The sequence below is a fragment of the Marivita geojedonensis genome, from assembly GCF_002115805.1.
Taxonomy (GTDB): Bacteria; Pseudomonadota; Alphaproteobacteria; order Rhodobacterales; family Rhodobacteraceae; genus Marivita; species Marivita geojedonensis.
On record NZ_JFKC01000004.1, the window covers coordinates 112,266 to 168,175 of the forward strand.

Consider the following 55,910-nt stretch of genomic DNA (forward strand, 5'->3'; position numbering starts at 1 on the left):
CGATGGGGGCCGAACTGGACCTGCGCGACGGGTATGTGCATGCAAAGGCGCCTGCGGGCGGATTGCAGGGTGGGATCGTCGAGTTTCCGTTTGTGTCGGTCGGGGCGACCGAAAACGCGCTGATGGCAGCGACCCTGGCGAAGGGGACGACGGTTCTCAGGAATGCGGCACGTGAGCCGGAGATTGTCGATCTGGCGCACTGTCTGCAGAAAATGGGTGCGCAGATTGAAGGCGAAGGCACGTCCGAGATCACCATTCAGGGGGTCGATACTCTTGGCGGCGCGACGCACCGGGTCGTGACGGACCGGATCGAACTGGGTACGTACATGCTGGCTCCGGCGATCTGCGGCGGCGAGGTCGAGTGTCTCGGCGGCACGATCGACCTGCTGGCGGCGTTCTGCGAAAAGCTGGATGCGGCAGGGGTTTCGGTCGAGGAAACACCGAACGGGTTGAAGGTTTCGCGCAAGAACGGGCGGGTGTCGGCGGTGGATGTGACGACCGAACCGTTCCCCGGTTTCCCGACCGATTTGCAGGCACAGATGATGGCGCTGCTCTGCACCGCCGAAGGCACCAGTGTTCTGGAAGAAAAGATCTTCGAGAATCGTTTCATGCACGCGCCGGAACTGGTGCGGATGGGTGCGAAGATCGACGTGCATGGCGGGACCGCCAGGGTGACCGGTGTCAACCGGCTGCGCGGCGCGCCGGTGATGGCGACCGATCTGCGCGCCTCGGTGTCGCTGATTCTTGCCGGGCTTGCCGCCGAGGGCGAAACCATCGTGAGCCGGGTGTACCACCTTGACCGTGGGTATGAGCACGTTGTGCGCAAACTCTCCGGTGTTGGGGCCAAGATAGAGCGGGTGACGGGACAGTGACTCAGGACGCCACATTCGAAGACGGGGCTGCCCGCCCGCTGCGGCTGGTGGCGATGGATGACGACGATCTGCAGGTGCTGTCGGCGCTCTGTCAGGATGCCGTGTTTCCGTCGACGGAAATGCAGTGGCAGCGCAGCAGGGCGCGGTTCGGCATCCTGCTCAACCGGTTTCGCTGGGAGGACGTGCCGTCTGCCCAGCGCGGCGGCCGCAAGCCCGAGCGCGTGCAGTCTGTGCTCGCGGTGGAAAACGTCGAGCGGGTCGCCAGCCAGGGTGTGCCGCGCGGCGATGCGGATACGATTCTCTCGTTTCTCTCGGTCACGTTCGAGCCGGACGAGGCAGGCGGCGGTGCGGTGCTGCTGACGCTGGCGGGCGATGGGGCGCTGCGGCTTCAAGTGAGTGCGCTCGAGGTTGCGCTGCGCGATGTGACCAAGCCCTATGCGGCGGTGTCGGGCAAGGTGCCGGGCCATCCGGAATGACCATACGGCGGCTGACGTCGAAAGATCTGTCGGCCTATCGGGCGATTTGGGCGGATGGTCTGATGAAGGTGCCCACTGCCTTTCTGTTCGGTGCCGAAGAGGTTCGCGCCATTCCCAACAAGGATGTCGAGAAGATGCTCGAGGTCAATCTGACTTTGGGCGCTTTTGACGATGCCAGGCGGCTGGTCGGGTTTGTTTCGGCCCGGCGCGGCGGGCCGCAGCGGATGCAGCACATGGCCGATATCGGCCCGCTTTACGTGCGATCCGAGGCGCAGGGGCAGGGTTTTGGCCGGGCGTTGATGGACGCGCTTTTGCAGCAATTGGCGACGGCGGGCATCCAGCAGGTGGAACTGTGCGTCGATGTGGAGAATACCGGAGCACAGAAGCTCTATCACGCGCTGGGCTTTCATGTGTTCGGACGAAGACCCCGATCGGTGTTGATCGACGGCGATGGGCGGGATGATTTCCTGATGATCAAGGCATTGGATGGCACGGACCTGACGCGCGGCGCTTGAGGGTTCGGGCGGCGCGGTCTAAGTACCCGGCAAAGCTGATCCGGAGGGCGTCATGCCGCAATTCCTGTCCACGAAAGATGCCGATTTCGAAAGCCGCTTTGCCGCGCTGCTGAGCGCCAAGCGCGAGGACAGCCCGGATGTGGACGACGTGGTTGCGGGGATCATTGCGGATGTGCGGGCGCGCGGCGATGACGCGGTGCTTGAACTGACGGCGAAATTCGATCGGCTGGACCTGACCGCAGCCCAGATGCGCGTGTCAGAGGCAGAGATCGACGCCGAGATCGCCAAGGTGCCCGAGGCCGAGCGTGTGGCGCTGGAAACGGCGGCAGAGCGCATCCGCGCTTACCATACCCGGCAGATGCCAAAGGACGAAATGTGGACCGATCCGGACGGAGCCACATTGGGCTGGCGCTGGACGGCCGTTTCGGCAGCAGGGCTTTACGTGCCCGGCGGGCTGGCCAGCTATCCGTCCTCGGTCCTGATGAACGCGGTCCCTGCCAAGGTGGCGGGGGTCAAGCGGCTGGCGGTGACTGTGCCCACGCCGGATGGGGTGATCAACCCGCTGGTGATGATGGCCTGCCGCATTGCCGGTGTAAATGAGGTCTACCGCATCGGTGGCGCGCAGGCGGTTGCGGCGCTGGCCTACGGGACTGAGACCATCGCGCCGGTGGACAAGATCACCGGGCCGGGCAACGCCTTTGTTGCGGCGGCAAAGCGCCGGGTCTTCGGCAAGGTGGGGATCGACATGATCGCCGGGCCGTCGGAGATCCTCGTGATTGCGGATGGCGAGAATGACCCGGACTGGATTGCTTTGGACCTGATGTCTCAGGCGGAACACGACGAGAGCGCGCAGTCTTTGCTGATCACCACCGATGCTGCCTTTGGTCAGGCGGTGGCGGACGCGGTCGAGAAGCGGCTGGAAACGCTGGAACGCCGCGCGATTGCCGGGGCAAGCTGGCGCGATTTCGGCGCGGTGATCACCGTGCGGGATCTGGATGAGGCGGCGGCGCTCTGTGACCGGATCGCGCCGGAACATCTGGAACTTTGTGTCGACGATCCCGACGCGCTGTCCGCGAAGATCACCCATGCCGGCGCGATCTTCCTTGGTCAGTGGACGCCCGAGGCCATCGGCGATTATGTCGGCGGTCCGAACCACGTACTGCCCACGGCGCGGTCGGCGCGGTTCTCGTCCGGTCTGTCGGTGCTGGATTTTCTCAAACGGACAACGCTGGCGAAAATGTCGCCCGACGCGTTGCGGGCGATCGGTCCGGCGGCGGAAACGCTGGCCCGGTCGGAATCGCTCGAGGCGCACGGGCTGTCGGTGACGGCACGTCTGCGCAAGCTCAACGGCTGATCTTTCCCACAGTCCTCAGATGCGGTAGCGATTGGCGGACCAAGCAAGAGGTGCGCGATGATCCCGGTTCAGGGTTTTGCAGGCCATCAGGTGGCCGTGTTGGGTTTGGGCCGATCCGGCCTGTCTGCAGCGCGGGCCCTGCGCGAAGGCGGGGCGACGGCGGTGTGCTGGGATGACAACCCCAAAGCCCGCGAGGCTGCTGAGGCCGAAGGATTCGAAACCCGCGAGTTGACCCGCGATGGCGCCTTCGACGAGATTGCCTGCCTGATCGTCAGTCCCGGCATCCCGCATCTCTACCCGACACCGAATCCGGTGATCGCCAAAGCCTGGGCGGCGGGTGTGCCGGTGGATAATGACATCGGCCTGTTTTTCCGGTCCCTTGCCACCAGAGAGTGGGACGAGTTCGACACAGCGCCGCGCGTGATCGCGGTGACCGGGTCCAACGGCAAGTCCACCACCTCGGCGCTGATCCATCACATCCTTTCGACCACCGACCGGCACAGCCAGTTGGCGGGTAATATCGGGCGCGGTGTTCTGGACATCGATCCTCCGGGCGATGGCGATGTGGTGGTGCTGGAGCTGTCCAGTTACCAAACCGATCTGGCCCGTGCGTTGACCCCCGATGTGGCGGTGTTCACCAACCTGTCGCCGGACCACCTTGACCGGCACGCCGGGCTGGGCGGGTATTTCGCGGCCAAGCGCCGGCTCTTTGCCGAAGGCGGACCGGACCGTGCGGTGATCGGTGTGGACGAGAACGAAGGGCTGTATATTGCCAACCAGCTCTCCGAAGGGCCGGGCGATGATCGGGTGATCCGCGTGTCCTCGGGTCAGAAGTTGACTGGGCCGGGCTGGCATGTCTATGCGCGAAAGGGGTTCCTGACCGAGTGGCGCAAGGGCAAACAGGTCGGCTCAATCGACCTGCGCGAAATCAAGGGCTTGCCCGGTGCCCACAACCATCAGAATGCCTGCGCCGCCTATGCGGCCACGCGCGCGCTGGGCGTTGCCCCGCGCCAGATCGAAGCCGCGATGACGTCGTTTGCCGGTCTGCCGCATCGCAGCCAAATCATCGCTGAGAAAAACGGCGTGACCTTTGTGAACGACAGCAAGGCCACCAACGTGGATTCCGCGCTGAAGGCGTTGCAGGCGTTCAAGAACATCCGCTGGATCTGTGGTGGGTTGCAAAAGGAAGGGGGGCTTGATGCGCTGGCCCCCGGTTTTGACCATGTGCGCAAGGCCTACGTCATCGGACGCGAGGCGGACGGGTTTGCGGTGCAACTGACCGGCGTCGAGGCTGAAGCCTGTGGAACGATGGAGGTTGCTGTGGCCCGCGCCGCTGCCGAGGCGGAACCGGGCGACGTGGTGCTGCTGGCACCTGCGGCGGCGAGCTTTGACCAGTACGACAGCTTTGAAAAACGCGGCGAGGATTTCGCCGCGCGGGTGCAAGCGGCTCTGGCCCAGCTCTAGCTGGCGGATCGGGCGGGTGGCGTGCGCAGCTCGTGCATCAGACCTGCCTTGACCGCATCGGCATGGATCACACCCAGCTGCGCGGGAACCTTCTTCAGATCGAGGATATAGGCGATGGCAAAGCGGTGCATGCCGCCGCCGTCGCGCAGCGGGGTGCCGTCCCGCGCGATGTGCACAAGGATGCCGCCCTGTTCACCGCGTGTCTGATTGACGCTGCCATGCGGACGCAGCGTGCCGGTGCGCTGGGCTTCCTCGTAAATTCGGTCGAGCCGTTCATAACGCGCGATCAGGTCCTCGCGGGTGTGGCAGCCGTCGATGCGACCCTTCTCGTCGATCTGCCTGAGCATCCAGTCGAACAGGTCGGTTTGCTGCCAGGGCACACCGCGTTCGAAATGGTCACGGATGCTGTCGAGCTTGATCTGGCTGCCGAAGGGTTTGCGGGACTGATCCCAGTCGCCACCCGCGACCAACCCGGAATGACGCCGCCGGTACCGGGGCGCGCCGTTCTCGGGATCGGGCTTGTACCAATGCGTCACGTCACGGGCGCGGACCCAGATCAGCTCGTCGCTCTGAGGGGCGTCCGCCCCATAGCGCAGCCGGTTGGTAAGGTCGCGCAGAACCTTGACCGGCACGCCCGCGCGGATTGATTTGCGCAGATCACTCATGCCGGTGCATCCCGATATTGGGCGAGCGCATTGCTTGCCAGCGCGTCCGGATGCACCACTCCAAGCTGTGCCGGGATGCGGGTCAGCCCCAACGCGCGGGCGATGCCCACGCGATGATTGCCGATAGCGCCGAAGATCGGGTCTCCGTTGCGGTCGATATGAACAAACACGCCTTCCGGCAGTCGCGGCCCGGTGCGGGAGGGAACGGTGTCGTCGCGATAGTCATTATCCCGAATGTCCGAATAAAGAGCGTCGATCTTTTGGTATCTTGCAATAATGTCGGCAAGGGAGCGACAGCTGTCGAATGGTCCCCGTTCCGCAATCATTGCCTGCATCCGGTCGTAGATGCCGGTCTCTTCCCAGGACTTCCCATCGCGGAAATGCGCCAGACAGGCGGCAACCTTCCAGGAGAGGTCGGTGGGTTCGGTGTTCCGATCCCAGTCCCCTTCGATCACCATGCCGGAATGGCGGCGTTTGAAATCCGGAGTCTGCGCGGCGTTCCGCGTGTAGATTCGGGTCAGGTTTCGTGGATCGATCCAGATCCGTTCCTGCGCAATGGGGGCGTCGCTGCCTTTGAGGGCGCGGTTTGCCAGATCGCGCAGCGGCCCGCGCAAGAGGGCGAGCGGAGCTTTGGGAACGGAGGAGGGTGCGCGGGACATGCGCGCAGATGTGTAACAGGACGATGATGGATTCAAGACAAAGCCGTGATGGCACGGCCTGCGGCGACACCCGAACTCCACGCCCACTGGAAGTTGTAGCCGCCCAGCCAGCCGGTCACATCCACCGCTTCTCCGATCATGTAGAGCCCCGGCACATCGCGCGACATCATTGTTTTGCTGTCGATCCGGTCGGTGCTGATCCCGCCAAGCGTGACCTCGGCGGTGCGGTAGCCTTCGCTTCCTGTGGGTGTCAGCGTCCAGTGGCGGAGGCGGTCGGAGAGTTCGTCGATGCGCTTGTCCGACAGATCGCCGACATTGCCGCCCAGAGGCAGGTCGGAAGAGAGGTGAGTGACCAGCCGTTCAGGCAGCACCTCGGCCAGAGCGGTGGTGACGTTGCGTTTGCCGTGTGCCTGACGCGCCGACTTCAGGCTCACTGTCAGATCGTGCCCGGGCAGAAGGTTGATGCTGATGCTGTCACCCTCTTTCCAGTAGCTAGAGATCTGCAGCACCGCAGGCCCGCTGAGGCCGCGATGGGTAAAGAGCACCGCCTCTTCGAAAGCAGTCCCGTTGGTTTCCGCAATGACCGGGGTCGACACACCGGAGATTGCGGCGAAGCGCTGGTACGAAAAGGTCAGCGGCACAAGGGCAGGGCGGGTGTCGGTGATGGCATGTCCGAACTGCCGCGCGATTTCATAGGCGAGACCTGTGGCGCCCATCTTGGGGATCGACTTGCCCCCGGTCGCAAGCACGAGGTTGCGGGCAGAAAGAGTTGTGCGTTTTCCCTCGCGCTCGAGCTGCGCGGTGAAACGCGTGCCGTCATGGCTCAGATCAGCCAGCGCGGTCTGCAACCATAACTCAGCTCCCGCCTGCGCCATCTCGGCGCGCAGCATCTCGACGATCTGGGTTGCCTTGTCATCGCAGAAGAGCTGCCCAAGCGTCTTTTCGTGCCATGCGATCCTGTGGCGGTCCACGAGGTCGAGGAAATCCCACTGGGTGTACCGGCTGAGTGCCGATTTGTGGAAATGCGGGTTCTGGCCCAGAAACCGTGACGGATCGGTGTGCATGTTGGTGAAGTTGCAGCGCCCGCCGCCCGAAATGCGGATCTTCTCGCCCGGGGCCTTGGCATGATCGATGACAAGCGTCGATGGGCCGGCATGTGCCGCGCACATCATGCCAGCCGCTCCGGCCCCCAGAATTAACGTGTTCACCTGCATGATCCGTACCCATCACGGAATGGAGGCGCGTTCAAGGGGACTTGAGCGAATCATTCCTCTGGATCGAGCGAATCATATCGGGTAGGGTGTGCGCAGAGACCCGGGAAAACACGGGCGACAGAGGCAGAAATAGCGGTGAAACCATGACAGAGATGGTCTATGGCGCGGTGCCGACCCGTGCGGGCGAACCTGTGTTGCCGAAGTGGTGGCGCACGGTCGACAAATGGTCCTTGTCCTGCATCCTGATCCTCTTCGGTATCGGCATCCTGCTTGGTCTGGCGGCCTCGCCACCACTGGCCGAGCGTAACGGGTTTGCCGCGTTTCACTACGTTCAGCGGCAGGCCGTGTTTGGCGGTTTGGCGCTGTGTGTGATGATTTTTGTCTCGATGCTGGGCCCGATTGTGGTGCGCCGGCTGGCTGTGCTGGGGTTTATCGCGGCCTTTATCGCATTGAGCATGCTGCCTTTCTTCGGCACTGACTTCGGCAAAGGCGCGGTGCGCTGGTATTCGCTGGGATTTGCGTCGGTTCAGCCGTCCGAGTTCCTGAAACCCACCTTCGTCATCGTTGCGGCCTGGCTTTTGGCGGCCAGCCAGGAGTTGGGTGGCCCGCCCGGAAAGACGCTGTCATTTGCATTGACGGTCAGCATCGTTCTGATGCTGGCGCTTCAGCCTGACTTCGGACAGGCGTGCCTTGTGCTGTTTGGCTGGGGCGTGATGTATTTCGTCGCCGGCGCGCCGATGCTGCTGTTGATGATCATGGCTGGCCTCGTGGTGTTTGCGGGAACGATTGCCTATCAGAACTCCGAGCACTTTGCGCGACGCATCGACGGGTTCCTCAGCCCGGAGGTCGATCCGACAACCCAGCTGGGCTACGCGACAAACGCCATACGTGAAGGTGGATTTCTCGGCGTCGGTGTCGGCGAGGGACAGGTGAAATGGTCACTCCCCGATGCACATACAGACTTCATCATCGCCGTGGCCGCCGAGGAATATGGCCTTGTCCTCGTTCTCATCATCATCGCGCTGTACGCCACGATCGTGGTGCGGTCGCTGCTGCGCCTGATGCGTGAACGCGATCCTTTCATCCGGCTTGCGGGCACCGGTCTGGCCTGCATGTTCGGGGTGCAGGCGATGATCAACATGGGCGTTGCCGTGCGCCTCCTGCCGGCCAAGGGCATGACGCTTCCCTTCGTCAGCTATGGCGGGTCGTCGCTGATTGCGGGTGGCATCGCCGTGGGGATGCTTCTGGCCTTTACCCGGACCCGACCACAGGGCGAAATCGGCGATATCTTGCGGGGACGGTTGCGCTAAGGCCCGTATGTGGGGGCAATCGCGCCCGGCTTTGTTGACAAACGCGGCCTGGACAGGTCTCTGTGCCTCAATCCTTGGGCGGGGAAACCATGAGCAAACCCTATCTTGTCATCGCAGCCGGAGGGACCGGCGGTCACATGTTTCCGGCGCAGGCGCTGGCCGAGGTCATGCTGCGCCGGGGCTGGCGTGTGAAACTGTCCACTGACGCGCGTGGCGCCCGCTATACGGGTGGCTTTCCCCATTCGACCGAGATCGAACAGGTGAGCAGCGCCACCTTTGCGCGGGGCGGGCTGCTGGCCAAGGCGCTGGTGCCGCTGCGCGTGCTTGGCGGCGTGTTGTCCATGTCGGGCCGGATGTTGCGAGACAAGCCCGATGTGGTCGTGGGTTTCGGGGGCTACCCGTCGATTCCCGCGCTGGGCGCGGCTTGGCTGCTGCGGCGCCCGCGGATGATCCACGAACAGAACGGTGTTCTGGGTCGGGTCAATGCGCTTTTTGCCAAGCGGGTGGACCGTGTCGCCTGTGGAACCTGGCCGACGACCCTGCCGGACGGTGTGGACGGCGTACATGTCGGCAACCCGGTGCGACTGGCGGTAAAGGACCGCGCCGGTGCCGCCTATATCCCGCCGGGTGACTATCCGATGTCGATCCTGGTGATCGGTGGCAGCCAGGGCGCACGGATCCTTTCGGACGTGGTGCCTCCCGCGATTGCATCGCTGCCGCTCGAGACCCTTCAACACCTGCGTGTCAGCCATCAGGCGCGTGATGAAGACGGGGAACGTGTCGCCACGTTCTACGCGGAGCACGGGATCAATGCCGATGTACAGCCGTTCTTCAATGACGTGCCCAACCGGATGACCGAAGCACAGCTGGTCATATCCCGCTCAGGCGCATCGAGTGTGGCGGATATCTCGGTCATTGGACGCCCGTCGATCCTTATTCCGTATGCCGCCGCCACGGCAGATCATCAGACCGCCAACGCGCGCGGACTGGTCGAGGCCGGGGCCGCGATCCGCATCCCCGAAAGCAAACTCACCGTCGACAGCCTGGCCGAACAGATCGCGGCGGTTCTGCAAAACCCCGACGCGGCATTGCAGATGTCGCAGGCCGCTCTCTCTCAGGCCCGCCCCGACGCGGCGCAGGACCTTGCTGCGCTGGTCGAACGGCTGGCCGGACACAACCAGGACCACCCGGAAGGACCACAGGAATGAACGCCGCCACGAAACTGCCCGTCGATATCGGTGCCATCCATTTTGTCGGGATCGGCGGCATTGGCATGTCGGGCATCGCCGAAGTGCTGCTGAACCTCGGCTACACCGTGCAGGGGTCGGATCTGAAGGCCTCCAAGATCACCAACCGTCTGTCAGAACTGGGCGCGCGGGTGTTCGAAGGGCAGAGGGCCGAGAACCTTGAGGGGGCGGAGGTGGTTGTAGTGTCGACCGCGATCAAACCGGGCAACCCTGAACTCGATGAGGCGCGCAAGCGTGGCCTGCCGGTGGTGCGCCGCGCCGACATGCTGGCCGAACTGATGCGGCTCAAGTCGAATATCGCGATTGCCGGCACACACGGCAAGACAACGACCACAACGATGATGGCCGAGCTTATGGTGGCCGGTGGCTTTGATCCCACCGTGATCAACGGTGGCATCATCCACGCCTACGGCTCCAACGCGCGGATGGGGCAGGGCGAGTGGATGGTGGTCGAGGCGGACGAGAGTGACGGGTCATTCAACCGCCTTCCGGCGACCATCGCGGTCGTCACCAATATCGACCCCGAACACATGGAGCATTGGGGTGATTTCGACCGTTTACGCCAGGGCTTTCAGGATTTCGTGTCCAATATCCCGTTCTACGGGCTGGCCGTGTGCTGCACGGATCACGACGAGGTGCAGCGGTTGGTGGGCAAGGTCACGGACCGCAGGGTTGTGACCTATGGCTTCAACGCGCAGGCTGACGTGCGGGCGATCAACCTGCGGTATGAAAAGGGCGTCGCGCATTTTGACGTGGCGCTTCAGGCCGAGGGTGACGTGATCGAAGGCTGTACCCTGCCGATGCCGGGGGATCATAACGTGTCCAATGCCCTGTCCGCAGTGGCCGTTGCGCGGCATCTTGGGATGAAGAAATCCGAGATCCGCGAAGCGCTGGCGGCGTTCGGCGGAGTGAACCGGCGCTTCACCAAGGTGGGTGAATGGAACGGGGTCACCATCATTGATGATTACGGACATCACCCGGTCGAGATTGCCGCCGTGCTCAAGGCCGCGCGACAGGCGTCGGACGGGCGGGTGATCGCGGTTCACCAGCCGCACCGGTATTCGCGTCTGTCGCATCTCTTCGACGATTTCTGCGCCTGTTTCAACGAGGCTGACGTGGTTGCCATCGCGGAAGTGTTCGCTGCGGGCGAGGATCCGATCCCCGGAGCCAGCCGGGACGATCTCGTGGCGGGACTGATCCGGCATGGGCACCGACACGCCCGCGCGATCCTCTCTGAGGACGATCTGGAACGTCTGGTCCGCGAGCAGGCGCGCGACGGGGATATCGTTGTGTGCCTCGGCGCAGGTACGATTTCGGCCTGGGCGAATGGTCTGCCGGAGCGGTTGGCGGGGTAGTTCCTCGCTAGCGGGGAACGTTTCGCATGAGCACAGCGTCCACCGGATCAGCGGTGTTCCTCAGGGTCTGACCGAACGTAAGGATGCGTCGACGCGTTCTCGATTTTCGGTTGACCGAAACCGTCGCCCGTGGTGCCACAAGGCTTGCGCGGACATCGCGGCACAGGGGGGCCTCCAATACGTCAATCCGCCCGCGACTTTTATTCGTCGCATCGCAGCGCTAGGTCTTGGCAAGACACGACGGGGAGGAGACAGGGTGGAACTGAACGCGGATTTTTCGAAGCGGGTGGTGGTGCATTCGGCGGACATGCCTTGGGTCGCCTCGCCGATGCCCGGCGTGGAGCGGCGTATGCTTGACCGGATCGGCGAGGAAGTCGCTCGGGCCACGTCGATCGTGCGGTACGCACCGGGCAGCCATTTTTCTGCGCATACTCATACCGGGGGCGAAGAATTTCTGGTGCTGGACGGTGTGTTTCAGGACGAGCATGGCGACTATCCGGCAGGCACCTATGTGCGCAATCCACCGACCTCGCAGCACACACCCGGAGCCGAAAACGGCTGCACGATTTTCGTGAAGCTCTGGCAGTTCGACCTTGACGACCGCACGCAGTTCCGGCGCGACATGGCCGCAGAACTGGGCCCTGTCGAAAACGGGGTTGCGCGGGCGGAGTTGCATCGGGATGCGCGCGAAGTTGTGTCCTATGTCGTGCTGGAGGCGGGGGCGCAGATTGTTGAGGACGTGGCAGGCGGTGTGGAGCTTTTGCTGCTGGAGGGGGATCTGAGCGAAGGCGATACGCGGCTGAAGGCCGGATCCTGGCTGCGACTTCCGGACGGGATGGCCCTGCGGGCGGTGGCCGGAGCGGATGGTGCCAGGCTTTGGATGAAGACCGGCCATTTGCCTTATGCGCAAGCCCCGGCAGTCTGACCGGATGCGCGATACGGTGGCGATTGTCGGGGGCGGGCTGACGGGGCTTGCTCTGGCTTGGCACCTCAACAGGGCCGGTGTTCCATTTCACCTTTATGAGGCGCGGTCGCGTCTTGGCGGGCGCATACAGACTGCGATGCGCGACGGTGCCGGGTTTGACCTTGGGCCGTCATGGTTCTGGCCCGGTCAGCCGAGGATGGCCCAACTGGTCAATGCGCTGGGGTTGGAGCGGTTCGATCAATGGGCCGAGGGCGCGCTGCTTTATGAGACCGAACAGGGCGAGGTGATCCGGGATCGGGGGTTTTCCTCGATGCAGGGATCCTACCGGGTGCGCGGTGGCATGGGAGCGCTTGTTTCACGTCTTGCTGCGCAATTGCCCGAGAGCGCGATAACTCTGTCTGCACCGGTGCGTGAAGTTTCTGCTGCAGGTGGGCTGACTTTTGAGGATGGTCAGACGGTCGAGGCAGCCCGGACCGTTCTCGCGCTGCCGCCCCGACTCGCCGCAGAGTTGGTGCGCGGGTCGGAGTTCAGCCCCGTCCAGATCGCTGCCCTGCAGGGAGTGCCGACGTGGATGGCAGGTCATGCAAAGCTGGTTGCGGTCTACCAAAAGCCTTTCTGGCGGGAAGACGGCCTGTCCGGCGATGTGATGAGCCGCCGGGGGCCGATGGTCGAGATTCACGATGCCGGTTCCGGGGACAACGGCGCGCTGTTCGGATTTCTGGGCGTGCCTCCGGCGGTACGTGCCGGGCAGCGCGCAGCGGTTATCGAGGCCTGTGTCGCGCAGTTGGGGCGGGTATTCGGCTCGCGCGCGTCCGCGCCATTGGCGGTGTTTTATACCGATTGGGCCGAAGAGGAGTTTACATCTGTCGAGACGGACCGCCAGCCTTTGACGCATCATCCGGCATACGGGAGACCCGAGACCCTGAAGGCGGCGCCGGGCGACCGGGTCTGTTTTGCCGGAACGGAGCTGGCCCCGGAGATGGGCGGCTACCTGGAAGGCGCGCTGGCGTCGGCTGAAGAGGCGGCCGACTGGGTGCTTGCGGGGTGATTGCGATACCTACGGGCGTGTGACGCGAGGTGCAGGGCAGGGCGTTGTTGCAGAAGCGCCAACTCTGTCCGCGCCCGGAAATGTGGCATCTTGCGGGCGTGGAAGCGATTGGTCACAGTAGGCGCGCGGTTCGGATCGGGGCTCAGCTGCCAGGTGCCCGATCCCGTTATTCCCTGAGCGGGGCCGCGGATATGAGATGGACGAGCCTGTCTGGCCGAGTGGTGGAGAAACCGCGATGAGCTATTCCCTGAGTGCAGCGTGCTGCTGGATCATCCTGGCAGCGATCCTTGCGGCAATCCCGTCAAACGACAATCACTGGCGGCGGGCCTATTTCCTTATGGCGCTTGGTCTGCCGATCGTTGTCTGGGTTTACGTGAATGATGGCCTGATGTGGGGACTTGCGGTGACGGCGGCGGCAGCCAGCATCTTCCGGTGGCCGTTGCGCTATCTCTGGTCGTGGTTTCTCCGGCACGTTAAAACCCGCGCGGAATGAGGCTTTACGCCTGCGCCGTGGCGTTGCACAAGGCGGACCATGACGCGACTTCCCGAGGTGCGGGGCAGGCTGACCCCCGACAGACCCCTTTCCGATCTGACATGGCTGCGCGTGGGCGGGCCTGCGGACTGGCTGTTTCAGCCCGCCGACCTGGATGACCTTTCCGGTTTCCTGAGGGAGCTCCCAGAGGATGTTCCGATATTTCCGATGGGGGTCGGCTCAAACCTGATCGTGCGGGATGGCGGATTGCGGGCGGTGGTCATCCGGCTTGGGCGGGGTTTCAACGGGATCGAGGTTGACGGCACGCGGGTGCGAGCGGGGGCGGCGGCTCTGGATGCGCATGTGGCGCGGCGCGCGGCCGATGCCGGGGTCGATCTGACCTTTCTGCGCACCATCCCCGGCGCGATTGGCGGGGCGGTCTGTATGAACGCGGGCTGCTACGGGTCTTATGTGGCCGACCACCTGATCGAAGTGGGGGTCGTCCTGCGGTCTGGCGACTATGTCACGCTTCCGGCAGCGGACCTGAAACTCGCCTACCGGTCGAGCGAACTTCCTGACGGCGCGGTTGTTGTCGAGGCGCTGTTTGAAGGCGCGATGGCCGATCCGGACGCTCTGCACGCCCGGATGGAAGATCAGTTGGCCAAACGTGATGCAACGCAACCCACCAAGGACCGCACCGCGGGCAGCACGTTCCGCAATCCGGCCGGGTTTTCGTCAACCGGCAAAGCGGACGATGTCCATGACCTCAAGGCATGGAAGGTGATCGATGACGCCGGCATGCGCGGCGCAATGCGCGGCGGGGCGCAGATGTCGCCCAAACATTCGAACTTTCTGGTCAATACCGGAAATGCCACGGCGGCGGACCTCGAAGGATTGGGCGAAGAGGTGAGAAAAAAGGTTTTCCTGCACTCGGGAATAGAGTTACAATGGGAAATCAAACGCGTCGGCGAGGCTTTGGTTCCGGCGGCGCAACCGGACGAGGGATGAACCCTCGCAGGTGAAGGCGGTGCGCCGGGCAGGTTGCACAACATAAAAAACGGGGTTCGGCCCCGGGCAGAAAATGGGGGTAAACCCCCATGAGTTGAGGCGATTTTGGGTATGTCGAGCAGGACAAACCCGAAGGTGGCAGTTTTGATGGGTGGCCCTTCGTCAGAGCGCGAAGTGTCTCTGTCTACAGGGCGCGAATGCGCTGCCGCTTTGCGGGACGAAGGATTTGAGGTTCACGAGGTCGATGCGGGCCGTGACCTTGCGTCTGTTTTGACCGCGCTGGCTCCCGATGTCTGTTTCAATGCACTGCATGGCCGCTGGGGTGAGGATGGCTGCGTTCAGGGGCTGCTCGAGTGGCTTGGAATTCCCTATACCCATTCTGGCGTTCTGGCCTCTGCCCTTGCGATGGACAAGGAGCGGACCAAGGACGTGTACCGCCGCCATGGGTTGCCAGTGGTCGAGAGCGTTCTCGCGTCGCGCGACGAGGTCAGGAAGCGTCACGTCCTGCCGCCGCCATATGTCGTCAAGCCGTTCAATGAAGGCTCTTCGGTCGGCGTCTACCTTGTGAACGAAGACGCAAACGGCCCACCGCAGCTTTCCGATGATATGCCGGAAACCGTCATGGTCGAAGCCTTCGCGCCCGGGCGGGAAATGACGACGACCGTGGTCGGCGGCCGGGCACTTTGTGTGACCGACATCCTGACCGACGGCTGGTACGACTACGACGCCAAATACAAGACCGGCGGATCGCGCCACGTGCTGCCTGCCAATATCCCGGACGAGATCACCGAGGCGTGTCTCGACTACGCCGTGCGCGCTCACACCGCGCTGGGCTGCCGGGGGGTGAGCCGCACCGATTTCCGTTGGGATGAGAGCAGGGGGCTTGCCGGGTTGATCCTGCTCGAGACCAACACCCAACCTGGCATGACGCCCACATCTCTGACGCCGGAACAGGCTGCGCATACGGGTATGAGTTTCGGCGCGCTGTGCCGATGGATGGTGGAGGACGCGTCATGTCACAGATGACCGCGCGCCCTGATCCGGCACCGTCCCGCCTGAAGTACCGGATGGAGCGGCTCATGCTGACGCCGCTGTTCCGGTTGCTGCTGCGCTTCGGGCTGCCCTGTCTTCTGACCTTTGGTGTTGCCAGCTGGTGGCTGTCGGTCGAGGAAAACCGCCAATTGATCACCGACACCTATTCAGATCTGCGCTCGCAGGTCGAAAGCCGTCCGGAATTCATGGTCAACATGATGGCGGTGGATGGTGCGAGCGATCTTGTTGCGGAAGGTATCCGCGAGATGCTGCCGCTGGATTTCCCGATCAGCTCTTTCGATCTGGATCTTGAGAAAATGCGCGAGACGGTCGTTTCGCTGAACCCGGTGAAGTCGGCGCGGCTTTATGTGCGGCAGGGCAATGTGCTGCAGGTGGATGTCGTCGAGCGCATCCCGGTTGTGCTGTGGCGCAATGACCAGGGGCTTGAGCTGCTGGACAATGAGGGCGTTCTGGTCGGGCCGGCCTTTTTGCGCTCGGACTGGCCGGAGCTGCCGCTGATCGTCGGTGAAGGCGCGGATCGGAACGTGACCGAGGCGCTCGATCTGGTTGCAGCGGCTGAACCGCTGGCCGGTCGTCTGCGCGGACTTGTCCGCATGGGAGAACGGCGCTGGGATGTGGTGCTGGACCGGGATCAGCGCATTCTGCTTCCCGAAACCGACGCGGTTCTGGCGCTGGAACGGGTCATCGCGATGGACGAGGCGGTGGACATGCTGGAGCGGGATCTGGTGACGGTCGATCTGCGACTGCCACACCGGCCAACACTTAGAATGACAGACGGAGCGGTGCAGGAATTGCAGCGCATCCGCGCGATCGAGGCAGGGGAACCATTGGAATGATCGAGCTATACGAGTCACAGCGGGCAATGCGCAATATGCGCAAGGCGGCGATGCAGAGAGGGGTGATTGCCATTCTCGACATTGGCAGCTCCAAGATTGCCTGTCTTGTGCTGCGCTTCGATGGAACAGACAGGTCTCTTGAAACCGACAGCATCGGGTCGCTGGCAGGGCAGTCCGGCTTTCGGGTGATCGGGGCGGCCACGACGCGCTCACGGGGTGTGCGGTTTGGTGAAATCGACTCAATGGGCGAGACCGAACGGGCCATCCGGACGGCGGTTCAGGCGGCACAGAAGATGGCCCAGATCCGTGTTGATCATGTTATCGCATGTTTTGCAGGCGCTGATCCGCGCAGCTACGGTCTTGCCGGAAAGGTCGAAGTGGCCGGGTCCACGGTAGACGAACAGGACGTAGCCCGCGTGCTTTCGGCCTGTGATGTGCCTGATTTCGGCCATGGGCGCGAAGTGCTGCACGCGCAGCCGGTGAATTTTGCTCTCGATCACCGCAGCGGGCTGATCGACCCGCGTGGGCAGATCGGACAGGAGCTTGCAGCCGACATGCACATGCTGACCGTGGATGCGCAGGCGATCCAGAATCTTGCCCACTGCATGAAACGCTGTGACCTCGAATTGGCGGGCATCGCGAGTTCGGCCTATGTGTCCGGTGTTTCGGCTCTGGTCGAGGACGAACAGGAGCTGGGTGCCGCCTGCATCGACATGGGCGGTGGTGCAACCGGGCTGTCCATCTTCATGAAAAAGCACATGATTTTTGCCGATGCCGTCCGCATGGGCGGCGATCATGTGACCAGCGATATTTCGATGGGACTTCAGGTGCCAATGGCGGTTGCCGAGCGGATCAAAACCTTCCATGGCGGCGTCGTTGCGACCGGGATGGACGACCGGGACATGATTGAAATCGGCGGTGACACCGGCGATTGGCACCATGACCGGCGGACAGTCAGCCGGGCGGAACTGATCGGGATCATGCGGCCGCGGGTTGAGGAAATCCTCGAAGAAGTGCGCGCGCGGCTTGACGCCGCCGGCTTCGAGCATCTGCCAAGCCAGCAGATCGTGCTGACCGGCGGGGCAAGCCAGATCCCCGGATTGGACGGGTTGGCGACCAAGATCCTCGGCCAGCAGGTGCGGCTGGGACGACCCATGCGGGTGCATGGTTTGCCGCAGGCTGCGACCGGTCCGGGATTCGCCAGTGCCGTTGGTTTGTGCCTGTTTGCGGCCCATCCGCAGGACGAATGGTGGGACTTTGAAATCCCGGTGGACCGCTATCCGGCACGATCTTTGAAGCGTGCGGTCAAATGGTTCCGTGATAACTGGTGATCGCAAGATGTTGAGCTATCGGCAAAATCCCGCATACGCCGTTGAAGATGATAGCACATTTGGTGCTAATATACGGTTTTTACGTGACGTTTGGCCGATTGCCCGGTAATAATTGGCGAAACAGGTGCAGAAAACGTCCCGAATGGGGCTGAAATAGCAGGCGGACAAAATCATGACTTTGAACCTTTCGGTGCCCGGACAGGAAGAATTGAAACCCCGCATTACCGTGTTCGGTGTTGGTGGTGCTGGTGGCAACGCGGTGAACAACATGATCGACAAGGCCCTTGAGGGTGTCGATTTCGTTGTGGCGAACACCGACGCGCAGGCGCTCCAGCAGAGCCGGTCGACCAGCCGTATTCAGCTCGGGGTGAAGGTCACCGAAGGTTTGGGCGCAGGTGCGCGGGCCACAGTCGGTGCGGCGGCGGCCGAGGAAAGCATCGAACAGATCGTCGATCACCTCGCAGGTGCGCATATGTGCTTTATCACCGCGGGAATGGGCGGCGGCACGGGGACAGGTGCCGCACCAATCATCGCGCAGGCCGCGCGTGAGCTGGGCGTTCTGACGGTCGGTGTCGTGACCAAGCCGTTCCAGTTCGAAGGCGGCAAGCGCATGAAGCAGGCCGAAGAGGGTGTCGAAGCGCTCCAGAAGGTCGTCGATACGCTGATCATCATTCCGAACCAGAACCTGTTCCGCCTCGCAAACGAAAAGACCACCTTCACCGAAGCGTTCTCCATGGCGGACGACGTTCTGTACCAGGGGGTGAAGGGTGTGACCGACCTGATGGTCCGTCCGGGCCTGATCAACCTCGACTTCGCCGACGTCCGTGCGGTGATGGACGAAATGGGCAAGGCGATGATGGGCACCGGCGAGGCCGAGGGCGAAGATCGCGCCATTCAGGCCGCCGAGAAGGCCATCGCGAACCCGCTGCTCGACGAGATCAGTCTGCGCGGCGCCAAGGGCGTTCTCATCAACATCACCGGGGGCCACGACCTCACCCTGTTCGAACTGGACGAAGCAGCGAACCGGATCCGCGAGGAAGTGGACACCGACGCCAACATCATCGTCGGCTCGACATTGGACGATGGCATGGCAGGCATGATGCGCGTCAGCGTGGTGGCCACCGGCATCGACGCCTCCGAAGTGCATACGGATATTCCGGTTCCGCGCCGCAAGCTGGCAACGCCGCTCACCCAGGTCACGCAGGTTGAGGAAGAAGCCCGCGCCGAGCGTGAAGCGCATATGCCGAAACCGGCGGCAGCGCGCGTTGCCGAAGCAGCAGAAGAGCCGTCGCTGTTCGGATCGCTGGAAACCGAGCGTGAAGCAGCGGAAGAGCAGATGGAAACCATCTTCGATGAAGATGACGTGCAGGACGAAGCGCTGGACGACGATGGTCTGCCGCCGCCGGCCTACCGTCCGCAGGTCGCCGAGTTCAGCCCGCGTGAAGACAGCATCGAGGCCGATCCGGAGCAGTTTGTTGCCCCGCGTTCGCCTGCTCCGGGCACTCCGAGCGCAGAGGCGCTTGCCCGTCTTCAGGCCGCCGCATCGCGTGCGCGTCCGGCCACCGCAGCCCGCGCAGCACAGACAGAACCGGAGCCGGCAGACAGCGAACGTCCGCGCTTTGGGATCAACTCGCTGATCAACCGCATGACGGGGCATGGACAGGCATCGGAAACCCCGGTTCGCCGCACGGCACAGCCGCCGGTGCAGTCCGGAGCTGCCGCTCCGGCGCCCGCGCCTGAAGCCGATGAAGATCAGGAGCGGATCGAAATTCCCGCATTCCTGCGGCGCCAAGCCAACTGAATCTGCAAGAATCTGCCAGTGAAACGCCCCCGTTTTCGGGGGCGTTTTCTTTTGGTTTCAGGTATTTGCCGGGCACGGCGAAAATCCGCCGATCTGTGTCATCCGCGTGTTTCAGGCCGTTACAATCTTTGATTTGAGACCAGATAGGTCACTTAGTATTACCTACCGCGAAGCGCGACGCTGGGGGGTGTACGCGTAACCGCCAGAGGTTCATTTGCAAACGACCGTTCAATCGACCATCCGTTTCGCGGGGATTGGCCTGCACACCGGTGCTCCGGTGAACATGTCCATATGCCCGGCTCCGGCGGATCATGGCATCGTCTTCGAACGGACGGATATCCGGCTTGGCAACCGACGGATTCCTGCGCTCTATGACCGGGCCGAACAATCCCCCCTCTGCACTCTGATCGTGAACGACGCAGGCGTATCTGTTTCGACCATCGAACATGTGATGGCGGCGCTGGTGGGATGCGGTGTTCATAACGCATTGGTGCAGATCGATGGGCCCGAAGTGCCGGTGCTCGACGGCAGCGCGGCCCCCTTTGTGCGCGGCATACTGTCGGTTGGTGTCAAGCGGCTGACCGCGCCGATCCGGGTTATCGAAGTCCTGAGTACGGTCGAAGTGCATACATCACAGGGCTGGGCGCGTCTCGCACCGGGACCCGGTCTCACGATGGATTTCCATATCGATTTCGCGGATCGCGCCATCGGGCGTCAGAGCAAGTCGCTTGATCTGGCCAATGGCACCTTTGTCCGCGAGCTGTGCGACAGCCGCACATTCTGCCGCGCGGCCGATGTCGAGGCGATGCGCGCAGCGGGCAAGGCACTTGGCGGGACGATGGAAAACGCTGTCGTCGTCGATGGCGATGCGGTCCTCAGCCCGGGTGGTCTGCGCCACTCCGATGAGGCCGTGCGCCATAAGATGCTCGATGCGCTTGGCGATCTTGCGCTCGCGGGGGCACCGATCCTGGGTCACTACGAAGGCCACAAGGCGGGGCACACTCTGACCAACATGCTGTTGCGCGAACTGTTTGCGACACCAGACGGATATCGCGTGCGGGATTGCGATATCGCATTGGCCGCGCGTTTGCCCGGGGCAGGGGTCGAGGCGCACGAGATTCCGGCGGTTGCCTGATCCACATATTTGCGAAACGATGCAGACACACGGGGGCAAGAATCCCCATGTGATTTGCGGTTCTGCACTTCGGTGCCTAAAGGCGTTTTGCCTTTGGATTTATTGTGCTAGGACCGATGGCAGACAAGTGGCACAGATAGCCACGGCGGTGAATCGAAGGTGACGGGCATGGCAGCGGGCAGAAACGCAAGAGCTGTGATCGGAGCGGGGCTCTTGGTTGTGATGCTGAGTGCGTGCGGCGATGGAGAACGACCGGGGTTTGGCCCGGGTGGTGTCCCGATCGAGAATTTCACTGCCGAGCAGATTTTCGAACGTGGTGAATTCGAACTGGATCGCAGCGATCCCGAAGACGCCGCATTCTATTTCTCCGAAGTCGAGCGCCTGTACCCCTATTCCGAATGGGCGAAGCGCGCGGTGATCATGCAGGCCTATGCGCATCACCAGAACAAGGATTACGAAAACAGCCGATCCGCTGCACAGCGTTACATCGACTTCTATCCGACAGACGAAGACGCCGCGTATGCGCAATACCTTCTGGCTCTGAGCTATTATGACCAGATTGAGGAAGTCGGCCGGGATCAGGGTTTGACCTTCCAGGCCCTGCAGGCGTTGCGCACCGTAATCGAACGGTATCCGGACAGTGAATACGCGCGGTCTGCCGTGCTCAAATTCGACCTCGCGTTTGACCACCTCGCGGCGAAGGAAATGGAGATCGGGCGGTACTATCTGCGCCGCGATCACTATGCCGCCGCGATCAACCGCTTCCGTGTCGTGGTCGAGGATTTCCAGACCACAACGCACACGGCCGAAGCATTGCACCGTCTGGTCGAGGCTTATCTGTCTCTGGGTCTGACAGACGAAGCGCAAACGGCAGGGGCCATTCTGGGCTACAACTATCAGTCCACGGATTGGTACGAGGACAGTTTCAAACTGCTGACCGGTCGGGGGCTTGAACTCAAGGCCACAGGGGACAACTGGCTGCGGCAGATCTATCGGCAGATGGTCAAGGGTCAGTGGTTGTAAGGGGGACGGGTGCGCGCACCCATCCTGCACAAAATGCTGCGTGCGCTTGAAATACGGGACATGTTGATCATTGACCGGCTGGAACTCGAATTCCAGCCGGGTCTGAACGTGCTGACCGGCGAAACCGGCGCAGGCAAATCGATCCTTCTGGACAGCCTCGGATTCGTGCTGGGCTGGCGCGGACGCGCCGAACTGGTGCGCAGCGGTGCCGATCAGGGAGAGGTCACGGCGGTCTTTGATCTGCCCCCGGGGCATCCGGCGCGGGACGTTCTGTCAGACGCCGGATTTGAAGACGCGGACGAATTGATCCTGCGTCGCGTGAACACTTCGGATGGGCGCAAGACGGGGTGGGTGAACGACCGGCGCGTGACCGGTGAGATGCTGCGTGCGCTGTCGGACACACTGGTGGAGTTGCATGGCCAGCATGACGATCGCGGTCTGCTGAATCCCAAAGGCCACCGCGCGCTTCTGGACCAGTTTGCCGGGCATGACGGTCTTCTCTCGGCTGTGAGAACGGCATGGTCGACTTTGTCGAAGGCGCGCAAAGCCCTGGCCGAGGCCGAGGCCGCCTATGCCGCTGCCCAGGCAGAGGAAGAGTTCCTGCGCCACTCGGTTGCAGAGTTGGACAAACTCGCGCCGGAACCGGGCGAAGATGCAGACCTCGATGCGCGCAGGCGGATGATGCAGGCGTCCGAGCGCATCCGGGATGACATTGCCCGCGCGGCTCAGGTCATGGGACAGGATGGGGCCGAAAGCGCAATGTCGGATGCCCTGCGCTGGCTGGAAGGGGTCAGCGATGCGGCGGACGGTCGGCTGGATGAACCGCTTGCGGCACTGGCTCGGGCGATGGCGGAACTGGACGAAGCGGCGCGCGGCGTGACCGCGTGCCTCGAAGCGCTTGAGTTCGACCCGCACGAACTTGAAGCGACGGAAGAACGGCTGTTTGCGCTGCGCGGGCTGGCGCGGAAACACAGCGTCGCGCCCGATGATCTGGCCGGTTTGGCGGATACGCTGCGGGAACGTCTTTCTGCGCTGGATCAGGGCGCGGACCGCATGACCCGGCTGGGGGCTGATCTGCGCGCAGCCGAGGCCGCCTATGAAACCGCAGCCCTGGCCTTGCGCGAGAGTCGCGCAGCAGCGGCGCGAAAGCTGGACAAGGCGGTCTGTGCTGAATTGGCCCCACTCAAGATGGAGCGCGCCGTCTTTGTCACCGATCTGACAGAAGCCCCGGCAGGCCCGGACGGCAGCGATGCCGTCGCCTTCACAGTGGCCACAAATCCCGGTGCCCCGGCAGGTCCGATTGGCAAGATTGCGTCGGGTGGTGAACTGAGCCGGTTTCTGCTGGCCCTCAAAGTGTGTCTGTCCGAACAGCGGGACGCCGGGCTGACCATGATCTTCGATGAAATCGACCGAGGTGTCGGCGGGGCGACGGCTGATGCGGTGGGGCGGCGTCTTGCTGCGCTGGCACAGGGCGGGCAGGTTCTTGTGGTCACACACTCTCCTCAGGTTGCGGCGCTTGGGGCGCATCACTGGCGGGTGGAAAAGCAGGTCGCCGATCAGCAGACCACCTCGACCGTCATCCCGCTCGATCCGTCTGCGCGGGAAGGGGAAATCGCCCGCATGCTGTCCGGGGATACGATTACGGATGAGGCCCGCGCTGCCGCGCGAGCATTGCTTGCGGGCTAGAGCCGGCTAAATCGGAACGCGGTCGGTGCGAGCGTGAATCAACCGATATTTGTGTCGGCGCTGCACCTGTCGGTCCAAATCCGTCGCGCATCACGGCATGGTCTCAGGTCCCGGTGATTGCCAGTTCCGGTTTGGCAGGAAACCATAAAACCCGGATCGATCGCGCTGGCGGGTGTGTCCTGACACCGACCGTTACAGAGTTTGATCGCCGAGGGGGTGGACAGTTCAGGCGCATTGAATAAGCCTTGGTAATCAGAAGATTTTTGGTGCATTGCGCCTTCCCCGAAAGGACCGCTGGGCATGGTTCCGGCTTTGCGTCGACAATTGCTGGCAATGAAGAGACAGTTCGCGCGCGGCTGGGATTTGCTGCGCCATAAAGGACCGTCGCAGTTTCAGTTCTGGCTGATTGCGCTGTTGATCGGACTGGCCGCAGGCCTGGCGGCCACGGTGTTCCGCCTTGGGATCACGTTTCTGCAAACCTCGGTTTACGGCACGCCCAGCGTAACGACCATTCACTCCTATGCCGAGACCCTTCCCTGGTGGTTGCTGCTGGCAATCCCGACACTGGGCGGATTGGTGGTTGGTGTGATCGTTCACTACTTCACCCCGGACGGACGGGTTCGGTCTGTGGCAGATGTCATTGAAGGGGCCGCGCTGAACGACGGACGGGTTGAAAAGAAGGCTGGAATCGCTTCGGCCATTTCTTCGTGGATCACGCTCTCCACAGGTGGAAGCACGGGACGGGAAGGCCCGGTGGTGCATATCGCTGCAATGATTTCGTCATGGGTGTCGAACACGATCCGTGCCGACGGCATCACGGGGCGGGATCTTCTGGGATGCGCCGTGGCGGCTGCCGTGTCTGCCAGCTTCAACGCTCCGATTGCCGGTGCGCTGTTTGCGCTTGAGGTGATCCTGCGGCACTTCGCCGTGCACGCCTTCGCCCCGATTGTCGTCGCGAGCGCAGCGGGCACGGTGATCAACCGATTGGTGTTCGGGGATGTCACCGAATTCACGCTGCCCGGAACGACCACGGTCGAGTTCTATCTCGAGCTTCCTGCGTTCTTCATCCTCGGGCTGGTCTGCGGGCTGGTCGCGGTGGCGATGATGCGCGCGGTGTTTCTTGCGGACGATGTCGGTTCCCGGTTGCAGAAGTCCTTGGGGCTCCCGCTTCTGCTGCGGCCTGCGGTGGCCGGCATGTTGCTGGGCGCAATGGCGATCTGGTTTCCCCACATCATCGGCGTCGGATACGAGACCACGTCGCGCGCGTTGACCGGGGCGCTGCTTTGGCACGAGGCCGTGGTTTTCGCGATGCTCAAGGTGGTGGCTGTCGCCGTTACCATGGGCGGCCGTATGGGCGGCGGAGTGTTTTCGCCTTCGCTGATGCTTGGTGCGCTGACGGGTCTGGCCTTTGGCCTGATCGCAACCGGGCTCTTCCCCGATCAGTCGGGCACGGCAACACTCTATGCGCTCGCCGGCATGGGAGCGGTTGCCGCTGCGGTTCTGGGAGCGCCGATCTCGACCACGCTGATTGTTTTCGAACTGACGGGCGACTGGCAGACCGGACTGGCGGTGATGGTGTCTGTGTCGATGTCCACCGCAGTCGCGGCACGGCTGGTCGATCGGTCGTTCTTCCTGACTCAACTGGAACGGCGAAACGTTCACCTGGCCGCCGGACCGCAGGCATATCTTCTTGCAATGTTTAGGGTGCAGGGCGTGATGCGAAAACCGTCTGACGCCAACGCGGCTGATGAGGATGCCTGCCTGACGATGATTGAACAGGGGCTTTACGTGCAGGCGCAGGCAACCTTGGAAACCGCGTTGCCGCTCTTTGACAGATCAGGCGTGGCGTTCCTGCCCGTGGTCCGGCCTGATGGGCCCGAAGGCGCGCCCGTGCTTCAGGGCGCGTTGTTCCATGTGGATGCTCTCAAGGCCTACAACCGTGCGCTTGCCGCGACAGCCGCAGAAGAACACAGCTGACCAAATTCAGATTTGTTCGACCTGCACGCCGTCCTGAACGTAGAAGGCGAGGTGGTCCTTGATTTCGGCCACATCGTCCTTCGGGGATTCATAGCTCCAGACCGCGTTTTCGTAGGTTTTGCTTTTCGAGACGATGTTGAAATAGCTGGCCTGACCCTTATGCGGGCAGGTGGTGCTGTGATCGGATGAATCCAGAAACGCCATCGCGACGTCCGAGCGGGGGAAGTAGATCACGAAGGGCATGTCGCCTTCTGTCAGTTCCAGTGCGTTCCGGCTTTCCGCGATCACGGCGCCTCCGGCGCGCACCACCCAAGTTCCGTCAGCGGGTCTGATTCTGATGTTTTTCTGCATGTTCCATCCCTTTTGACTGCGATGTACCGGGGTTAGCGGGGGAATGTAAATGTTTATGGTCAGATCGGGGCGCAGACTCTGGTGAGCCAGCCTGACACTTCGCCGTCAACCAGCGGCCCGATCCGCGCCAGAACGTTTGCGTGGTAGCTGTTGAGCCAGTCGCGTTCCGCTGCCGTGAGCAATTCCCGGTCGACAAGACGCGTGTCGATCGGGACGTAAGTCAGCGTCTCGAACCGTAGCATCTCGGGCACTGTCTGACCGGGCAGGGCGGGGGCTTCCTCGACAACCACGAGGTTTTCGATCCTGATGCCAAAGGCGCCTTCGCGGTAGAAACCGGGTTCGTTCGACAGGATCATTCCCGGAAGGAACGGCACGGTTCCGGTCCGTGCAAGGCGCTGAGGCCCTTCATGCACGCTCAGGTACGAGCCGACCCCATGCCCGGTCCCGTGCCCATAGTCCAACCCGTGTTCCCATAGCGCCATCCGGGCCAGCGCATCCATGTCGCGCCCAGCCAGCCCCTTGGGCCAGCGAAGTCGCGAGATGGCGATCATGCCCTTGAGAACGAGCGTAAAGGCCCGTCGCTCCTCATCGCCTACGGCACCGATGGCCATCGTGCGGGTGATGTCCGTCGTGCCATCGACATACTGTCCGCCGCTGTCAACAAGAAGCAGCCCCGGGGCAACTGTCCGGTTGGTCTTTTCGGTGACCCGGTAGTGAACGATCGCCCCGTTCGGACCGGCCCCGGCAATCGTGTCGAAGCTGATATCCCGCAATGCGTTGGTCGCCGCGCGCTCGCCCTCTAGCCGCGTTACCACATCGATCTCGCTGAAGCTGCCGGGGGTCTGCTGATCCAGCCAGCACAGGAACCGCGCCATCGCCGCTCCGTCGCGCAGATGGGCCGCCCGCGTGCCGTCAAGTTCGGCGGCGGTCTTGCAGGCCTTGGGCAAGGCACAGGGATCCTGCGCTTCGATCATCTCGAGTCCGGCCTCAGCCAGCGTGTCGGCCACGATCACGGGACAGCTTGCCGGGTCGATCTGAACCGGGCCATCGAGCCTGGACAGGGACGGCAGGAACTCTTCCACCGGGGCCACGCTCACGTTGGGGCCAAGATGGTCGCCAAGATTGACCAGCTTGTCCGGGTTTACGAACAGCGTCACGCGGCCCTCTTCATGCAGAAGCGCGAAGCCATGCACGAACGGCGTGCGCGGGACATCATCGCCACGGATGTTCAGAAGCCAGCAGATGCTGTCCGGCAGGGTCAGAACCGCCGCTTTCGCAGGGGCCAGTGTTCCGGCCAGTCGGGCGATCTTGTCTGCGTGCGCCTCTCCGGTCAGGTCCACAGGTTGAACAAATGCCGGAGTTGCCGGGGCAGGCGGTTGGTCCTTCCAGATCCCATCGACTAGGTTCTCGGTTCGCCTCAGGATGATGCCGCCGGTGCTGGCTTCCAGTTCCCGTAGCTGGGAAAGCGTGTGAAGCCATGGGTCGAACCCCACCACAGCACCCGGTGAAACATTGCGTGAGATCCAGCCGCCAAGCGTCACCTCGGGCCAATCCACCGGGGTGAAGACATCCGCCACCTGCGCGCGCACCTGCACCCGGTAGCGCCCATCCACAAACACACCAGCCGTGTCGTGAAGAGCCACGCAGAACCCCGCCGACCCGGTGAATCCGGTCAGCCACGCCAGTCGGCTGTCGCGCTCGGCCACGTATTCGCCCTGATGGGCATCGGCGCGGGGCACGATGAACCCGTCCAGACCCGCAGCCTCCATTTCGGCACGCAATGCGGCCAGACGCGGCGGACCCTGTTCCGGTGAAGACGTTTCTGAAAAGCTTTGGAACATGACACGGCCTTTCTTCGATTGGGCGCGAGCGAAACCGGAAATCTGCGCGATGGCAAGTCCCGCTGCACGGTCCAGGGGGGGAACTGTCCCCTGCTTCTTCTTTGTCCAAATACGCAGAACGCGGCCCACAGGGCCGCGCCGGTCGGACCGGCTGACCCGGTCCGAAATCAGGATCAGCTCGCGCGCTTGATGCCCATGAGCCGTGCCCGCGCACGCGGATCACTGTCAAAGAGCGACGCCAGCTGTTCGGTCATGGCCCCGGCCAGCTGTTCCACGTCGGTAATCGTCACCGCCCGCTCATAATACCGCGTCACATCGTGGCCGATGCCGATGGCCAGCAACTCGACCTGCTTGCGCCGCTCCACCATGGCGATCACATCGCGCAGGTGCTTCTCAAGGTAATTGGCCGGGTTCACCGACAGGGTGCTGTCATCGACCGGAGCCCCGTCCGAGATCACCATGAGGATCTTCCGCGCCTCAGAGCGGTGCAGCATCCGCCGATGCGCCCATTCCAACGCCTCGCCGTCGATGTTTTCCTTCAGCAGACCCTCTTTCATCATCAGGCCGAGGTTCGACCGGGTGCGCCGCCATGGTGCGTCGGCCCCCTTGTAGATGATGTGACGCAGGTCGTTCAGTCGGCCAGGCTGCTGTTCACGGCCCTCGTTCAGCCACCGTTCACGCGCTTGGCCACCCTTCCACGCGCGGGTGGTGAATCCAAGGATTTCGACCTTCACCGAGCATCGTTCCAGCGTGCGGGCCAGCACGTCAGCACAGATCGCCGCGATGGAGATCGGACGTCCTCGCATCGATCCGGAATTGTCCAGCAGCAGCGTCACGACTGTATCCCGGAACTCGGTGTCCTTTTCGACCTTGAAGGACAGCGGTGTGGTCGGATTCGCCACAACGCGCGCCAGACGGCCCGCATCGAGAATTCCTTCCTCAAGGTCGAACTCCCAGGACCGGTTCTGCTGCGCCTGAAGACGACGCTGCAGCTTGTTGGCCAACCGGCTGACCGCGCCTTTTAGCGGCTCAAGCTGTTGGTCGAGATAGGCGCGCAGACGTTCCAACTCGACCGGCTCGGCGAGGTCCTCGGCAAGGATTTCCTCGTCATGTTCGGTGTCGAATACCTTGTAGTCCGGATCGGCTTCGGAAATCGGGGCCGGGGGCGGCGGTTCGAGAGGCGCTTCGCCCTCTGGCATCTCCGCCTCGTCGCTCAGGTCCTGATCGGCCATCTCGTCCATCGAGACCTGGGCCTGGCTGGGGTCCTGGGTTTCGTCCTGGCTCGACTCCGGGCTCGCTTCCGCGTCTTCTTCCTGATCCTCGTCCTGACCTGTGCTGTCGGGCTCCTGCTCGTCGTCGCTGCCCTCTTCTGCCTGATCCTCGGATTCCTCATCAAGCTCGTCGGGGTCATCGCCCAACTGGTCGCCATAGCCCAGATCGGTGATCACGGCGCGGGTGAAGCGGGCAAAGGCCGCCTGATCGCTCAACACGTCCTGAAGATTCTCCAGCGTGCCGCCCGCCTGCTCTTCGATGAAACCCCGCCACAGGTCCATGACGTTCTGAGCGCCCTGCGGAAGGTCGCGCCCGGTCGCGAGATGACGCACCAGATAGCCTGCGGCTTCCGCAAGCGGCGCCTCCGAGGCTTCGCGGATCTGGTCGTAGCCGCGGCGCATCGCGTCGTGGCCGATCTTGGCGTCGATGTTGCCAGCCGTGCCGGGCATATCGCGCGCGCCCATCGCTTCGCAGCGCGCGGTCTCCATCGACTCGTAAAGCTCCCGCGCCAATTCTCCCTGCGGCGCGTACCGCGCATGTGTGCCCGCATCGTGATAACGGCGATACATCGCCATCGCATCGGCCGTGCCGCGCGCCAGCATGACCTCGTCCCGCGTCAGGCGGCGGCTGATCTGTGGCAGACGCATTGCATCGCCGGACATGCCTGACGGATCGACCGAGTAGCTGACGGTCAGTTCCGGATCATGCGCCAGAACCTTGGTCGCTTCGGCCAGCGCTTTCTTGAACGGATCGGCTGGGTTGTCACTGGGTTTGCTCATGACCTGACCTTTCCACGCAGTTCCGGTGCCCGCAACGCCGAAACCTCAGAGGTGCACCGCGTCACGCAGGTTTCTTTGGGCTGAAAATACCTCGGGGGTCTGGGGGTGGAACCCCCAGCCTGTCGGATCGGCATCGCCGATCCGAACCCCATCACCCAATGCTCAGCGAAGCCGCGCTTTCAGGCAACTCTTCGTCGAAGCAGCGCTGGTAGAACTCTGCCACGGTCTGACGCTCAAGCTCATCGCACTTGTTGAGGAACGACACCCGGAAGGCATAACCCACATCGCGGAAGATCTCGGCGTTCTGCGCCCAGGCGATCACGGTGCGTGGGCTCATCACAGTCGAGAGGTCGCCCGACATGAAGGCGGTGCGCGACAGGTCTGCGACGGTCACCATCTGGCGCACGATCTTGCGGCCCTTTTCGGTGTTGTAATGCGGTGCCTTCGACAGAACGATCGAGGTCTCGGCGTCGATCGACAGGTAGTTCAGCGTCGCCACCAGCGACCAGCGGTCCATCTGACCCTGGTTGATCTGCTGGGTGCCGTGGTAGAGGCCTGTGGTGTCGCCCAGACCCACCGTATTGGCGGTGGCGAAGATACGGAAATACTTGTGCGGGGTAATGACCTCGTTCTGGTCAAGCAGCGTCAGCTTGCCGTCGGTCTCCAGCACCCGCTGGATCACGAACATCACGTCGGCGCGGCCCGCATCGTATTCGTCGAACACGATGGCGGTCGGGTTGCGCAGGGCCCAGGGCAGGATGCCTTCCTGGAACTGCGTGACCTGCTTGCCATCCACCAGTTTGATGGCGTCTTTGCCGATCAGGTCGATGCGGCTGATGTGGCTGTCGAGGTTGACGCGCACGCAGGGCCAGTTCAGCCGCGAGGCAATCTGTTCGATATGGGTCGACTTGCCGGTGCCGTGATAGCCTTGGATCATCACGCGCCGGTTGTTGCGGAAGCCCGCGAGAATCGCGAGCGACGTGTCGGGGTCGAATTTGTATGTGCTGTCGATGTCCGGAACGCGGTCGGTCCGGTCCGGGAAGCCATGGACAACCATGTCCGTATCAATGCCAAACACCTCGCGTACGGAAATCTCTTCTGTCGGTTTGGCGTTGATGTCGATAGTCCCGTCGGCCATGGTGCGGACATCCTTCTGATGTTGGGGTGTTGCGCTCGTGTGGTGCAACATAATGGCGGGAGGGGCAAGGGAAAGGGCACGGATATTCTGTGATGACTCCGCAAGAAGAGGTCGAAAACCTCATTGCGCGTGTGGCGATGGGTGACCGGACCGCCTTCGCGCAGTTGTATGATCGGACTTCGGCGAAACTATTCGGTGTGTGCCTGCGTGTCTTGGAAGATCGCGCAGAAGCCGAGGAGGTGTTGCAGGAGGTATTCGTGACGGTGTGGAACAAGGCGGACATGTACCGGGTGAACGGCTATTCCCCGATGACGTGGCTCATCACAATCACCCGCAACCGGGCGGTGGACCGGCGCCGCGCGCTCAGGCAGCCTCCGGCACCGATCGAAACTGCGGATCTCATGCCTGACGATAAACCAGGGCCGGAGGCGTCGGCCATTGCTGCCTCGGATGCCCGCCTGATCCGTGCCTGTCTGGACGAACTGCCGCGCGCCCGTGCCCATCTGGTGCGCCGTGCGTATCTGGACGGCGACAGCTATGCCGATCTGGCCGCCGCGACGGGCGTGAACCTCAACACAATTCGCACATGGCTGCGGCGCAGCCTGATTGCGTTGCGGGAGTGTCTGAGCCGATGAGTGAGAAAACCACACCGCCGATGGGGCCGGAGGACGGAGATAATCGCGTTCTTGCCGCAGAATATACGTTGGGTCTCTTGCCGGACGAGGAACGTGCGGCGTTCGAGGCGCGGCTCGACACGGATCCGGACCTGCGCCGGGAAGTCGTTGCTTGGGAAGAACATCTGGCTTCGCTCATTGAAGAAGAAATTCAGGAGGTTCAGCCGTCTCCGCAGCTGCGCAAACGTCTGGATGCGCAATTGTTCAAACCTGAAACACCGTCGTTCTGGCAACAGATCTGGCCCTACGGGCTTGGCGGTGTGGCCGCCGCGCTCGTGCTTTGGATCGCGATCAACACAGGGGTGCTGATCCCCGAAGAAGACGTGCTGCAGGCCGATCTGGTGGCCGAACTTGTGCCGACCGCCGAAGGGGCCGGGCTTGAATTGCGGGCAAATATCGACAGCGCGCGCGGTGCGGTTCAGGTTCTGCGCGCTGCAGGAACGCCGCCCGAGGGCCGGGTGTTCGAACTCTGGTTGATCGCAGGCAACGCCGCGCCGGTATCGCTTGGCCTGCTGGACGGTGACGAGAGCACGCTGATCGATCTGCCACAGGAAATTCTGGACGATCTGCCGGGGGGCGTGCTTGCTGTGTCTGACGAACCGCCGGGCGGATCACCCACCGGAGCACCCACCGGGGCAGTCCGCGCCGCCGGCCCGCTCACGGCCTCGTGACGCTTATGTGATCGGATGCCTGAAACGCAGAGGTGTCTGCGACCGTGTCTTCGTCTGACCCGCACCGAAACCCCGCGGGCAGATGGAGGACAACATGACAATCAAGACACTGATCGCAACACTTGTGGCGGCAACCGCGCTTGGCGGCTTGGCGCAGGCAGAAAGCCACGCCGGAACCGACAATCCGATGGTGGGAGGAGCGGCGATGTTTCCCGATCAAACCATCGTGGAAAACGCGGTGAATTCGGCCGACCACACCACATTGGTTGCGGCCGTCAAGGCTGCCGGTTTGGTGGATACGCTGAACAGTGCCGGACCGTTCACCGTATTCGCGCCAACCAACGCGGCCTTCGACCGGATTTCCGACGACTCGCTGAACGCGCTGTTGCAACCTGAAGCAAAGGCGCAGCTGACGCAGATTCTGACCTGCCATGTCGTCGCTGCCAACGCGATGTCGGATGCCATCGCTGGTATGATCATGGATGACGGCGGGATGCACTCGGTCGAAACAGTCGGCGGCTGCACGCTTCAGGCCAGGATGGACGGGTCCGAAATCACACTCACGGACGAAAACGGTCGCGAGGCCACGGTCACGATTGCTGACGTCAGGCAATCGAACGGCGTGATCCACGTGATCGACCGCGTGCTTTTGCCGGCTCAGTGACCCGAAAATCCCCACCTTCGGGGAATTGAGATCGCGCAAAAGTGTGTGTCCCGGCCTTGCGTGGACGCGGGCCGGGGCACCATGTTTTCAAGAAGAGTATTGAGGAGGACCCCATGTTGAGACGTAATTTCATGGCAAGCGCGGCCGCTTTTCTGGGCCTGACCGGAACCGCCCGTCTGTCCGGGGCCGCAGAAGGCAATTTCGAGGTCACGCGTTCAAAAGCCGAATGGAAGGCGATGCTAACTTCGCTCGAATATCGGGTCATGCGCGAAGAAGGCACGGAACGCGCCTTCACGTCGCCGCTCAATGACGAAAAACGCGCGGGCATGTTTCACTGCAAAGGCTGCGATCTGCCGCTCTATTCCTCGGAGCACAAGTATGACAGCGGAACAGGCTGGCCGAGTTTCTGGCAGGCACAGGCAAATGCGATCGGCACCAAGCCGGATCGGTCGCTCTTCATGGTCCGCACGGAATGTCACTGCCGCCGATGTGGCAGTCATCTGGGCCATATCTTCGATGACGGACCCGCACCAACGGGCAAACGTCACTGCATCAACGGTGTCAGCCTGAGCTTCCGCGCCGCATAATCGCAATCGGGTCTCTCTAACAGGTGACGATGGCCGTCCTGCAATGCGGCGGTCAGGCGCCGCGTGCCCCCAAACCCAGTTGCATCAGGGTCTTGCGAACGGGCTTGAGCGTGTAGAGCGCATCAAGGCCCTTCGCCCGAATGTCTCGGAGCGGTTGTGCGCTGAGCATTGACGTGCGGTTCAGAAGCGTGATCCCCGCCACACGCGCGCGAATGTCGGCGATGCGCTGGCGGTGGTAGGCGTCAAGCATGTGGCGTGAGCCGATGTCGCCGCCTGCCTGTCGCGCCAGATCGCGCAAAGTGCTCAGATCCTTGAGGCTCATGTTTAATCCCTGCGCTCCGATCGGTGGGACCACATGCGCGGCTTCGGCGACAAGAGCGATGCGCTCGCCGCTCAGACGGTCGGCATGCTGGCTGATAATCGGCCAGATCGTCCGCCGCGACGCCAGCTTTAACGGGCCAAAGAGGCCGCAGGAGCGGGTTGTCATTTCGGCTTCGAATGCCTCGGGATCAAGCGCCATAAGCGCTTCGGCTTTCGGGCCTTCTTCCATCCAGACGATTGCAGAGGACGGCGTCCCGTCGAGATCGGGCAGGGGCACGAAGGTAAACGGTCCGCCTGTTCGGTGAATTTCGGTCGACACATTGTTATGCGGGATCGGATGGGTCACGGCAAAGGCCAGCGCCTTCTGACCGAACCGCGTGGTCTGCACCTCGATTCCGGCCGCTTTGCGCATCGGTGAGTTCCGCCCGTCAGCGGCAACCACCAGCCTGCATCGCACCTTGGTGCCGTCACTCAGGCCAACGCGGGCCTCCGCCTCGCGGGTGAACAGCGAAGTTGTCCCTACGCCGGCACGGAAGGTTACCGTTTCAAGACTCTCCAGATGAGCAAGAAACTCGCGTCGCAACAGCCAGTTCGGCAGGTTCCAGCCAAATGGCTCATCGGAAATGTCCGAGGCGTTGAACTCTTTTGTGACGCGGGGCTCAGGCACCTCGCCGCCTGCATCCACGATGCGCATGATCTGAAGCGGCATCGCATGGTCGGACAGTCGCGCCCAAAGACCGATCTCATCAAGAAAGGCTTGCGCCGGTTGCAGGAACGCGGTGGTGCGCAGGTCGGCACCGACAGCATCGCGTTCTGTCACCGGCGGGGCCGGGTCGAGGCACAGTACCGAGTAACCGTCTGCCCCGAATGCCGCCGCAGCGGCCAGCCCGGCGATGCCGCCTCCAGATACAACGATGTCGTGATCCATGACCTGGCCTTTCGCAGCAGTCCCTTGGCCGAACAGTATAGCGCACCGCCGGAAAGCGCGATGCGTCAGGGCGACCCCGTTACTTGCCGACTGTGATGAGGATCAGCAGCACCATCACCACCGGCACCATGGCCAGCGCCGTCATGCTGAGCGCAACGATACCCCATTGCATCACGGCCAGAACAAGCAGGGTTAGCAGGATCACGAGCAGGTAGTAGATCGTGTCGGGTCCGCCCTCTTTCAGATCGCGGGCGATCCAGCCGATCACTGGAACTGAAAAGAAGGCGCTCTGGCGGCGCGACAACATGGGTTCGGAAACAGACATTTGGGATTCCTCTTTTATCTCCGCCAGAGATAGGAGGCCGGATCGCCAGCAACACTGCCAAATTGCCGCAACGCGGCAGATGGTGGTCAGGTCAGCCGTGCGAGGAATTCACGGAGGTCTGTCGTATGGTGGTGGATGTGATCCGCCTCGACGGAATCGGGAGCCACGTGGACGGTCCGCATACCCATCTGGTGTGGTGCGGCAAGGTTGCGGGGGTCGTCCTCGAACATCGCCGCTGTCCTGGTGTCGGTGCCGTCGCGCCCGAAAACGGTTTCGAAGGCAGAGCGCTCGGGCTTGGGGCGGAAATCCGCGTGTTCGACGCCATAGACCGCATCGAAAATACCATCCAATCCGCGCGCTTTCAGCACGTTGCGGGCATAGGGTTCAGACCCGTTCGTATAGACGATCTTCCGTCCCGGAAGCCCCCGGATCAATTCTGCGAGGTAGGGGTCTTCGGAAAGCACGGAGAAGTCGATGTCGTGCACCTCGTGCAGATAGGGGGCCGGGTCGACGTCATGTTCGCGCATCAACCCTGCGAGCGTTGTCCCATACGTCTTCCAGTAATCCACGCGCAGCGCGTTGGCGCGGTCGCGGTCGACGCCAAGTGCATCCATGACGAATTGCGTCATCCGGACTTCGATCTGGTCGAACAGACGGACAGCGGGCGAATAAAGCGTGTTGTCGAGGTCAAAGACCCAGTGACGGACGTGGTCGAATGCGCGTTTTACCATGATCAAGAACCTAAGCGCGGCCGAGGGGCGCGGCAATGGCCCCGCTTGCTTCTTTTGTCGTCCCGGCGCTATCGTGCGCCAAGTCGAAGAAGGAAGCGCGTAGTGAAAGATGCAAAACCCCCGCAGAAGGACGCGTATTCCTCGATCCTCGAAGCCATCGATGTGGGGATTTACCGCCCCGGCGACCGATTGGTGGAAAGCGATCTGGCTGAACGTTTCGGCATGTCTCGCACTCCGATCCGCGAAGCGTTGCAGCGGTTGGAAACCCAGTCGCTTCTGACACGCGACGGTCGATCGCTGATCGTGGCCTCCCTCGACCACAACCAGATGGCAGAGCTCTATGTTGTGCGGACAGAGCTTGAGGGGCTGGCCGCCCGGCTGGCCGCGCGGCATGCCACCGAGGAAGAGGTGCAGGTGCTGCAGGACATGGTCGACGATGACCGCGCGCTATTGGATGACCCGTCGGCGCTGGCGCGGGCCAACCGACGCTTCCACAAGCAGATCCATCTCGCCTCGCACAACCGGTTTCTTGTGCAGCAGCTGGACCTTGTTCACCGTTCCATGGCGCTGATGGCGACCACGTCGCTTGCGGCGCAGGGGCGCGGGGAAATTGCTCTGGCAGAGCATCAGGCGATTGTCGATGCGATCACCCAGCGCGACGAGGACGCGGCCTACAAAGCTCTCCGAGATCATATCTCCGTGGCGTTCGTGACCCGTCTGAAGCTCGATTCCCAGGCCAAGGATCAGCTCTGACGCCGGGTGATGTGGATGTCGCCACCGATCACATCCGGTTCTGAAATCCCGTGCTGCGTCTTGTCCCAGTAGAACGGTTTGAAGATCAGCTCGGACCAGGCTTTGTAGACGGCGAAGACCCCCATCGGGAAATAGAAAAACATCATTGGCACCCACTGCATGAGCTTTTCATGCTGCGTGCGCCCAACGGCGACGAACCCGATCAGCAGAGTGATCAGTTCGGCGCAAAGAAAAAGGGCCAGAAGGCCCTTTGTCCATTCCGCCGGGAAAGCGTCGAGAAACGGCGTCGAAAACCCAAAGCAGACCAACCAGAAGGACCACAGCGCAGGGGCGAGGGTGAATTGCAGGATGGTCGTCAGAAAAAAGAACTGAAATCCGAGATATTTGCGAAACCCGATCTCTTTCAGAAGCCTGAAGGGCCGCCGCATATGAACCAGATAGGTCACGATATAGCCTTTGAGCCAGCGTGACCGCTGTCTGATCCACGGGATGAACCTGTTATTGGCCTCTTCCCGCGTGACCGTCGGGATCAGGATGGTGCGATATCCGAACCGGGCCAGACGGATACCGAGGTCGGCATCTTCGGTCACGTTGTGCGCGTCCCAGCCGCCCACATGTTTCAGCGCTGCGCGTCTGAGGTAAACCGTTGTCCCACCCAGCGGAATCGGGAAGCCAAGGCGCGCCGCACCGGCCAGCACCACCCGGAACCATGTCGCGTATTCAATGGTAAAGCATCGCGCGATCCAGTTGGATTTCGTGTTGTAGAAATCAAGGATGCCCTGAACGCAGGCCACCTCCGGCGGTGCCAGGTGAAAGGCTTCGACAACACGCTCGATCTGATCTGTCGCGGGCGCGTCTTCGGCATCGAGGACACCGATGATGTCGCCGCGGGTGTGTCCGAGGGCGTAGTTCAATGCGCGGGGTTTCGTCTTGAGCGCGCCATCGGGCACGCGCACCACGCGCATCCACGCAGGCAGTGAGACTGCTTCGATCATCTGGCGGGTTTGATCATCCTTCTCTTCAAGGATGAGAACCACGTCGAGGAGGGATTTGGGATAGCTCAGGCGGGACAGCCTCTGCACCAACTCGTGGGCAATCGCAGCCTCCCGGAAAAGCGGTACCATGAGACTGACAACAGGTTTTTCGGAAAGCGGTACGTGAACGGGTTTGTCCGGCGGTTTCTTGTAGCCGGCAAAGAAGACGCCGATCTTGAAGATCTGGCTGGAGAGCAGGTTGACGACCGCGACAGCGGTGATCCCGGCAAAGAACGCGTTCGGAAAGTAGAAGATCAGCGCAAGGCTGATTCCGAAAAACAATGAGGCCAGGATGCCCTGCGACAACGTCAGTTTGTTGATGTCGCGGCAGCTGTAGTCATCGGCCACAAGCTGTTCTGCCCGGTCGGAAAGGTAATCGCCATGCCGGTCGGTCACGATGCGGATCAGATCATCCTCTGCCACATCGGCAAACAGAATTGGGCCCACCGCATGCTCCAGCATGTCCCGCAACTGCGTCCGGTCCCGGTCGGGAACCGCGCCGATGAGGATGGCATCGCCCATGCGATCCCAGGGCAGAACCCGGTGTTCAAGACAGAATTCCGGGGGCAGCAGGGCATCCAGTGCCAGGTCCGGTGGATGAGTGACCGGATCGAGTCGTCGGTGCCGGGTGGCCAGCGCGCGCGCGTTCCGCAGGACGCTTGCCGCGAGATCGTCACGCGGTGCGGTTCTTGCGGCACCAAAGCTGCGCTGCGACGGCATCAGCAGCAGCGGTGTATCTGCGACCCTATCCTTATGTAATGGCATCTGACCCCCGGAGCATCTCCGCGGGTCAGCTAAACGTTAAACGGTTAAGCGGTCGTTAACGCGCGATCAGGCTGTAACGGTCTTGCGGGCCGCCATCGACTCTGCAAACCGCTCGAACAGGTAGAAGCTGTCCTGCGGGCCGGGGCTGGCCTCCGGGTGCTGTTGGACGGAAAAGACTGGACGATCCGCCATCCGGATACCGCAGTTCGACCCATCGAACAAAGAAACATGGGTTTCCAGAACACCCGCAGGCAGCGTCTGGCTGTCGACGGCAAAACCGTGGTTCATCGAGGTGATCTCGACCTTGCCGGTCTCGGTGTCCTTGACCGGGTGGTTCGCGCCGTGATGGCCGTGGTTCATCTTGACCGTCTTGGCACCGAGCGCGAGCGCGAGCATCTGGTGGCCGAGGCAAATCCCGAACATCGGCAGATCGGTCTCGTTCAGGATGGTCTGGATCATCGGCACGGCGTATTTGCCCGTCGCCGCCGGATCGCCCGGACCGTTCGAAAGGAACACACCGTCGGGATTGTGCGCCAGAACCTCTTCCGCCGTCGCCGTCGCGGGCAGAACGGTCACGTCGCAGCCCGCGCTGGCAAGGCACCGCAGAATGTTGCGCTTTGCGCCGTAGTCGATGGCCACAACCTTGTGCTTCGGGTCGGTCTGCCGGGTATAGCCGTCCGGCCACGCCCATCGCATTTCGTCCCACCGATAGGATTGCGCACAGGTGACGTCCTTGGCGAGGTCGAGCCCTTCGAGGCCCGGAAACGCCCGCGCCTTTTCGACCAGCGCCGCAAGATCGAACTTCCCGTCCGGGTTATGCTCAAGTGCCACATGCGGCGCACCCTGCTGCCGGATGGCCCGGGTCAGGCGCCGCGTGTCGATCCCGCCAATGGCGATCCGTCCGCGTGCCGCGAGCCAGTCGCTCAGCTCCTGCACCGCACGCCAGTTGGAGCTTTGCGTTGGCATCCATTTGACAACCATCCCCTCGGCCACCGGATCGCCGGTCTCGTCGTCATCGGGGTTCACGCCGACATTTCCGATATGCGGGAAGGTGAAGGTCACGATCTGGCCCGCGTAGGACGGGTCCGTCATGATCTCCTGGTAGCCGGTCATCGCGGTGTTAAAACACAGCTCTGCCACCGCAGTTCCGGTCGCTCCGAAGCCCTGTCCATAGAAAATCGTGCCATCCGCGAGGGCAAGGCAGGCGGTCGGTGTGTCGTTCGAAAGCTTGGACATGGCGCGACTCCGCAGGGGTAAAATCCTGCGGAACCTAAGGCTGTGCTGCCTTGTGGTCAAGGGATCGTAGAAAATGTGATATTCAATATTTTCAATAGGTTAACGCGAAACGCAGAGCTTGCGTCGCCGGGGGTCCTCGCTTAATGTGCGCGCTCGTCAAACCATGGGGATGGGAATTCATGGACCTACGCACTCGGATCAACACATCGGTCAAACAGGCGATGCGCGACAAGGACAGTGCACGGCTTTCAACCCTCCGGCTGATCAATGCCGCGATCAAGGACCGCGACATCGCGGCACGCGGCGATGGCAACGAAGATGGCGTCGCAGATGACGAAGTGCTTGCGATCCTTGGCAAAATGGTCAAGCAGCGCAAGGATACCGCGAAAACCTATGAAGAGGGTGGACGGCTGGATCTGGCCGAACGCGAACTGTCCGAGATCGAGGTGATCGAGGAATTCCTGCCCCGTCCGCTGTCCGACGACGAAGTAAAAGGCGCCATCGATGCCGCCGTGACCGAGACCGGCGCCTCTTCGATCCGCGATATGGGCCGTGTCATGGGCGCGCTCAAGGCAAAATACACCGGACAGATGGATTTCGGAGCCGTGGGCGGCATGGTGAAAGACCGGCTGTCAAACGGCTGACCACCTGTCAGAGGCCGAAATCGCTTCTGATCGTGGCCAGTGCCTCGGGTTCGTCGATCCGATAGCTCTGGACAAATCGTGTCTTGTATCCAACCCGGCCGCGTCGTGCGCCGAAGTTCTCCCCATGGTTCAGCATGTACAGCACCGACGGCCGGTTCAGCGGATGCAACGGCTGACCCGCCAGCGCGGCGAGGTAGGGAAACATGCGGTGCTCGTGCTGCGTCATCTCGGCCAGAAACGCTGTGGCTTCGGAACTGGCCGGATCATGGTAGAGCGCCGCGCAGCTTCCGCACAGCTTCCAGAACGGCTTGCGCATGGGCGCGGCCCAACTGCGGTGGTCGGCCAGCGCAATATCGCCCGTGGCCACGTCCATCACCAGCCCTGACTCCACGAGATATCCCCCCGCGGCCTGCCGCGTGAGCATCTCGTCCACGCTGCCCTGACGCAGCAGATCGTCTGCGTCAAAGGACATGACATAGCCCGGTGACCTCACCAGATCCGGCAGCGCCTCAGCCAGAACGCGCAGTTTGCGCCATTTGTCATTGCCCGGCGCCGGATCATCGAAGGGCAGGTAGCGGATACGCGGGTCGTCGGGCAGCGTAGGCCTGTCCTGGCAGCAGATCACGGCCTGCCAGTGAGGATTGTCCTGTCGCAGAAAGCTCTGAAGCGTTGTGCTCAGCCGCGCGGTCACGGCGTCCCAATCTCCGACATGATGCGCGCCGACCAACGGGATAAGGAACGTCACGTGGTCCGCCGTCTGCTGTCGCAGGGCTGCCCGGCGGAGGGCCAGCGCCGCCCGTTCAGAGGCAACCATGTCAGCTGTTGGAGTGGTCTTTCCGAAGGGCGTTGAGCGCAACAGGTGCCGTGCGCGGGTCAGTTTCGGAACGGCGGGAACCTGTGCCATGGAGCCTCGGATCAGCGGGGGGCGATGCGCCGAACCTTTTCACTCAGTTCTGCGTAAAGCGCTTTGCGTTCGTCTTCGCTCAGAAACGCGCCAATCTCAACCTCTCGTCCGGCACCTGACAGGGTGACATAGTGGGGCACCGGACCGCCTTTCTGATGCATGTTCACCTGCGTCCAATACGGGTTGCAGCGCCATTCCTGCGCGTCTCCCTTGATCGACTGTCGGATCAGATGCAGGTCATCGGGCGTCATGGTGAGCACTTCGATTATCTGAAGATCCCGCTCGTTCCGCCGCAGCGCGTACCACATCGCGCCAAGCGCCAGCAGCATGAAAGGCAGTATGCCCCAAAGCAAAACGGTCCCGATCAATCCGTAAAGGGGAATTGTGGACAGGGCGAAGATGCCAAGGATCGTCGCGGCAAATCCATGCGCAGGCAGCGATTGATGCGGCCAGAGACGCAGTTCCTGATTGTCCTGAGAGGTGTCAGTCCATGTGTACGGCATGGCGTTTCAATACCCGGTCAGAAGAAGATCGCAAGCGCGGATGATTTCGTCGCGCTGATGCGCGGCAGATCCGATGTAGGTGCCAAGCTCTTTTTTCGTCAAAGTGGCGATTTCCGTGCTTTGCAGTCTGAGTGTTGCATCACCAAGAGAGAGTTTCGGGGACAGGTGCTTCAGCGGCGGTTCCGGCCAGTCTTCGGGTACCAGTCGCGCGACAACACGGGTGGCGAGGCTTTCGAAGGTATCGCTTTGCAGGACAAGGACATAGATGTCGTTTGAGGTTCGATACACATCGTATTGACGCGCCATACCTACCACTTCCGATAGGCGTCGAGGGGCAGTCCGTCCTGCTCGACCCGGCGATTGTAAGCCTCAATTGCGTGTTGGTTCTCATCCGCCCAACGCGCGGCTTCCGCTTTCCGCACTTCGTCCTCAATCCCAGCCTCGGCGGCACGGGACAGATTTACTCCTGCGTCCTTGGCGCGGGCGATAAGGTCGGCGTCAAGGCTGAGGCTGGTGGACTTGCGTGGCATGGGCATACTCCTAACACATCAAACATACCGGAAAACCTACCCGCAAACAACGGTACGTATCACAGCAAAAGGCCCCGGCGTTTCCACCGGGGCCTTTCGTTTCAGATCACGCTCAGCTTAGTGCGCGTGCGACTTTTCCCAGTCTTCCCGCTTCGGCAGCTGCTCGAAGGTGTGCTCCGGCGGCGGGGAGGGCAGGGTCCATTCCAGCGTGTCCGCGTATTCGTTCCACGGGTTCTTCGCGGTCTCGGGACGGCCTGCGCGGAGGCTGTAGACGATCACGCCGATGAAGAACAGGAACGAGGCGAAGGACAGGAACGCGCCCCAGCTCGAGATGTAGTTCCAGAAGGCAAAGGCTTCCGGGTAGTCGATGTAGCGGCGCGGCATGCCCTGACGGCCCAGGAAGTGCTGCGGGAAGAAGGTCAGGTTTGCACCGATGAAGAACGTCCAGAAGTGCAGCTTGCCGGCCCATTCCGGGTACATCTTGCCGGTCATCTTCGGGAAGTAGAAGTAGATCCCGGCGAAGATGGCGAAGACGGCACCAAGGCTCATTACGTAGTGGAAATGCGCCACGACGTAGTAGGTGTCATGATAGGCACGGTCCACGGCAGCCTGCGACAGGACGATCCCGGTCACGCCACCCACGGTGAAGAGGAAGAGGAAGCCGAAAGCCCAGAGCATCGGCGTCTTGAACTCGATGGAGCCGCCCCACATGGTCGCGATCCACGAGAAGATCTTGACCCCTGTCGGAACCGCGATGACCATCGTGGCCAGCATGAAGTAGGACTGCTGGGTCAGCGACATGCCGACGGTGTACATGTGGTGCGCCCACACGACAAAGCCCAGCGCACCGATCGCGATGATCGCCCAGACCATCGGCAGGTAACCGAAGACCGGCTTGCGGCTGAACGTGGCGACCACGTGGCTGATGATGCCGAAGCCCGGCAGGATCACGATGTACACTTCCGGGTGGCCGAAGAACCACAGGATGTGCTGGTAGAGAACCGGGTCGCCGCCACCGGCCGGATCGAAGAAGGTCGTACCGAAGTTGCGGTCGGTCAGCAGCATGGTAATGGCGCCTGCCAGAACCGGCAGCGACAGAAGGATCAGCCATGCGGTCACGAAGATCGACCATGCGAACAGCGGCACCTTGAAGAGCGTCATGCCCGGTGCGCGCATGTTGAGGAAGGTTGTGATGACGTTGATCGCACCCAGGATCGACGAGGCGCCCGAGACGTGCACCGCGAAGATCGCGAGGTCCATCGACATCCCGCCTTCATTGGTCGACAGCGGCGGGTAGAGAACCCAGCCCACACCCGAGCCAAGCTGGCCGTTGCCGCCCGGTGCGAAGACCGAGCAGATCGCCAGCGTCGTACCGGCGACGAAGAGCCAGAAGGACAGGTTGTTCAGACGCGGGAACGCCATGTCCGGCGCACCGATCTGCAGCGGCATGAAATAGTTGCCAAAACCGCCAAAGAGCGCCGGAATCACCACGAAGAACATCATCAGGATGCCGTGTCCGGTGATCAAAACGTTCCAAAGATGGCCGTTAGGGGTACAGTCGCCAACCGCTGCTGCGGTCAGGCGGGCACCTTCCATACACATGTACTGAACACCGGGGTTCATCAGTTCCAAGCGCATGTAAACGGTGAATGCCACGGAGATGAAGCCCGCGAGACCCGCGACGATCAGGTACAGAATACCGATGTCTTTGTGGTTCGTGGACATGAACCAGCGGGTGAAAAAGCCGCGCTGGTCTTCATGTTCGTGGCCGTGAATGGCGGCGTCTGCCATATCTGCCTCCTGCTGGTTCCCAATAAAAAGGCGCAAGGAATCCCCGAGCGCCATTTTTCTCATCGGTGTTTTAGAATGTGACGCCGGTGGCGGCAACGGATGTATTTGACGCAGATCAAACTTTATTGTCGCACTCTGGTGTCATCCGGGGAATCGCGTTGTTTTCATAACCTTTTGAAAACACAAAGATTCGCTCGGTATGTTTGAGTGATTCCGGTTTTCAGCCGGTTTGACAGCTTTCGCGTGCCTGATCTTTTTCGAACACGTCGTCAAAGCTTCGTCGCAGCGCCACGTCCACGTCATCCATCGTCACCGGCATCCCGAGATCGACAAGCGAGGTCACTCCGTACTGAGTGATGCCGCAGGGAACGATCCCGTCAAAATGACTCAGATCGGGTTCGACATTGATCGAGATGCCGTGGAAGCTCACCCATTTGCGCAGGCGGATGCCGATGGCTGCGATCTTGTCTTCTGCAATTTTACCATCCGGTAAAAGTTTTTTGTCCGGTCGTTCGATCCAGACCCCCACGCGCCCGTCGCGGATATGGCCCGTCAGGCCAAACTCACTCAGAGTAGCGATCACCCAGCGTTCGAGATCCTGAACGAAACAGCGCACGTCGCGCCCGCGCTTGCCTACGTCAAGCATGACATAAACGACCCGCTGCCCGGGACCGTGATAGGTATACTGCCCGCCACGTTTGGTCGGGTATACGGGAAAGCGGTCGGGGTCCTTCAGGTCCTCGATCTTCGCGCTCGTTCCCGCAGTATAAAGAGGGGGGTGCTCGACAAGCCAGACGAGTTCCTCGGCCGTGCCATCCGCGATCGCCGCCGCGCGGGCCTCCATCGTGGCCACCGCCTCGTCGTAGTCGGTCAATCCGTCGGTGATGCGCCATTCAACCATAGGGTTCTCCGGGAGTGTCCCGTCCTCCTTGCCCTTTGGATATGGCGGGCAGGGTCAGAGATGTCATCCCCAAAAGTTGCCGGGGTCTTCTCCATTTTTGCCCTTGCCCCCGTTTGCGACCTTCGCTAATGAGCCGCCTACCAAGTCAAGACAGTGCGGTCGTGGCGGAATTGGTAGACGCGCAGCGTTGAGGTCGCTGTGGGGTAACTCCCGTGGAAGTTCGAGTCTTCTCGACCGCACCATTTTCCCGAACATCATAAAGCCAGAGCAGGTTTGCAAACCCGGTTTTGCTACTTTGCAAAGCGTGCCTTGAACACCCGTGCCGCCAAAGGTGCGCCCATAATCACGACAAAGATCCGCAGGACATGGTGGGCGACCACAAACGCAACGTCCGCCCCGACAATCAGTGCGAGCACCGTCAGTTCCGCCTGTCCGCCGGGCGCAAAAGCCAGCAAGGTTTCCATCCCCGGAGCCAGCCCAAGACCATAGACCGCCTCGAGCACGATCAGGGTCAGGAGGATCAGAATCAGGCAGAACCCGAGCCCGGCTGTCAGATCGCGGCGCACTTCGGTCAGGGTGATCCCCGCGTACTTCGTCCCGATGGTCATGCCGATAAAGAACTGTGCTGCCCAGATCGCCTCGGCCGGGGGACGGAAATGCAGCCCGCCCGCGAGGGTAAGCGCTGCGGTCAGGATCAGCGGGCCAAGGATCGACGCGCCGAAAAGGCCGATCCATTTGGCAGCCCGCCATCCGACGAGCGCACAGACCACCATCAGCCCCAGTTCATGCAGCGGGATGCTGGAGGCAGGGGCGCCGGGAGGATTGGACAGGTCGGCATCCCAGATCCCGATCATCAGAAAGGGCAGGGCCACGACGATCACCAGAACGCGGGTCGCGTGAATGAGGCTGAGTGCGCGGACATTTGCTCCGGCCTCTTCTCCGAACAGAATCATGTCCTGCAGGCCACCGGGCATGGTCGCGTAGTAGGCGGTGGCAAAGTCGTAACCACAGAACCGCTGGAAATAGGGCACACCGATCAGTCCGATGGTGGCCACCATGACCGGCACGAGCAAAAGCGTCGGCCACATCGACGGGAACGTGGCCAGAACGGCCGGGGTCAGCGTGGCGCCAACCGCAACGCCCAGAATGGTGCGCATCGCGTCAGTGAGCGGTTTGTAGCCTTTCATCTGAATGCCCAGAAGCGCAGCGATCAGGCAGGCGAAAATCGGTCCCAGAAGCCAGGGCAGCGGCAATGCCAGAAGTTTGAAGGCCGCGACGCCAAGTCCGGCAACGGCAAAGGACTGAAGGATCGGCCTCATGCCGGACCGCCTGACAGACGGTAGCGCAGCGAGGTTTGCAGATGTGTTTCAGCAGCCTTGGCCGCAGCATCGCCGTCTCTGGCGCGCAGAGCTGCGATCAGTGCCTCGTGCTGTTCGGTGACGATTCGAATGCGATCCGGGTCAAGATAGGTTGTCGGTCCCAAAAGGATCAGCGCATTGTTGATCGCTTCGGCCGACGCGACAAGGAAGCGGTTGCGCGCGGCAAGGTAAAGGGTTTCGTGAAAATCCTGATTGATTGCCGCGCCGAGTGTCGGGGTGTCCTGTGCAGCGGCAATACGCTGGTTCATGGCGTCGAGCGCATCGAATTCTGCGTCGGCCCCGTGCTGCGCGGCCATGCGGGCCGCAGTCCGCTCCAGGACGATCCGCATCTCATACAGCTCAACGATTTCGGTCTGGCTGAGTTTGCGGATCACCGCGCCGATGCGGGGCCGGTGTTCGACAATTCCCGCCAGTTCGAGCCGTCTCAGAGCCTCTCGCACCGGCGTGCGGGACAGATTGAGTCTTTTGGCCACATCCTCCTCCCGCAACCGGTCTCCGGGAGAGAAATCGCCGCTGCGCAACGCATCGACGAGACCGGCATAGGCTGCTTCGCCACTGGAAAGAGAGGAGGACTTGGGATCTGGCATATTGTATCCATTTGGATACAGAATGTGTATGTCGGTCGCGCGGCGGAGTCAAACTCAAAGGCCGCAAAAGGAAAAAAGCGCCCGTCGGGGCGCAGTCTGTAATTATTTCAGAGCCTTATCAGTCCGCTTTGGATAGCTGGAAGGGTTGCGGTGACCGATGATGCATGTCCGCATGGATCAGCGCTCCCGCGTCCTGCAACTCATCATGGATCAGCAAGACTTTCATCCCGTGGGCAAGATCGCTGCGACCATGGATGGCGCGGATCGAATCGCGAGTCTCGATATCGAGCTTTACGATCTCGAAATCCGTCACGTAGGTAGCGATCACCTCAGCGAGTGTCTCGGCAGAGACACCCGCAGGAAGCGCAGCGATCATCAGTGCAGCAAAAAAGCGTTTCATATCCTCGGTTTCCGTCTGGCAGCGGTTCACCGGGACAACGTCCTGATCTGCAGAAGGTTCCGCTGTGACGTGCGGGTGGGACTGAGTCTGGTGGCCGTGGCCCTGTAATCCACCAGATTTGGGCGGGGCCGCGCCTTACGGCAGCGCACCCAGCCAAAGCCATGCCGTAATGACGGAAAGCCCGCTTGCCATCAGCACCGATGAAGCCGCAACCCGTCTAGCGCGGCCATAGATGTTGGCAAAGACATAGCAATTCACGCCCGGCGCCATTGCCGCGGTTAGCACCGCGCTGCGGAATGCGCTGTCATCCAGATCGAAGGCTGTCCCGAGAGTCCAGGTGATTGAAGGATGCAGGAGCAGGCTGATCGCACAGACAAACAGGATGATCCGCATGTCGCCTTCGGGCCGGTAGCGATACAGCACTCCACCCATCGCAAAGAGCGCCGCTGGCAGTGCGGTACGCACCATCATGTCGAGCGCATCGGTGAAAGGCGCGGGCAGGGTGACGTTGAACAGGTTGAACAGCGCCCCAAGCGCGATACCGATCACCAGCGCGTTGCGGAACATGGCTTTGGCCACGATCAGCGGCACATCGCGGTTCGGCTGTTTTGCGGCGCGGGCGCGGACGAATTCCATCGTGGTGATACCCAAACCGTAGCAGAACGGAGAGTGCAGGGCGATGATCGCGTAGTTCGCTGACAGCGAGTCCGGGCCGAAGGCACGTTCCGTGATCGCAAGACCGAGCAGAACTGAATTGGCAAAGAGGCAGGTGAAGCCGATTGCGACCGAATCCTCCCAATCCCGCTTGAACAGATACCGCGCGCCGAAAAGGCCGACCGTGAAACAGGTCAGGGACCCGGTGTAGAAGCTGACCAGAAGCGGCAGCGAAAAGCTGTCGCCCAGATCCAGAGTCCAGATCGCCCGAAACAGCAGGCAGGGGATGGCCACGTTCTGAGTGAAGGTCATCAGCCCATCGACAGACGCTTCTGACAGCAGACCGCGCCAGGCGATGGCATAGCCGAAGCCCACAACCAGAAAGACCGGCAGAATGACGTCGATCAGCGCCTGCATGTCAGGTGCGCTCCGGGTCCGGTGCCCCGCCGTATCGCGCGGTGTCGGTCACGCAAGAGGCTGCGTGATCACCATGCCGTCATAGGCCGGTGTGATGTGGTCGGGGGTTTCGGCCTCGACCGTGGCATAATCGAGGTCGATATGCATGTTGGTCAGCACACCCTGACGCGGTTTGGCCCGTTCCATCCATTCCAGCGATTGCGCCAGATGCGCATGGGTCGGGTGCGGGTCGCGGCGCAGGGCGTCGAGGATCCACACGTTGAGGTCTTGCAGGTTGTCGGTCCACACGTCTTCGGGGATCTTGGCGACATCCGGCAGGTAGGCCAGATCGCCAATGCGGAACCCCAGCGCGTCGATGCTGCCGTGGTTCACTTTGAACGGGGTCAGTTTCAGTTGGCCGCCTGCGCCCGTGACATACACGGGACCATCGATGGTGTTCATGTCGAGGATCGGCGGGTAGGGGCTGTCGGAGGGTTGCACGAAGGCATAGCCGAAGCGCGAGAACAGGTCGTTCTGCGTGTCGCCATCAGCCCAGACCTGTAGGCGTTTGCGCATGTTGAAAACGATCATGCGCAGGTCATCCAGCCCGTGAACGTGGTCGGCATGGCTGTGGGTGTAGACCACCGCGTCCAGCTCTCCGACCCCGGCGCTGAGCAGTTGCGCGCGCATGTCGGGGCTGGTGTCGATCAGCACCCGGGTGGTGCCGTCCTCGGTGATGCGCTCGACCAGCAGCGAACAGCGTCTGCGAATGTTCTTGGGATTGTCCGGGTCGCACGCGCCCCACAGGCCGCCAAGTCGCGGGACACCACCCGACGATCCGCAGCCAAGAATGGTGAAACGCAATTCGCCCATTATGCAGCGGCCTCGTATTGCGCGGCCTTCCAGAACAGGCGGTCGAAATTGGCCTCGGTCCGGGCGGCGAAGTCGGCATAGTCCATGCCGTAGATCTCTGCACCGACGCGGGCGGTATGTGCGGTGTAGGCCGGTTCGTTACGCTTGCCGCGATGGGGCGGGGGCGCAAGGTAAGGGCTGTCGGTTTCCACGAGTATCCGGTCCACCGGCGCGCTTGCGAAGATATCGCGCAATTCCTGGCTTTTGGGGAAGGCGGCGATGCCGGACATGGAGAGGTAGAAGCCAAGGTCCAGCGCCGCGCGGGCCAGCTCTGCGGACGACGAAAAGCAATGCATCACACAGGTATAGGGCTTGGCCTTGAAGCCTTCCGTGAGGATGCGGGCCATGTCGTCATCAGCGGCGCGGGCATGGATGATCAGCGGCAGACCTGTTTGCTGCGCTGCCTCGATATGGACGCGGAGCGAGGTTTTCTGAATCCCGGCGCTTTCGGCGGTGTAGTGGTAGTCGAGCCCGGTTTCACCGATGCCCACGAATTTCGGATGCTGCGCGAGTTTGATTAGTTCATCGACCGTCGCCAGCGGCTCATCGGCGGCGCTCATCGGGTGGGTGCCGGCGGCGTAGAACACCGGGTCAAATGCTTCGGCAATCGCGCGCACTTGCGGTTCAAGGCGCAGGCGGGTGCAGATCGTGACCATGCGGCGCACGCCAGCCTCGAGCGCCCGGGCGATCACCTCGGGGCGTTCGTCGTTGAAATCCGGGAAGTCCAGATGGCAATGGCTGTCGGTGATCTGCGGTGTCAACATGAGGCTGGTATCAGGGATGCGGGCAGGGGCGTCAAGACGTGGCTTACGACCTGGGGCAGCCCTCCTGAAGGGCAAGGAAGCTGGAGAGCAGAAGCGATCCCGCCTCGACATTGACCGCGCGCCCGTGGCGCAGGCGTTCGCCCTGATCCTGTGCCAGTTGCGCCCATTGCCGTGCGGCTGTGGGCGAGGGGCAGAGGCGTTGGAAGGTCTGTGCCTCTTGTGCGGCTGCTTCTGGGTCGGGCGGGTGGCCGGTGGCACCGGTGCGCGCCAGGCGGGTCAGGGCGCGGTCGAAGAGGCCCAGAAGCAGATCGAGCCGCTCTTCCTTGCCGCGTCCCGCGGCACTTTCGGCCAGCGCAATGGCATGCGGGCGGCTGAGGTCAGGCAGGGTGGAGAGCAGTTTGACGAGGTCCGCATAGAGCTTGAGCCCGTCCAGCTGCATCAGGCGCACCGCTTCGCCGACGGACCCGCCGGAAAGCGCGGCCAGAGCGGCGGGGTCAGACACGGTCTGGTCGATCTCGGTTGCGGCAAGTGCCTGCGCCATATCAGCGGCGTTGAGCGGGGCCAGCCGCAACTCGCGGCAGCGGGACCGGATTGTCGGCAAGAGGCGCGAGGGCTGGTGGCTGACCAAGAGCAGCGTTGTGCGGTCTGGCGGTTCTTCCAGCAGTTTGAGGATCGCGTTTGCGGCGCTGACGTTCATGTCGTCGGCCGCATCAACGATCACCACGCGACGCCCGCCATCAGCGGCGGACAGCGCGAAGAAGCCCTTGAGCTTGCGCACCTCGTCCACGGTGATCTGCGCCTTCAGCCGTTTGGCCTTTTCGTCATAGGGACGGCGTAATGCGAACAGTCCCGGTTCCGACCCGGCCTTCATGCGTCGGGACACCGGGTGATCTTCGGCGGTGTGCAGGTCGGTTGGCGGCGGCGGCGCGCCGAAAAGCCCGTCGTCCTGAGCCGGAGGCGTGGCCAGCAGAAACCGTGCGATCTGCCAGGCAAGGGTCGCCTTGCCCACGCCGCGAGGCCCGGTGATCAGCCAGCCGTGGTGCAGACGGTCTGATGCAAAGGCTTGCAGGAAATCCGCCTGTGCCGCGTCCTGACCGTACAGTTTAACGGTCTCGCGCGGATGGGGCGCACCGTCGATGCGGTCTGGTTCTGGCTGTGTCGCGTCGCTCATGTCAGATGCGGGCTTACCGCAGCCCAGACATCCTCTGCAACGGTGTCGGTATCGCGCGCACCGTCAATCACGCGGAAGCGGTCGGCGTATTCTTTCGCCAGTGCCAGAAACCCGGCGCGCATGGCTTCCTGTAGCGACGCACCGAAATCCTCGAACCGTTCTTCAACCGTATTGCGCGCCTTGGCGCGGCTGAGGCCGATTTCGGGGTCCATGTCGATGAGCAACGTGAGATCCGGTTCGACCCCGATCATCAGATCGTGCAGCGCGTCGACCTTGGCGCGCAGATTGCCGCGCGACAGGCCCTGATACATGCGGGTGCTGTCGGCAAAGCGGTCGCAGATCACCACCTTTCCGGCCTCAAGCGCGGGCCGGATCGTGCGTTCCAGATGGTCGCGGCGGGCGGCGGTGAAAAGCAGGATCTCGGTCTCGGCTGACCAGCGGTCAGGATCACCCTGCAATACCAGCGCGCGGATTTCCTCGGCTCCCGGACTGCCGCCAGGCTCGCGGGTCAGAACCACATCCTGACCGGTAGCGCGCAACCTGTCTGCCAACATGCGGGCCTGGGTGGATTTGCCCGACCCGTCGATCCCCTCGAAGCTGACGAACAGCCCGGATCGGCTCACATCGTTTCCTCAGCCGGACCCTGAAGACGGCCCAGCAAGACCTGGGACACGCTCATCATCCGTGCCACGAAACCGCTGGCCGGGACTGCGTTCGCAGCAAACAGCGGGATGCGATGTTCGGGCAGTCCCTCGGGGCTGATGATCAATTCGGCCAGCTGCCGCCCTGCCGTAATCGGTGCTTCGATCGGGCCGGTATAGACAACTTCTGCCTTTACGCCGTTACCGGGAGTGTTCGGCAGGAGCAGCGTCACATCCTCCTTTGCCACGAGCCCGACGGTTTCGCTTGCGCCCATCCAGACATCCGCCTCTGCGATCACGGCGCCCGCGCGCGTGACGGTCTTTTCCGCAAACTGGCGGAAGGCCCAGTTGACGATGGATTCAGATTCCTGCGCGCGCGCCTGAGACGTGTCCAGACCGGTGATCGTGAAAATCACCCGGCGGTCGCCCTGCTTGGCCGAGCCGACAAGGCCGTATCCGGCCTCCTGCGTGTGTCCCGTCTTGAGACCGTCCGCACCGATTCCCAGCGCCAGGAGCGGGTTACGGTTGAACCGATTGGAGGCTTCGGCCTCGTCGAAGAGGAACTCTTTCTCCGAGAACATCGGGTAGAATTCGGGGAAATCCTCGATGATGCGCTGGGCCAGCAGCGTCAGATCGCGCATCGACATGCGGTGCCCGTCGGCGGGCCAGCCGCTGGAATTCTTGAAGGTAGAGTTGGTCATGCCGATCTGCTGCGCCCGCTGCGTCATCAGGTGGGCAAAGCCGGGCTCTGTGCCATCCGGCGACAGCGCTTCGGCGATCACGACACAGGCATCGTTGCCGGACAGGACGATGATGCCCCTGATCAGGTCCTCCACCTTGACCCGTTCGCCCTGCCGCAGGAACAGGGTCGATCCGCCGAATGAGTTCGCATGGGCAGAAACGGGCAGTTCCTCGTCCAGCCGCAGGCGGCCATCCCGAACCGCTTCAAACGCTATGTAGAGCGTCATCAGCTTGGACATCGAAGCCGGCGGCAAGGGTGTATCGGCGTTCTTGGCCAGCAAGACGGTTCCGGTCTTCTCGTCCAGCACAAAGGCGGCTGTAGCGCGTGTGTCGAACGCCGATGCGGACGCGCTGGTCAGCAGCAGCGCAGCAAGGCTGGCGGAAAGGATGGCACGGTATTTGCGGATCATGGCAGCTCTCCTGTCATACCTGCGGTGTGTCGGATCAGTTCGTGACGGCGTAGGCGTCGGTAAACCCGCTATCCTTGATTTTGGCAAGCAATGCGCTGCGCTCTGCGCGGGTCTGTGCCGGACCGACCAGTACGCGCCAGAAGGTCTTGCCGCTGGACGACTGTTCAAGAACGGTCGGCACCATGCCTGCCTGACGCATCGCGGTTGCCGTGTTGTTGGCGTTCTGCTCAATGCTGAAAATGCCGATCTGGATGAACGGCTTGTCCAGCGAGGATGCGGTCGGTTTCGGTGCGGCGGCCGGGGTGGGGGCCGGTGTGGCATCGAGCGCCGCGGCGGCGCTTTCGGCAATCGGGTCCAGCGTCGTTTCGGCAACTGCGGCAGGTGCATCCAGTGTTCCGTCACCCGTCGGCGCATCCTGCACCGGCGCAGCCGTTGCATCGTCGGGAACCTCCTCGCGCCGCAGGGCCACCACATTGAGCTGGGTCGGCGCACCCGCCAAAACACCCAGCGCCGCTGCCGCGTCCGACGAGATCTGGAGCCGCGGTCCCGGGGTTTCGCGTTCCTTGCGGAACAGCGCGCCGATGACGAAATTGCCGTTTGTCTCGTTGCGGATGATCACCCGTTCCGGCTCCGACACATCGGGATGCGCGGCCCAGACGCCACCCAGCGACGGACGTCCGTCCCAAAGACCGTTCTCGGTCACCTGGAACACTTCCGGCGCCTCCACATCCCGTTCTACCAGACGGGTCGCCCGTGTCCCTGCCGCCGGCGCACCATCCTCGGATGTCGATGCGCCGCCACCCTGCAGGAAGGCAGGAAGCGAGGCGCCCTCGCACCCGGCCAATGCAAGCAGCGCTACGCCGGAAACAAGCGCGGGCCGCAGGCTGCGCCACAGCGAAGAGTTGGTGATCCTGATGTCCATTGCCTGCTCGCCTTCTGCTATGCCGATGCACACGCCATTTTGGGCCGTTTCGCCCCGCGCGGCTTTGTTTTGCGGAAAGCTTACAGTCTTCGGTGCGCCAAGAAAAGTCTGACGGTGGCACTGCGCAGATTTTCCCCACCGCCCGCTTTCAGAATCGCGATCGGGTCGCTATGTCACCTGCTACCGGAGGTTTGGCAGAGTGGTCGAATGCGGCGGTCTTGAAAACCGTTGGGCGTGAGAGCGTCCCCAGGGTTCGAATCCCTGAGCCTCCGCCACTGATCTGAGACCTGTCCATCGTCTCGGGAGCATCTGCTTCAGCGATAACAACCGCAACGCGTGCCGCGCCTGCGGATCATATCCGTGAAGTCCAACGCCTGAGCGCTTGGCTGCTTCGGCGTCACGCCACGCGATTGCCCCGGCTCCAGACGCCGCGCAGGAGCGGGGTGGTGCCGGCGCGCCCGACGCGCAGGATGTCTCCGCGCAGTCCTGCCTTGAGCTGGCCGCGGTCCGACAGCCGGGCGGCCTTTGCCGGATTGTGCGTTACACATGCGATTGCAGAGGGCAGGTCGTCCCAGATTTCCGCAAGACGAAACGCCGACAGAAGCAGGGCGGATGGCACGTAATCCGACGAAAGAATGTTGAGCATCTGCGCTTCGGCCAGTTCGGACGCAGCGACATTGCCCGAATGCGATTGCCCCCGGATGAGGTTCGGGGCGCCCATCATGACGGCGATGCCATTGTCGCGGCAGGCTGCAGCGGCCTCGCGGGTCGTCGGGAATTCGGCAAAGCCGACGCCGTTTGCGGCGGATGTCGCGACCTGTTCTGCGGTTGTGTCATCGTGGCTCGCCAGAACGGCACCATAGCGGTGCGCCTCGGCAACGGCACCTGCCTCGTGTTTCTCGCCGAAGCGGATCTGCATCTGCTTTCGATTGGCAACGTGCTCTGCGAATTCGGCATCGTTCATTCCGCGTTTCTTGGCCACGTAGGTCTTGAGCGCGGTCAGATCCCGGAACTGGCGCTGCCCGGGCGTGTGATCCATCAGACTGACAATCCCGACGCGGTCTGCGGGTCCGAAGGCGGCCATTTCCTCCAGCAGGGTTTCCGAACAGATTTCGGCGCGCAGATGAAGGAAATGGCTGATCTTGAAATAGCCTGCGTCCCGCGCCTCAAGCAGTTCGTTTGCCAAATCCCGCGCATAGGGGCGATACCCGGAATTCGCGTTGAGAATTGAACCCACCCGCAAAGCGTCGAACACCGTCGTAATGCCGGTCGCGGCCAGTTCGGCGTCATGTGCCAGAAGAGCCGGTACGTGAGGCCAATCAACCTTCGGCCGGGGTTCGATGTGACGCTCGTGGTTGTCGGTGTGCAATTCGACCAGACCGGGGATCACGTAGTCGCCCTGGCAGTTGACCGCGCCTGAAGGAACGCGGTCGCCTTCCTCGATGGCTTCGATCATGCCATCAACAATGATGATTTGCCCCTGGACGATGGAGTTGGGCAGAACAAGACGGGCATTGGCCAGGTGCAGAACCTCTGACATGGAGGCGTCATGAGCATCTGGCACTCGGGTCGGAACGAAAGGAGAGTCCATGTCATTCACTCGCTTCGCGGTCTACTATCTTCCGCCCGAGGGCGCTTTGGCCGGGTTCGGTGCGTCGTGGCTGGGATGGGATTGCGTTGCGGCGCGCACCGCTGTTTTCCTCATGGTGCCCGGTCTTGATGAAGTGACATCGACACCGCGGAAATATGGTTTTCACGGTACTCTGAAACCACCCTTTCGGCTGGCCGAGGGAACGGACCTGTCCGGCCTGCAGGAGGCGGTGGCCCGGATGGCGGCGGCGTGTGCGTCGGCACAGTGCGACGGGCTGGCCCTGACTGCGCTGGGCCGGTTTCTTGCCCTGACGCCAAGGGGCGACACGTCCGGTCCCGGCCGCATCGCGGCAACCTGCGTCGAGGCGCTGGACGCCTTTCGCGCGCCGCCTTCGCAAGCCGAACTCGAGCGGCGGCGCAGGGCGCGACTGTCGGAACGGCAGCAGATGCTTCTGCACCGCTGGGGGTATCCCTATGTCATGGAGGAATTCCGGTTTCACATGACCCTGACCGGACGCCTGCCGGTGGACGAGATCGATCACTGGATGGAGATCGCCACGGCGCATCTGCCGCC

At 62.4% G+C, this 55,910-nt stretch carries 56 protein-coding genes and 2 tRNA genes (2 of these 58 cut by a window edge); 29 read left to right on the forward strand and 29 right to left on the reverse strand.

From position 1 onward, the window contains the following. The 5 genes in view from murA to murD are tightly spaced (at most 57 nt apart) and all read left to right on the forward strand, a layout consistent with a single transcriptional unit that may run on beyond the window. Positions 1 to 872: the 3' portion of a UDP-N-acetylglucosamine 1-carboxyvinyltransferase gene (gene murA, locus MGEO_RS07140; protein ID WP_085636038.1), read on the forward strand. Its footprint begins 400 nt before the window's first position; only the last 872 of its 1,272 coding nucleotides appear in the window; the start codon falls outside the window, past its left edge; its stop codon occupies positions 870 to 872. Then, complete coding sequence (locus tag MGEO_RS07145) at positions 869 to 1,348, forward strand: DUF2948 family protein (protein WP_249033520.1); 480 nt, start codon at positions 869 to 871, stop codon at positions 1,346 to 1,348. Before murA ends, MGEO_RS07145 begins: the two co-directional genes overlap by 4 nt. Continuing rightward, a complete protein-coding gene (locus MGEO_RS07150) occupies positions 1,345 to 1,863 on the forward strand; it encodes a GNAT family N-acetyltransferase (RefSeq protein ID WP_085636039.1) in 519 nt (172 codons plus the stop codon). The genes MGEO_RS07145 and MGEO_RS07150 overlap by 4 nt, the downstream gene beginning before the upstream one ends. Positions 1,864 to 1,915: 52 nt before the next feature. Beyond that, positions 1,916 to 3,217 carry a histidinol dehydrogenase gene (hisD, locus tag MGEO_RS07155; protein WP_085636040.1) on the forward strand — a complete coding sequence of 434 codons (1,302 nt, stop codon included), beginning with the start codon at positions 1,916 to 1,918 and terminating at the stop codon, positions 3,215 to 3,217. 57 nt (positions 3,218 to 3,274) lie between these two features. Continuing rightward, complete coding sequence (gene murD, locus MGEO_RS07160; RefSeq protein ID WP_085636041.1) at positions 3,275 to 4,681, forward strand: UDP-N-acetylmuramoyl-L-alanine--D-glutamate ligase; 1,407 nt, start codon at positions 3,275 to 3,277, stop codon at positions 4,679 to 4,681. Here murD and MGEO_RS07165 read toward each other — a convergent pair. The 3 genes from MGEO_RS07165 to MGEO_RS07175 are packed head-to-tail and all read right to left on the reverse strand — an operon-like array spanning position 4,678 to position 7,219. Beyond that, positions 4,678 to 5,346 carry a hypothetical protein gene (locus MGEO_RS07165; RefSeq protein WP_085636042.1) on the reverse strand — a complete coding sequence of 223 codons (669 nt, stop codon included), beginning with the start codon at positions 5,344 to 5,346 and terminating at the stop codon, positions 4,678 to 4,680. The genes murD and MGEO_RS07165 overlap by 4 nt on opposite strands. Beyond that, entirely contained in the window at positions 5,343 to 6,005 is a 663-nt protein-coding gene (locus MGEO_RS07170; RefSeq protein ID WP_085636043.1) for a hypothetical protein, read from the reverse strand. Before MGEO_RS07170 ends, MGEO_RS07165 begins: the two co-directional genes overlap by 4 nt. A 32-nt stretch (positions 6,006 to 6,037) precedes the next feature. Further along, entirely contained in the window at positions 6,038 to 7,219 is a 1,182-nt protein-coding gene (locus MGEO_RS07175; protein WP_085636044.1) for a BaiN/RdsA family NAD(P)/FAD-dependent oxidoreductase, read from the reverse strand. A gap of 143 nt (positions 7,220 to 7,362) precedes the next feature. Between MGEO_RS07175 and ftsW the strand changes: the two genes are divergently transcribed. From ftsW to MGEO_RS07250, 15 genes are all read left to right on the forward strand, one after another. Further along, positions 7,363 to 8,529: a putative lipid II flippase FtsW gene (gene ftsW, locus MGEO_RS07180; RefSeq protein ID WP_085636045.1), complete on the forward strand. Its 1,167-nt coding sequence runs from the start codon at positions 7,363 to 7,365 to the stop codon at positions 8,527 to 8,529. A gap of 89 nt (positions 8,530 to 8,618) precedes the next feature. Continuing rightward, positions 8,619 to 9,737, forward strand: a complete 1,119-nt coding sequence (locus MGEO_RS07185; protein WP_085636046.1) for a UDP-N-acetylglucosamine--N-acetylmuramyl-(pentapeptide) pyrophosphoryl-undecaprenol N-acetylglucosamine transferase — start codon at positions 8,619 to 8,621, stop codon at positions 9,735 to 9,737. Next, on the forward strand, positions 9,734 to 11,131 hold the full coding sequence (gene murC / locus MGEO_RS07190) for a UDP-N-acetylmuramate--L-alanine ligase (protein WP_085636047.1): 1,398 nt from the start codon (positions 9,734 to 9,736) through the stop codon (positions 11,129 to 11,131). Before MGEO_RS07185 ends, murC begins: the two co-directional genes overlap by 4 nt. A 256-nt stretch (positions 11,132 to 11,387) precedes the next feature. Beyond that, positions 11,388 to 12,056 (forward strand): cupin domain-containing protein, encoded by a 669-nt coding sequence (locus MGEO_RS07195; protein ID WP_085636048.1) that lies wholly within the window; start codon positions 11,388 to 11,390, stop codon positions 12,054 to 12,056. Next, positions 12,034 to 13,104: a flavin monoamine oxidase family protein gene (locus tag MGEO_RS07200; RefSeq protein WP_233139738.1), complete on the forward strand. Its 1,071-nt coding sequence runs from the start codon at positions 12,034 to 12,036 to the stop codon at positions 13,102 to 13,104. The genes MGEO_RS07195 and MGEO_RS07200 overlap by 23 nt, the downstream gene beginning before the upstream one ends. 235 nt (positions 13,105 to 13,339) lie before the next feature. Beyond that, complete coding sequence (locus MGEO_RS07205; RefSeq protein WP_085636049.1) at positions 13,340 to 13,597, forward strand: DUF2484 family protein; 258 nt, start codon at positions 13,340 to 13,342, stop codon at positions 13,595 to 13,597. Between the two features lie 39 nt (positions 13,598 to 13,636). After that, positions 13,637 to 14,584 carry a UDP-N-acetylmuramate dehydrogenase gene (gene murB / locus MGEO_RS07210; RefSeq protein WP_085636050.1) on the forward strand — a complete coding sequence of 316 codons (948 nt, stop codon included), beginning with the start codon at positions 13,637 to 13,639 and terminating at the stop codon, positions 14,582 to 14,584. Between the two features lie 105 nt (positions 14,585 to 14,689). Further along, complete coding sequence (locus tag MGEO_RS07215; protein WP_233139740.1) at positions 14,690 to 15,610, forward strand: D-alanine--D-alanine ligase; 921 nt, start codon at positions 14,690 to 14,692, stop codon at positions 15,608 to 15,610. Then, positions 15,598 to 16,473: a cell division protein FtsQ/DivIB gene (locus tag MGEO_RS07220; protein ID WP_085636052.1), complete on the forward strand. Its 876-nt coding sequence runs from the start codon at positions 15,598 to 15,600 to the stop codon at positions 16,471 to 16,473. Before MGEO_RS07215 ends, MGEO_RS07220 begins: the two co-directional genes overlap by 13 nt. Further along, positions 16,470 to 17,804 (forward strand): cell division protein FtsA, encoded by a 1,335-nt coding sequence (gene ftsA / locus MGEO_RS07225; protein ID WP_085636053.1) that lies wholly within the window; start codon positions 16,470 to 16,472, stop codon positions 17,802 to 17,804. Before MGEO_RS07220 ends, ftsA begins: the two co-directional genes overlap by 4 nt. 172 nt (positions 17,805 to 17,976) lie before the next feature. Further along, positions 17,977 to 19,605 (forward strand): cell division protein FtsZ, encoded by a 1,629-nt coding sequence (gene ftsZ / locus MGEO_RS07230; protein WP_085636054.1) that lies wholly within the window; start codon positions 17,977 to 17,979, stop codon positions 19,603 to 19,605. 214 nt (positions 19,606 to 19,819) lie between these two features. Continuing rightward, positions 19,820 to 20,740 carry a UDP-3-O-acyl-N-acetylglucosamine deacetylase gene (gene lpxC / locus MGEO_RS07235; protein ID WP_085636055.1) on the forward strand — a complete coding sequence of 307 codons (921 nt, stop codon included), beginning with the start codon at positions 19,820 to 19,822 and terminating at the stop codon, positions 20,738 to 20,740. A 168-nt stretch (positions 20,741 to 20,908) separates the two neighbouring features. Next, positions 20,909 to 21,763, forward strand: coding sequence for an outer membrane protein assembly factor BamD (locus MGEO_RS07240; protein WP_085636056.1), 855 nt, complete (start codon positions 20,909 to 20,911; stop codon positions 21,761 to 21,763). Positions 21,764 to 21,796: 33 nt separating this feature from the next. Then, positions 21,797 to 23,449, forward strand: a complete 1,653-nt coding sequence (gene recN, locus MGEO_RS07245; RefSeq protein WP_085636137.1) for a DNA repair protein RecN — start codon at positions 21,797 to 21,799, stop codon at positions 23,447 to 23,449. A gap of 300 nt (positions 23,450 to 23,749) precedes the next feature. Continuing rightward, a complete protein-coding gene (locus MGEO_RS07250) occupies positions 23,750 to 25,426 on the forward strand; it encodes a chloride channel protein (RefSeq protein WP_085636057.1) in 1,677 nt (558 codons plus the stop codon). A gap of 6 nt (positions 25,427 to 25,432) precedes the next feature. On the opposite strand, the gene MGEO_RS07255 is transcribed toward MGEO_RS07250, so the two are convergent. The 4 genes from MGEO_RS07255 to cobS all read right to left on the reverse strand — a co-directional run bounded on the left by MGEO_RS07255 (position 25,433) and on the right by cobS (position 30,807). After that, positions 25,433 to 25,777 (reverse strand): DUF427 domain-containing protein, encoded by a 345-nt coding sequence (locus tag MGEO_RS07255; RefSeq protein WP_085636058.1) that lies wholly within the window; start codon positions 25,775 to 25,777, stop codon positions 25,433 to 25,435. Positions 25,778 to 25,836: 59 nt separating this feature from the next. Beyond that, positions 25,837 to 27,618, reverse strand: a complete 1,782-nt coding sequence (locus MGEO_RS07260; RefSeq protein ID WP_085636059.1) for an aminopeptidase P family protein — start codon at positions 27,616 to 27,618, stop codon at positions 25,837 to 25,839. 173 nt (positions 27,619 to 27,791) lie between these two features. Then, a complete protein-coding gene (cobT, locus tag MGEO_RS07265; protein ID WP_085636060.1) occupies positions 27,792 to 29,669 on the reverse strand; it encodes a cobaltochelatase subunit CobT in 1,878 nt (625 codons plus the stop codon). A 151-nt stretch (positions 29,670 to 29,820) separates the two neighbouring features. Then, entirely contained in the window at positions 29,821 to 30,807 is a 987-nt protein-coding gene (gene cobS / locus MGEO_RS07270) for a cobaltochelatase subunit CobS (protein ID WP_106299151.1), read from the reverse strand. A 92-nt stretch (positions 30,808 to 30,899) separates the two neighbouring features. Between cobS and MGEO_RS07275 the strand changes: the two genes are divergently transcribed. The 4 genes from MGEO_RS07275 to msrB all read left to right on the forward strand — a co-directional run bounded on the left by MGEO_RS07275 (position 30,900) and on the right by msrB (position 33,403). After that, positions 30,900 to 31,442, forward strand: a complete 543-nt coding sequence (locus MGEO_RS07275) for a sigma-70 family RNA polymerase sigma factor (RefSeq protein ID WP_085636062.1) — start codon at positions 30,900 to 30,902, stop codon at positions 31,440 to 31,442. After that, positions 31,439 to 32,152, forward strand: a complete 714-nt coding sequence (locus tag MGEO_RS07280; protein ID WP_158090981.1) for an anti-sigma factor — start codon at positions 31,439 to 31,441, stop codon at positions 32,150 to 32,152. The genes MGEO_RS07275 and MGEO_RS07280 overlap by 4 nt, the downstream gene beginning before the upstream one ends. A 94-nt stretch (positions 32,153 to 32,246) precedes the next feature. Further along, on the forward strand, positions 32,247 to 32,816 hold the full coding sequence (locus MGEO_RS07285) for a fasciclin domain-containing protein (RefSeq protein ID WP_085636138.1): 570 nt from the start codon (positions 32,247 to 32,249) through the stop codon (positions 32,814 to 32,816). 113 nt (positions 32,817 to 32,929) lie between these two features. After that, positions 32,930 to 33,403, forward strand: a complete 474-nt coding sequence (gene msrB / locus MGEO_RS07290; protein WP_085636064.1) for a peptide-methionine (R)-S-oxide reductase MsrB — start codon at positions 32,930 to 32,932, stop codon at positions 33,401 to 33,403. A gap of 52 nt (positions 33,404 to 33,455) precedes the next feature. Here msrB and MGEO_RS07295 read toward each other — a convergent pair whose 3' ends face one another. The 3 genes from MGEO_RS07295 to MGEO_RS07305 all read right to left on the reverse strand — a co-directional run bounded on the left by MGEO_RS07295 (position 33,456) and on the right by MGEO_RS07305 (position 35,708). After that, positions 33,456 to 34,652 (reverse strand): UbiH/UbiF family hydroxylase, encoded by a 1,197-nt coding sequence (locus MGEO_RS07295; protein WP_085636065.1) that lies wholly within the window; start codon positions 34,650 to 34,652, stop codon positions 33,456 to 33,458. Between the two features lie 79 nt (positions 34,653 to 34,731). Next, the gene (locus tag MGEO_RS07300; protein WP_085636066.1) at positions 34,732 to 34,977 is read right to left on the reverse strand and encodes a hypothetical protein; all 246 of its coding nucleotides are present in this window, start codon (positions 34,975 to 34,977) and stop codon (positions 34,732 to 34,734) included. 86 nt (positions 34,978 to 35,063) lie between these two features. After that, positions 35,064 to 35,708, reverse strand: coding sequence for a pyrimidine 5'-nucleotidase (locus MGEO_RS07305; RefSeq protein WP_085636139.1), 645 nt, complete (start codon positions 35,706 to 35,708; stop codon positions 35,064 to 35,066). A 102-nt stretch (positions 35,709 to 35,810) separates the two neighbouring features. Between MGEO_RS07305 and MGEO_RS07310 the strand changes: the two genes are divergently transcribed. Further along, positions 35,811 to 36,461: a GntR family transcriptional regulator gene (locus MGEO_RS07310; RefSeq protein WP_085636067.1), complete on the forward strand. Its 651-nt coding sequence runs from the start codon at positions 35,811 to 35,813 to the stop codon at positions 36,459 to 36,461. Here the strand turns inward: MGEO_RS07310 and MGEO_RS07315 are convergent. Further along, positions 36,452 to 38,260, reverse strand: a complete 1,809-nt coding sequence (locus MGEO_RS07315; RefSeq protein ID WP_233139743.1) for a glycosyltransferase — start codon at positions 38,258 to 38,260, stop codon at positions 36,452 to 36,454. The genes MGEO_RS07310 and MGEO_RS07315 overlap by 10 nt on opposite strands. Before the next feature lie 66 nt (positions 38,261 to 38,326). Beyond that, positions 38,327 to 39,496 carry a glutamine-hydrolyzing carbamoyl-phosphate synthase small subunit gene (carA, locus tag MGEO_RS07320; protein ID WP_085636069.1) on the reverse strand — a complete coding sequence of 390 codons (1,170 nt, stop codon included), beginning with the start codon at positions 39,494 to 39,496 and terminating at the stop codon, positions 38,327 to 38,329. Between the two features lie 179 nt (positions 39,497 to 39,675). Between carA and MGEO_RS07325 the strand changes: the two genes are divergently transcribed. Beyond that, complete coding sequence (locus MGEO_RS07325; protein WP_085636140.1) at positions 39,676 to 40,140, forward strand: GatB/YqeY domain-containing protein; 465 nt, start codon at positions 39,676 to 39,678, stop codon at positions 40,138 to 40,140. 7 nt (positions 40,141 to 40,147) lie between these two features. Here the strand turns inward: MGEO_RS07325 and MGEO_RS07330 are convergent, their stop codons facing one another. From MGEO_RS07330 to lipB, 6 genes are all read right to left on the reverse strand, one after another. Then, a complete protein-coding gene (locus MGEO_RS07330) occupies positions 40,148 to 41,044 on the reverse strand; it encodes a glycosyltransferase family protein (RefSeq protein WP_085636070.1) in 897 nt (298 codons plus the stop codon). Positions 41,045 to 41,055: 11 nt separating this feature from the next. Continuing rightward, complete coding sequence (locus tag MGEO_RS07335) at positions 41,056 to 41,547, reverse strand: DUF2244 domain-containing protein (RefSeq protein WP_085636071.1); 492 nt, start codon at positions 41,545 to 41,547, stop codon at positions 41,056 to 41,058. Positions 41,548 to 41,553: 6 nt separating this feature from the next. Beyond that, on the reverse strand, positions 41,554 to 41,853 hold the full coding sequence (locus MGEO_RS07340) for a CcdB family protein (RefSeq protein WP_085636072.1): 300 nt from the start codon (positions 41,851 to 41,853) through the stop codon (positions 41,554 to 41,556). Positions 41,854 to 41,855: 2 nt separating this feature from the next. Continuing rightward, positions 41,856 to 42,077 carry a type II toxin-antitoxin system CcdA family antitoxin gene (locus MGEO_RS07345; RefSeq protein WP_233139744.1) on the reverse strand — a complete coding sequence of 74 codons (222 nt, stop codon included), beginning with the start codon at positions 42,075 to 42,077 and terminating at the stop codon, positions 41,856 to 41,858. 117 nt (positions 42,078 to 42,194) lie between these two features. Further along, a complete protein-coding gene (gene ctaD / locus MGEO_RS07350; RefSeq protein WP_085636141.1) occupies positions 42,195 to 43,868 on the reverse strand; it encodes a cytochrome c oxidase subunit I in 1,674 nt (557 codons plus the stop codon). 220 nt (positions 43,869 to 44,088) lie between these two features. Continuing rightward, complete coding sequence (gene lipB, locus MGEO_RS07355) at positions 44,089 to 44,769, reverse strand: lipoyl(octanoyl) transferase LipB (RefSeq protein ID WP_085636074.1); 681 nt, start codon at positions 44,767 to 44,769, stop codon at positions 44,089 to 44,091. Between the two features lie 155 nt (positions 44,770 to 44,924). Here lipB and MGEO_RS07360 point away from each other — a divergent pair. Then, a tRNA-Leu gene (locus tag MGEO_RS07360) sits at positions 44,925 to 45,011 on the forward strand. A gap of 48 nt (positions 45,012 to 45,059) precedes the next feature. On the opposite strand, the gene MGEO_RS07365 is transcribed toward MGEO_RS07360, so the two are convergent. From MGEO_RS07365 to MGEO_RS07410, 10 genes are all read right to left on the reverse strand, one after another. Beyond that, a complete protein-coding gene (locus MGEO_RS07365) occupies positions 45,060 to 46,088 on the reverse strand; it encodes an AbrB family transcriptional regulator (protein WP_085636075.1) in 1,029 nt (342 codons plus the stop codon). Next, positions 46,085 to 46,735, reverse strand: coding sequence for a GntR family transcriptional regulator (locus MGEO_RS07370; protein WP_085636076.1), 651 nt, complete (start codon positions 46,733 to 46,735; stop codon positions 46,085 to 46,087). Before MGEO_RS07370 ends, MGEO_RS07365 begins: the two co-directional genes overlap by 4 nt. A 118-nt stretch (positions 46,736 to 46,853) precedes the next feature. Then, a complete protein-coding gene (locus MGEO_RS07375; protein ID WP_143746241.1) occupies positions 46,854 to 47,135 on the reverse strand; it encodes a hypothetical protein in 282 nt (93 codons plus the stop codon). 135 nt (positions 47,136 to 47,270) lie between these two features. Beyond that, entirely contained in the window at positions 47,271 to 48,206 is a 936-nt protein-coding gene (locus MGEO_RS07380) for an AEC family transporter (RefSeq protein ID WP_085636078.1), read from the reverse strand. A gap of 48 nt (positions 48,207 to 48,254) precedes the next feature. Then, a complete protein-coding gene (locus MGEO_RS07385; RefSeq protein ID WP_085636079.1) occupies positions 48,255 to 49,058 on the reverse strand; it encodes an MBL fold metallo-hydrolase in 804 nt (267 codons plus the stop codon). Next, positions 49,058 to 49,861: a TatD family hydrolase gene (locus MGEO_RS07390; RefSeq protein WP_085636080.1), complete on the reverse strand. Its 804-nt coding sequence runs from the start codon at positions 49,859 to 49,861 to the stop codon at positions 49,058 to 49,060. The genes MGEO_RS07385 and MGEO_RS07390 overlap by 1 nt, the downstream gene beginning before the upstream one ends. Positions 49,862 to 49,904: 43 nt before the next feature. Continuing rightward, positions 49,905 to 51,032 carry a DNA polymerase III subunit delta' gene (locus tag MGEO_RS07395; RefSeq protein WP_085636081.1) on the reverse strand — a complete coding sequence of 376 codons (1,128 nt, stop codon included), beginning with the start codon at positions 51,030 to 51,032 and terminating at the stop codon, positions 49,905 to 49,907. Then, the gene (gene tmk, locus MGEO_RS07400) at positions 51,029 to 51,655 is read right to left on the reverse strand and encodes a dTMP kinase (protein WP_085636082.1); all 627 of its coding nucleotides are present in this window, start codon (positions 51,653 to 51,655) and stop codon (positions 51,029 to 51,031) included. Before tmk ends, MGEO_RS07395 begins: the two co-directional genes overlap by 4 nt. Next, a complete protein-coding gene (locus MGEO_RS07405; protein WP_085636083.1) occupies positions 51,652 to 52,824 on the reverse strand; it encodes a D-alanyl-D-alanine carboxypeptidase family protein in 1,173 nt (390 codons plus the stop codon). Before MGEO_RS07405 ends, tmk begins: the two co-directional genes overlap by 4 nt. A 34-nt stretch (positions 52,825 to 52,858) precedes the next feature. Continuing rightward, positions 52,859 to 53,746: an SPOR domain-containing protein gene (locus tag MGEO_RS07410; RefSeq protein WP_085636084.1), complete on the reverse strand. Its 888-nt coding sequence runs from the start codon at positions 53,744 to 53,746 to the stop codon at positions 52,859 to 52,861. Positions 53,747 to 53,931: 185 nt separating this feature from the next. On the opposite strand from MGEO_RS07410, the gene MGEO_RS07415 reads away from it, so the two are divergent. Next, positions 53,932 to 54,021 (forward strand) — tRNA-Ser (locus MGEO_RS07415). 122 nt (positions 54,022 to 54,143) lie between these two features. On the opposite strand, the gene MGEO_RS07420 is transcribed toward MGEO_RS07415, so the two are convergent. Continuing rightward, positions 54,144 to 55,286 carry an alpha-D-ribose 1-methylphosphonate 5-triphosphate diphosphatase gene (locus tag MGEO_RS07420; RefSeq protein ID WP_085636085.1) on the reverse strand — a complete coding sequence of 381 codons (1,143 nt, stop codon included), beginning with the start codon at positions 55,284 to 55,286 and terminating at the stop codon, positions 54,144 to 54,146. 49 nt (positions 55,287 to 55,335) lie between these two features. Between MGEO_RS07420 and MGEO_RS07425 the strand changes: the two genes are divergently transcribed. Then, positions 55,336 to 55,910, forward strand: the 5' portion of a protein-coding gene (locus MGEO_RS07425; protein ID WP_085636086.1) for a DUF1045 domain-containing protein. The gene runs 97 nt beyond the window's last position; the window shows 575 of its 672 coding nt (coding positions 1-575); it begins with the start codon at positions 55,336 to 55,338; the stop codon falls past the right edge of the window.

Bases quoted from the DNA above. Each gene is read 5' to 3' on its own strand.
- MGEO_RS07300 (WP_085636066.1), bottom strand. From the start codon at position 34,977: ATGTCTGTTTCCGAACCCATGTTGTCGCGCCGCCAGAGCGCCTTCTTT.
- MGEO_RS07345 (WP_233139744.1), bottom strand. From the start codon at position 42,077: ATGCCACGCAAGTCCACCAGCCTCAGCCTTGACGCCGACCTTATCGCC.
- cobS (WP_106299151.1), bottom strand. From the start codon at position 30,807: ATGGCCGACGGGACTATCGACATCAACGCCAAACCGACAGAAGAGATT.
- ftsZ (WP_085636054.1), top strand. From the start codon at position 17,977: ATGACTTTGAACCTTTCGGTGCCCGGACAGGAAGAATTGAAACCCCGC.
- MGEO_RS07385 (WP_085636079.1), bottom strand. From the start codon at position 49,058: ATGGGCGAATTGCGTTTCACCATTCTTGGCTGCGGATCGTCGGGTGGT.
- MGEO_RS07260 (WP_085636059.1), bottom strand. From the start codon at position 27,618: ATGTTCCAAAGCTTTTCAGAAACGTCTTCACCGGAACAGGGTCCGCCG.
- MGEO_RS07420 (WP_085636085.1), bottom strand. From the start codon at position 55,286: ATGTCAGAGGTTCTGCACCTGGCCAATGCCCGTCTTGTTCTGCCCAAC.
- MGEO_RS07170 (WP_085636043.1), bottom strand. From the start codon at position 6,005: ATGTCCCGCGCACCCTCCTCCGTTCCCAAAGCTCCGCTCGCCCTCTTG.
- MGEO_RS07305 (WP_085636139.1), bottom strand. From the start codon at position 35,708: ATGGTAAAACGCGCATTCGACCACGTCCGTCACTGGGTCTTTGACCTC.
- MGEO_RS07200 (WP_233139738.1), top strand. From the start codon at position 12,034: ATGCGCAAGCCCCGGCAGTCTGACCGGATGCGCGATACGGTGGCGATT.
- MGEO_RS07315 (WP_233139743.1), bottom strand. From the start codon at position 38,260: ATGCCATTACATAAGGATAGGGTCGCAGATACACCGCTGCTGCTGATG.
- carA (WP_085636069.1), bottom strand. From the start codon at position 39,496: ATGTCCAAGCTTTCGAACGACACACCGACCGCCTGCCTTGCCCTCGCG.
- MGEO_RS07255 (WP_085636058.1), bottom strand. From the start codon at position 25,777: ATGCAGAAAAACATCAGAATCAGACCCGCTGACGGAACTTGGGTGGTG.
- hisD (WP_085636040.1), top strand. From the start codon at position 1,916: ATGCCGCAATTCCTGTCCACGAAAGATGCCGATTTCGAAAGCCGCTTT.
- MGEO_RS07150 (WP_085636039.1), top strand. From the start codon at position 1,345: ATGACCATACGGCGGCTGACGTCGAAAGATCTGTCGGCCTATCGGGCG.
- recN (WP_085636137.1), top strand. From the start codon at position 21,797: ATGCTGCGTGCGCTTGAAATACGGGACATGTTGATCATTGACCGGCTG.
- MGEO_RS07240 (WP_085636056.1), top strand. From the start codon at position 20,909: ATGGCAGCGGGCAGAAACGCAAGAGCTGTGATCGGAGCGGGGCTCTTG.
- MGEO_RS07395 (WP_085636081.1), bottom strand. From the start codon at position 51,032: ATGAGCGACGCGACACAGCCAGAACCAGACCGCATCGACGGTGCGCCC.
- ctaD (WP_085636141.1), bottom strand. From the start codon at position 43,868: ATGGCAGACGCCGCCATTCACGGCCACGAACATGAAGACCAGCGCGGC.
- MGEO_RS07325 (WP_085636140.1), top strand. From the start codon at position 39,676: ATGGACCTACGCACTCGGATCAACACATCGGTCAAACAGGCGATGCGC.
- MGEO_RS07250 (WP_085636057.1), top strand. From the start codon at position 23,750: ATGGTTCCGGCTTTGCGTCGACAATTGCTGGCAATGAAGAGACAGTTC.
- MGEO_RS07365 (WP_085636075.1), bottom strand. From the start codon at position 46,088: ATGAGGCCGATCCTTCAGTCCTTTGCCGTTGCCGGACTTGGCGTCGCG.
- MGEO_RS07410 (WP_085636084.1), bottom strand. From the start codon at position 53,746: ATGGACATCAGGATCACCAACTCTTCGCTGTGGCGCAGCCTGCGGCCC.
- MGEO_RS07295 (WP_085636065.1), bottom strand. From the start codon at position 34,652: ATGGATCACGACATCGTTGTATCTGGAGGCGGCATCGCCGGGCTGGCC.
- murB (WP_085636050.1), top strand. From the start codon at position 13,637: ATGACGCGACTTCCCGAGGTGCGGGGCAGGCTGACCCCCGACAGACCC.
- MGEO_RS07370 (WP_085636076.1), bottom strand. From the start codon at position 46,735: ATGCCAGATCCCAAGTCCTCCTCTCTTTCCAGTGGCGAAGCAGCCTAT.
- MGEO_RS07285 (WP_085636138.1), top strand. From the start codon at position 32,247: ATGACAATCAAGACACTGATCGCAACACTTGTGGCGGCAACCGCGCTT.
- MGEO_RS07335 (WP_085636071.1), bottom strand. From the start codon at position 41,547: ATGCCGTACACATGGACTGACACCTCTCAGGACAATCAGGAACTGCGT.
- MGEO_RS07220 (WP_085636052.1), top strand. From the start codon at position 15,598: ATGTCACAGATGACCGCGCGCCCTGATCCGGCACCGTCCCGCCTGAAG.
- MGEO_RS07275 (WP_085636062.1), top strand. From the start codon at position 30,900: ATGACTCCGCAAGAAGAGGTCGAAAACCTCATTGCGCGTGTGGCGATG.
- MGEO_RS07330 (WP_085636070.1), bottom strand. From the start codon at position 41,044: ATGGCACAGGTTCCCGCCGTTCCGAAACTGACCCGCGCACGGCACCTG.
- MGEO_RS07405 (WP_085636083.1), bottom strand. From the start codon at position 52,824: ATGATCCGCAAATACCGTGCCATCCTTTCCGCCAGCCTTGCTGCGCTG.
- msrB (WP_085636064.1), top strand. From the start codon at position 32,930: ATGTTGAGACGTAATTTCATGGCAAGCGCGGCCGCTTTTCTGGGCCTG.
- cobT (WP_085636060.1), bottom strand. From the start codon at position 29,669: ATGAGCAAACCCAGTGACAACCCAGCCGATCCGTTCAAGAAAGCGCTG.
- MGEO_RS07165 (WP_085636042.1), bottom strand. From the start codon at position 5,346: ATGAGTGATCTGCGCAAATCAATCCGCGCGGGCGTGCCGGTCAAGGTT.
- MGEO_RS07375 (WP_143746241.1), bottom strand. From the start codon at position 47,135: ATGAAACGCTTTTTTGCTGCACTGATGATCGCTGCGCTTCCTGCGGGT.
- MGEO_RS07175 (WP_085636044.1), bottom strand. From the start codon at position 7,219: ATGCAGGTGAACACGTTAATTCTGGGGGCCGGAGCGGCTGGCATGATG.
- MGEO_RS07280 (WP_158090981.1), top strand. From the start codon at position 31,439: ATGAGTGAGAAAACCACACCGCCGATGGGGCCGGAGGACGGAGATAAT.
- murD (WP_085636041.1), top strand. From the start codon at position 3,275: ATGATCCCGGTTCAGGGTTTTGCAGGCCATCAGGTGGCCGTGTTGGGT.
- MGEO_RS07390 (WP_085636080.1), bottom strand. From the start codon at position 49,861: ATGTTGACACCGCAGATCACCGACAGCCATTGCCATCTGGACTTCCCG.
- ftsA (WP_085636053.1), top strand. From the start codon at position 16,470: ATGATCGAGCTATACGAGTCACAGCGGGCAATGCGCAATATGCGCAAG.
- murC (WP_085636047.1), top strand. From the start codon at position 9,734: ATGAACGCCGCCACGAAACTGCCCGTCGATATCGGTGCCATCCATTTT.
- lipB (WP_085636074.1), bottom strand. From the start codon at position 44,769: ATGGTTGAATGGCGCATCACCGACGGATTGACCGACTACGACGAGGCG.
- MGEO_RS07205 (WP_085636049.1), top strand. From the start codon at position 13,340: ATGAGCTATTCCCTGAGTGCAGCGTGCTGCTGGATCATCCTGGCAGCG.
- MGEO_RS07185 (WP_085636046.1), top strand. From the start codon at position 8,619: ATGAGCAAACCCTATCTTGTCATCGCAGCCGGAGGGACCGGCGGTCAC.
- ftsW (WP_085636045.1), top strand. From the start codon at position 7,363: ATGACAGAGATGGTCTATGGCGCGGTGCCGACCCGTGCGGGCGAACCT.
- MGEO_RS07340 (WP_085636072.1), bottom strand. From the start codon at position 41,853: ATGGCGCGTCAATACGATGTGTATCGAACCTCAAACGACATCTATGTC.
- MGEO_RS07380 (WP_085636078.1), bottom strand. From the start codon at position 48,206: ATGCAGGCGCTGATCGACGTCATTCTGCCGGTCTTTCTGGTTGTGGGC.